58 protein-coding genes and 2 tRNA genes (1 of these 60 cut by a window edge) are annotated in these 55,162 nt (G+C 70.5%); 37 read left to right on the forward strand and 23 right to left on the reverse strand.

Annotated features, from left to right (window positions below; genetic code table 11):
- Positions 1 to 104 precede the first annotated feature (104 nt).
- A complete protein-coding gene (locus AB0M88_RS27830) occupies positions 105 to 1,451 on the reverse strand; it encodes a pitrilysin family protein (protein ID WP_364107238.1) in 1,347 nt (448 codons plus the stop codon).
- Positions 1,448 to 2,761: a pitrilysin family protein gene (locus AB0M88_RS27835; protein WP_364107240.1), complete on the reverse strand. Its 1,314-nt coding sequence runs from the start codon at positions 2,759 to 2,761 to the stop codon at positions 1,448 to 1,450. The genes AB0M88_RS27830 and AB0M88_RS27835 overlap by 4 nt, the downstream gene beginning before the upstream one ends.
- 71 nt (positions 2,762 to 2,832) lie before the next feature.
- Here AB0M88_RS27835 and arfB point away from each other — a divergent pair, with 71 nt between their 5' ends.
- Positions 2,833 to 3,270 (forward strand): alternative ribosome rescue aminoacyl-tRNA hydrolase ArfB, encoded by a 438-nt coding sequence (gene arfB, locus AB0M88_RS27840; RefSeq protein WP_364107242.1) that lies wholly within the window; start codon positions 2,833 to 2,835, stop codon positions 3,268 to 3,270.
- A 12-nt stretch (positions 3,271 to 3,282) separates the two neighbouring features.
- Here arfB and AB0M88_RS27845 read toward each other — a convergent pair whose 3' ends face one another.
- The 4 genes from AB0M88_RS27845 to AB0M88_RS27860 are packed head-to-tail and all read right to left on the reverse strand — an operon-like array spanning position 3,283 to position 5,157.
- Entirely contained in the window at positions 3,283 to 3,675 is a 393-nt protein-coding gene (locus tag AB0M88_RS27845; protein ID WP_364107244.1) for a Fic family protein, read from the reverse strand.
- Positions 3,672 to 3,878, reverse strand: coding sequence for a toxin-antitoxin system HicB family antitoxin (locus tag AB0M88_RS27850; RefSeq protein ID WP_364107246.1), 207 nt, complete (start codon positions 3,876 to 3,878; stop codon positions 3,672 to 3,674). The genes AB0M88_RS27845 and AB0M88_RS27850 overlap by 4 nt, the downstream gene beginning before the upstream one ends.
- A gap of 47 nt (positions 3,879 to 3,925) precedes the next feature.
- Complete coding sequence (locus AB0M88_RS27855) at positions 3,926 to 4,867, reverse strand: 3-methyladenine DNA glycosylase (RefSeq protein ID WP_364107248.1); 942 nt, start codon at positions 4,865 to 4,867, stop codon at positions 3,926 to 3,928.
- A 41-nt stretch (positions 4,868 to 4,908) separates the two neighbouring features.
- Entirely contained in the window at positions 4,909 to 5,157 is a 249-nt protein-coding gene (locus AB0M88_RS27860) for a hypothetical protein (RefSeq protein ID WP_364107250.1), read from the reverse strand.
- Between the two features lie 243 nt (positions 5,158 to 5,400).
- Between AB0M88_RS27860 and AB0M88_RS27865 the strand changes: the two genes are divergently transcribed.
- The 8 genes from AB0M88_RS27865 to AB0M88_RS27900 all read left to right on the forward strand — a co-directional run bounded on the left by AB0M88_RS27865 (position 5,401) and on the right by AB0M88_RS27900 (position 13,102).
- Positions 5,401 to 6,312, forward strand: coding sequence for an ABC transporter ATP-binding protein (locus tag AB0M88_RS27865; protein WP_364107359.1), 912 nt, complete (start codon positions 5,401 to 5,403; stop codon positions 6,310 to 6,312).
- Entirely contained in the window at positions 6,312 to 7,154 is an 843-nt protein-coding gene (locus AB0M88_RS27870; protein WP_364107361.1) for an ABC transporter permease, read from the forward strand. The genes AB0M88_RS27865 and AB0M88_RS27870 overlap by 1 nt, the downstream gene beginning before the upstream one ends.
- Positions 7,155 to 7,161: 7 nt before the next feature.
- Positions 7,162 to 7,407, forward strand: a complete 246-nt coding sequence (locus AB0M88_RS27875; protein ID WP_364107252.1) for a helix-turn-helix transcriptional regulator — start codon at positions 7,162 to 7,164, stop codon at positions 7,405 to 7,407.
- 35 nt (positions 7,408 to 7,442) lie between these two features.
- Positions 7,443 to 8,237, forward strand: a complete 795-nt coding sequence (locus AB0M88_RS27880; protein ID WP_364107363.1) for a fumarylacetoacetate hydrolase family protein — start codon at positions 7,443 to 7,445, stop codon at positions 8,235 to 8,237.
- The gene (locus AB0M88_RS27885) at positions 8,234 to 9,037 is read left to right on the forward strand and encodes an NAD(P)H-binding protein (RefSeq protein ID WP_364107254.1); all 804 of its coding nucleotides are present in this window, start codon (positions 8,234 to 8,236) and stop codon (positions 9,035 to 9,037) included. Before AB0M88_RS27880 ends, AB0M88_RS27885 begins: the two co-directional genes overlap by 4 nt.
- 94 nt (positions 9,038 to 9,131) lie before the next feature.
- Positions 9,132 to 9,203, forward strand: a tRNA-Gln gene (locus tag AB0M88_RS27890).
- A 93-nt stretch (positions 9,204 to 9,296) separates the two neighbouring features.
- Positions 9,297 to 9,369 (forward strand) — tRNA-Glu (locus AB0M88_RS27895).
- Positions 9,370 to 9,745: 376 nt separating this feature from the next.
- Positions 9,746 to 13,102 (forward strand): NACHT domain-containing protein, encoded by a 3,357-nt coding sequence (locus AB0M88_RS27900; protein ID WP_364107256.1) that lies wholly within the window; start codon positions 9,746 to 9,748, stop codon positions 13,100 to 13,102.
- 28 nt (positions 13,103 to 13,130) lie between these two features.
- On the opposite strand, the gene AB0M88_RS27905 is transcribed toward AB0M88_RS27900, so the two are convergent.
- Positions 13,131 to 13,817, reverse strand: coding sequence for an IclR family transcriptional regulator (locus AB0M88_RS27905; RefSeq protein WP_071807642.1), 687 nt, complete (start codon positions 13,815 to 13,817; stop codon positions 13,131 to 13,133).
- A gap of 49 nt (positions 13,818 to 13,866) precedes the next feature.
- On the opposite strand from AB0M88_RS27905, the gene leuC reads away from it, so the two are divergent.
- From leuC to AB0M88_RS27925, 4 genes are all read left to right on the forward strand, one after another.
- Positions 13,867 to 15,309, forward strand: coding sequence for a 3-isopropylmalate dehydratase large subunit (gene leuC / locus AB0M88_RS27910; protein ID WP_364107258.1), 1,443 nt, complete (start codon positions 13,867 to 13,869; stop codon positions 15,307 to 15,309).
- A gap of 10 nt (positions 15,310 to 15,319) precedes the next feature.
- Positions 15,320 to 15,907 (forward strand): 3-isopropylmalate dehydratase small subunit, encoded by a 588-nt coding sequence (gene leuD, locus AB0M88_RS27915; RefSeq protein ID WP_364107260.1) that lies wholly within the window; start codon positions 15,320 to 15,322, stop codon positions 15,905 to 15,907.
- Positions 15,908 to 16,139: 232 nt separating this feature from the next.
- The gene (locus tag AB0M88_RS27920; RefSeq protein WP_364107262.1) at positions 16,140 to 16,949 is read left to right on the forward strand and encodes an HU family DNA-binding protein; all 810 of its coding nucleotides are present in this window, start codon (positions 16,140 to 16,142) and stop codon (positions 16,947 to 16,949) included.
- 108 nt (positions 16,950 to 17,057) lie between these two features.
- The gene (locus tag AB0M88_RS27925) at positions 17,058 to 17,498 is read left to right on the forward strand and encodes a hypothetical protein (RefSeq protein ID WP_364107264.1); all 441 of its coding nucleotides are present in this window, start codon (positions 17,058 to 17,060) and stop codon (positions 17,496 to 17,498) included.
- Here the strand turns inward: AB0M88_RS27925 and AB0M88_RS27930 are convergent.
- The 4 genes from AB0M88_RS27930 to cofC are packed head-to-tail and all read right to left on the reverse strand — an operon-like array spanning position 17,455 to position 21,643.
- Positions 17,455 to 18,339 carry an NUDIX hydrolase gene (locus AB0M88_RS27930; protein ID WP_364107266.1) on the reverse strand — a complete coding sequence of 295 codons (885 nt, stop codon included), beginning with the start codon at positions 18,337 to 18,339 and terminating at the stop codon, positions 17,455 to 17,457. The two genes, AB0M88_RS27925 and AB0M88_RS27930, sit on opposite strands and share 44 nt — an antisense overlap.
- Entirely contained in the window at positions 18,339 to 20,723 is a 2,385-nt protein-coding gene (locus AB0M88_RS27935) for an RNA degradosome polyphosphate kinase (RefSeq protein WP_364107268.1), read from the reverse strand. Before AB0M88_RS27935 ends, AB0M88_RS27930 begins: the two co-directional genes overlap by 1 nt.
- Positions 20,724 to 20,778: 55 nt before the next feature.
- Positions 20,779 to 20,976 carry a cold-shock protein gene (locus AB0M88_RS27940; RefSeq protein WP_364107270.1) on the reverse strand — a complete coding sequence of 66 codons (198 nt, stop codon included), beginning with the start codon at positions 20,974 to 20,976 and terminating at the stop codon, positions 20,779 to 20,781.
- Between the two features lie 19 nt (positions 20,977 to 20,995).
- Positions 20,996 to 21,643: a 2-phospho-L-lactate guanylyltransferase gene (gene cofC / locus AB0M88_RS27945; protein ID WP_364107272.1), complete on the reverse strand. Its 648-nt coding sequence runs from the start codon at positions 21,641 to 21,643 to the stop codon at positions 20,996 to 20,998.
- Between the two features lie 126 nt (positions 21,644 to 21,769).
- Between cofC and AB0M88_RS27950 the strand changes: the two genes are divergently transcribed.
- From AB0M88_RS27950 to AB0M88_RS27965, 4 genes are read left to right on the forward strand one after another with little or no spacing between them, the layout of a single operon-like run.
- Entirely contained in the window at positions 21,770 to 22,489 is a 720-nt protein-coding gene (locus AB0M88_RS27950) for a lysophospholipid acyltransferase family protein (RefSeq protein WP_364107274.1), read from the forward strand.
- Positions 22,486 to 23,478, forward strand: coding sequence for an NAD(P)H-dependent glycerol-3-phosphate dehydrogenase (locus AB0M88_RS27955; protein ID WP_364107276.1), 993 nt, complete (start codon positions 22,486 to 22,488; stop codon positions 23,476 to 23,478). Before AB0M88_RS27950 ends, AB0M88_RS27955 begins: the two co-directional genes overlap by 4 nt.
- Positions 23,475 to 24,569, forward strand: a complete 1,095-nt coding sequence (locus AB0M88_RS27960) for a cystathionine gamma-lyase (protein WP_364107278.1) — start codon at positions 23,475 to 23,477, stop codon at positions 24,567 to 24,569. Before AB0M88_RS27955 ends, AB0M88_RS27960 begins: the two co-directional genes overlap by 4 nt.
- The gene (locus AB0M88_RS27965; RefSeq protein WP_364107280.1) at positions 24,566 to 24,922 is read left to right on the forward strand and encodes a hypothetical protein; all 357 of its coding nucleotides are present in this window, start codon (positions 24,566 to 24,568) and stop codon (positions 24,920 to 24,922) included. Before AB0M88_RS27960 ends, AB0M88_RS27965 begins: the two co-directional genes overlap by 4 nt.
- A 1,119-nt stretch (positions 24,923 to 26,041) precedes the next feature.
- Here AB0M88_RS27965 and AB0M88_RS27970 read toward each other — a convergent pair.
- Both AB0M88_RS27970 and AB0M88_RS27975 read right to left on the reverse strand, forming a co-directional pair.
- Positions 26,042 to 27,052 (reverse strand): hypothetical protein, encoded by a 1,011-nt coding sequence (locus AB0M88_RS27970; protein ID WP_364107282.1) that lies wholly within the window; start codon positions 27,050 to 27,052, stop codon positions 26,042 to 26,044.
- Positions 27,052 to 27,360, reverse strand: a complete 309-nt coding sequence (locus AB0M88_RS27975) for a PadR family transcriptional regulator (protein WP_364107284.1) — start codon at positions 27,358 to 27,360, stop codon at positions 27,052 to 27,054. The genes AB0M88_RS27970 and AB0M88_RS27975 overlap by 1 nt, the downstream gene beginning before the upstream one ends.
- A 97-nt stretch (positions 27,361 to 27,457) precedes the next feature.
- On the opposite strand from AB0M88_RS27975, the gene AB0M88_RS27980 reads away from it, so the two are divergent.
- From AB0M88_RS27980 to AB0M88_RS27990, 3 genes are read left to right on the forward strand one after another with little or no spacing between them, the layout of a single operon-like run.
- Positions 27,458 to 27,814: a GntR family transcriptional regulator gene (locus tag AB0M88_RS27980; protein WP_364107286.1), complete on the forward strand. Its 357-nt coding sequence runs from the start codon at positions 27,458 to 27,460 to the stop codon at positions 27,812 to 27,814.
- The gene (locus AB0M88_RS27985; RefSeq protein WP_364107288.1) at positions 27,811 to 28,692 is read left to right on the forward strand and encodes an ABC transporter ATP-binding protein; all 882 of its coding nucleotides are present in this window, start codon (positions 27,811 to 27,813) and stop codon (positions 28,690 to 28,692) included. The genes AB0M88_RS27980 and AB0M88_RS27985 overlap by 4 nt, the downstream gene beginning before the upstream one ends.
- Positions 28,679 to 29,359 carry a hypothetical protein gene (locus tag AB0M88_RS27990; RefSeq protein WP_364107290.1) on the forward strand — a complete coding sequence of 227 codons (681 nt, stop codon included), beginning with the start codon at positions 28,679 to 28,681 and terminating at the stop codon, positions 29,357 to 29,359. Before AB0M88_RS27985 ends, AB0M88_RS27990 begins: the two co-directional genes overlap by 14 nt.
- 65 nt (positions 29,360 to 29,424) lie before the next feature.
- Here the strand turns inward: AB0M88_RS27990 and AB0M88_RS27995 are convergent, their stop codons facing one another.
- Positions 29,425 to 30,066: a DUF4232 domain-containing protein gene (locus AB0M88_RS27995; protein WP_364107292.1), complete on the reverse strand. Its 642-nt coding sequence runs from the start codon at positions 30,064 to 30,066 to the stop codon at positions 29,425 to 29,427.
- A gap of 91 nt (positions 30,067 to 30,157) precedes the next feature.
- Positions 30,158 to 30,652: a hypothetical protein gene (locus tag AB0M88_RS28000; protein ID WP_364107293.1), complete on the reverse strand. Its 495-nt coding sequence runs from the start codon at positions 30,650 to 30,652 to the stop codon at positions 30,158 to 30,160.
- A 109-nt stretch (positions 30,653 to 30,761) separates the two neighbouring features.
- Between AB0M88_RS28000 and AB0M88_RS28005 the strand changes: the two genes are divergently transcribed.
- On the forward strand, positions 30,762 to 31,856 hold the full coding sequence (locus tag AB0M88_RS28005; RefSeq protein WP_364107295.1) for a D-alanine--D-alanine ligase family protein: 1,095 nt from the start codon (positions 30,762 to 30,764) through the stop codon (positions 31,854 to 31,856).
- Here the strand turns inward: AB0M88_RS28005 and AB0M88_RS28010 are convergent.
- Together AB0M88_RS28010 and AB0M88_RS28015 are read right to left on the reverse strand one after the other, a co-directional pair.
- Positions 31,853 to 32,488, reverse strand: coding sequence for a DUF3515 family protein (locus AB0M88_RS28010; protein ID WP_364107297.1), 636 nt, complete (start codon positions 32,486 to 32,488; stop codon positions 31,853 to 31,855). The two genes, AB0M88_RS28005 and AB0M88_RS28010, sit on opposite strands and share 4 nt — an antisense overlap.
- Before the next feature lie 2 nt (positions 32,489 to 32,490).
- Entirely contained in the window at positions 32,491 to 32,724 is a 234-nt protein-coding gene (locus tag AB0M88_RS28015) for an Lrp/AsnC ligand binding domain-containing protein (protein ID WP_364107299.1), read from the reverse strand.
- A gap of 94 nt (positions 32,725 to 32,818) precedes the next feature.
- Between AB0M88_RS28015 and AB0M88_RS28020 the strand changes: the two genes are divergently transcribed.
- Both AB0M88_RS28020 and AB0M88_RS28025 read left to right on the forward strand, forming a co-directional pair.
- A complete protein-coding gene (locus AB0M88_RS28020) occupies positions 32,819 to 33,757 on the forward strand; it encodes a thiamine-phosphate kinase (RefSeq protein ID WP_364107301.1) in 939 nt (312 codons plus the stop codon).
- A gap of 15 nt (positions 33,758 to 33,772) precedes the next feature.
- On the forward strand, positions 33,773 to 34,234 hold the full coding sequence (locus AB0M88_RS28025; RefSeq protein ID WP_364107303.1) for a GNAT family N-acetyltransferase: 462 nt from the start codon (positions 33,773 to 33,775) through the stop codon (positions 34,232 to 34,234).
- Positions 34,235 to 34,357: 123 nt separating this feature from the next.
- Here the strand turns inward: AB0M88_RS28025 and rpmB are convergent, their stop codons facing one another.
- Positions 34,358 to 34,549: a 50S ribosomal protein L28 gene (rpmB, locus tag AB0M88_RS28030; RefSeq protein WP_364107305.1), complete on the reverse strand. Its 192-nt coding sequence runs from the start codon at positions 34,547 to 34,549 to the stop codon at positions 34,358 to 34,360.
- 186 nt (positions 34,550 to 34,735) lie between these two features.
- Between rpmB and AB0M88_RS28035 the strand changes: the two genes are divergently transcribed.
- From AB0M88_RS28035 to AB0M88_RS28045, 3 genes are read left to right on the forward strand one after another with little or no spacing between them, the layout of a single operon-like run.
- Entirely contained in the window at positions 34,736 to 36,847 is a 2,112-nt protein-coding gene (locus AB0M88_RS28035) for a DAK2 domain-containing protein (RefSeq protein WP_364107307.1), read from the forward strand.
- Positions 36,844 to 39,030, forward strand: coding sequence for an ATP-dependent DNA helicase RecG (recG, locus tag AB0M88_RS28040; RefSeq protein ID WP_364107309.1), 2,187 nt, complete (start codon positions 36,844 to 36,846; stop codon positions 39,028 to 39,030). The genes AB0M88_RS28035 and recG overlap by 4 nt, the downstream gene beginning before the upstream one ends.
- On the forward strand, positions 39,027 to 39,371 hold the full coding sequence (locus tag AB0M88_RS28045; protein WP_364107311.1) for a DUF952 domain-containing protein: 345 nt from the start codon (positions 39,027 to 39,029) through the stop codon (positions 39,369 to 39,371). Before recG ends, AB0M88_RS28045 begins: the two co-directional genes overlap by 4 nt.
- 63 nt (positions 39,372 to 39,434) lie before the next feature.
- On the opposite strand, the gene AB0M88_RS28050 is transcribed toward AB0M88_RS28045, so the two are convergent.
- Together AB0M88_RS28050 and AB0M88_RS28055 are read right to left on the reverse strand one after the other, a co-directional pair.
- Entirely contained in the window at positions 39,435 to 40,346 is a 912-nt protein-coding gene (locus tag AB0M88_RS28050; protein WP_364107313.1) for an LAETG motif-containing sortase-dependent surface protein, read from the reverse strand.
- Between the two features lie 369 nt (positions 40,347 to 40,715).
- Entirely contained in the window at positions 40,716 to 42,239 is a 1,524-nt protein-coding gene (locus AB0M88_RS28055; RefSeq protein WP_364107315.1) for an LPXTG cell wall anchor domain-containing protein, read from the reverse strand.
- 380 nt (positions 42,240 to 42,619) lie between these two features.
- On the opposite strand from AB0M88_RS28055, the gene rsmD reads away from it, so the two are divergent.
- The 9 genes from rsmD (at position 42,620) to mutM (ending at position 48,963) form a co-directional block, all read left to right on the forward strand.
- Complete coding sequence (gene rsmD / locus AB0M88_RS28060) at positions 42,620 to 43,183, forward strand: 16S rRNA (guanine(966)-N(2))-methyltransferase RsmD (RefSeq protein ID WP_364107317.1); 564 nt, start codon at positions 42,620 to 42,622, stop codon at positions 43,181 to 43,183.
- A complete protein-coding gene (coaD, locus tag AB0M88_RS28065; RefSeq protein ID WP_364107319.1) occupies positions 43,180 to 43,659 on the forward strand; it encodes a pantetheine-phosphate adenylyltransferase in 480 nt (159 codons plus the stop codon). Before rsmD ends, coaD begins: the two co-directional genes overlap by 4 nt.
- Before the next feature lie 99 nt (positions 43,660 to 43,758).
- Positions 43,759 to 44,253, forward strand: a complete 495-nt coding sequence (locus AB0M88_RS28070) for a hypothetical protein (protein WP_364107321.1) — start codon at positions 43,759 to 43,761, stop codon at positions 44,251 to 44,253.
- Positions 44,254 to 44,327: 74 nt separating this feature from the next.
- Positions 44,328 to 44,891 (forward strand): DUF177 domain-containing protein, encoded by a 564-nt coding sequence (locus AB0M88_RS28075; protein WP_364107365.1) that lies wholly within the window; start codon positions 44,328 to 44,330, stop codon positions 44,889 to 44,891.
- 5 nt (positions 44,892 to 44,896) lie between these two features.
- Positions 44,897 to 45,070, forward strand: a complete 174-nt coding sequence (gene rpmF, locus AB0M88_RS28080) for a 50S ribosomal protein L32 (RefSeq protein ID WP_364107323.1) — start codon at positions 44,897 to 44,899, stop codon at positions 45,068 to 45,070.
- A gap of 65 nt (positions 45,071 to 45,135) precedes the next feature.
- Positions 45,136 to 46,074, forward strand: a complete 939-nt coding sequence (locus tag AB0M88_RS28085) for a phosphate acyltransferase PlsX (RefSeq protein WP_364107367.1) — start codon at positions 45,136 to 45,138, stop codon at positions 46,072 to 46,074.
- Entirely contained in the window at positions 46,064 to 46,903 is an 840-nt protein-coding gene (rnc, locus tag AB0M88_RS28090) for a ribonuclease III (RefSeq protein WP_364107325.1), read from the forward strand. Before AB0M88_RS28085 ends, rnc begins: the two co-directional genes overlap by 11 nt.
- Complete coding sequence (locus AB0M88_RS28095; RefSeq protein WP_364107327.1) at positions 46,900 to 48,099, forward strand: hypothetical protein; 1,200 nt, start codon at positions 46,900 to 46,902, stop codon at positions 48,097 to 48,099. The genes rnc and AB0M88_RS28095 overlap by 4 nt, the downstream gene beginning before the upstream one ends.
- A gap of 12 nt (positions 48,100 to 48,111) precedes the next feature.
- Positions 48,112 to 48,963, forward strand: a complete 852-nt coding sequence (gene mutM / locus AB0M88_RS28100) for a bifunctional DNA-formamidopyrimidine glycosylase/DNA-(apurinic or apyrimidinic site) lyase (protein ID WP_364107329.1) — start codon at positions 48,112 to 48,114, stop codon at positions 48,961 to 48,963.
- On the opposite strand, the gene AB0M88_RS28105 is transcribed toward mutM, so the two are convergent.
- Genes AB0M88_RS28105 through AB0M88_RS28115 form a run of 3 tightly spaced genes read right to left on the reverse strand, consistent with a single transcriptional unit; the run spans position 48,920 to position 52,502 of the window.
- Positions 48,920 to 49,486 carry a spherulation-specific family 4 protein gene (locus tag AB0M88_RS28105; protein ID WP_364107331.1) on the reverse strand — a complete coding sequence of 189 codons (567 nt, stop codon included), beginning with the start codon at positions 49,484 to 49,486 and terminating at the stop codon, positions 48,920 to 48,922. The genes mutM and AB0M88_RS28105 overlap by 44 nt on opposite strands.
- 53 nt (positions 49,487 to 49,539) lie before the next feature.
- A complete protein-coding gene (locus tag AB0M88_RS28110) occupies positions 49,540 to 50,937 on the reverse strand; it encodes a hypothetical protein (protein WP_364107333.1) in 1,398 nt (465 codons plus the stop codon).
- The gene (locus tag AB0M88_RS28115) at positions 50,934 to 52,502 is read right to left on the reverse strand and encodes a DUF3492 domain-containing protein (RefSeq protein ID WP_364107335.1); all 1,569 of its coding nucleotides are present in this window, start codon (positions 52,500 to 52,502) and stop codon (positions 50,934 to 50,936) included. Before AB0M88_RS28115 ends, AB0M88_RS28110 begins: the two co-directional genes overlap by 4 nt.
- A gap of 674 nt (positions 52,503 to 53,176) precedes the next feature.
- On the opposite strand from AB0M88_RS28115, the gene AB0M88_RS28120 reads away from it, so the two are divergent.
- Positions 53,177 to 53,371: a hypothetical protein gene (locus AB0M88_RS28120; protein WP_364107337.1), complete on the forward strand. Its 195-nt coding sequence runs from the start codon at positions 53,177 to 53,179 to the stop codon at positions 53,369 to 53,371.
- Positions 53,372 to 53,595: 224 nt separating this feature from the next.
- Positions 53,596 to 55,162, forward strand: partial view of a chromosome segregation protein SMC gene (gene smc, locus AB0M88_RS28125; protein WP_364107339.1) — the 5' end (the start) only. It continues 2,012 nt past the right edge of the window; 1,567 of the gene's 3,579 nt are visible here — the first part of the coding sequence; its start codon is at positions 53,596 to 53,598; its stop codon lies off the right edge, out of view.

The following is a 55,162-nucleotide window of genomic DNA, read 5'->3' on the forward strand; positions in this document are numbered from 1 at the left end:
AGCGGGCCGTGCCACACCCCCCCCACCAGCTATTGGGGGGCGCGGGGGGGGGGGGGGGGGGGGGGGGGGGGGCCCCCCCCCCCCCCCCCCCAACGGGTGAACCGTCAGATCTCGGAGTCGACCAGCTCGCCGAGGTCGGCCGCCGTCAACTCGTCCCGGATCACCGCCGCGTCACCCTCGATGACCAGGGTCAGCCCGCGCGCGTGCAGATGCGCCCCGGCCGCCGCCGACACCTGCTCGACGGTCGCCTCCAGAAAATCCCGGCGCAGGGTCGCGTAGTAGTCGTCGGGCAGGCCGTGCACGACCAGCGTGCTCAGCGCGTTGACGATCGAACCCGGCGTCTGCATCTCCACCGAGAGCTGCCCGGCCCGCCACGACCGGGCCACCGCCAGCTCCTCCTCGGTCACCCCGTCGAGCTCGGTGCGGGCGATCTCACCCAGCGTGTCGACGATCGCCGGGACGGTGACCGCGGTCTGCACCCCGGCCGCCACCTCGAAACGGCCGAACCGGCGGGTCATCGCGTAACTGCCGCGGATGCCGTAGCTGTAGCCCTTCACCTCGCGGATCAGGTGGTTGAGGCGGGACGTGAACGCGCCGCCGAGCACGGTCGCGGCCAGCGTCATCGCCACATAGTCGGGGGTCGCCCGCTCCGGCGCGCGATGCCCGATGCGCAGCGTCGACTGCACCGAGCCCGGGCGGTCGACCAGGACCGTCCGCCGCTCACCGCGGACCGGAACGCCGAGCGGCGGGTCGACCGCGAGCGGGTCGCCCGACGTGCCGGCGAACGCGGCCTCACCCAGCTCCTCGAGGTCGAGCGTGTCGAGGTCACCGGCGACCAGCAGCACACCCGGCCGCAGCATCCACTGCCGGTGGAAGGCGAGCACGTCGTCGACGGTCACCGCGGCCACCGAGGCCGGATCGCCGTGCAGGGGCCGGCCATATCGCTCGGCCGCCCCGAACAGGTCGGCCCGCAACGCGGCGTCGGCCCGCGGACCGGGCTCGGCCCAGTCCATCCGCAGGGCGGTCACCTCGTCGTCGCGGACCCGGGTCACATCGGCCGGGTCGAGCCGCGGGGTGCGCGAGGCCTCGGCGGCCAGCCGCATCGCGCCGGCCAACTGCGGCACCGGCGCCGACAGGCCGATCCGGAAGGCGTCCCAGTCCACCGAAGGCGAGAGGGCGGCGCCGAGACTCTCCAGCGCCAGGGCGTACGCGGTGGAATCGCGCGACTTCGTGCCCTCCTCCAGCGACTTGGCCAGCACGGTCGCGGTGCCCTCCCGGCCGCCCGGCTCCCGGGCCGCGCCGGCGTCGAGCAGCAGCAGGGCACTGGCCAGCTGCTGGCCGGCCAGGTGGGCGGCGATCACGGTGCCACCGCCGACGGTCACCCGCTGAATCTGCGGGAACTGGTAGGGCCTCGGTTCGCCGGAATCCGGTCGAGTGGCGATCAGAGTCACGGCTTCTCCTCCGGCAGGTAGGTCAGGGTCACCCGGGACCCGGGCTTCAAGGCGTACGCCGCCGCCTCGGTCACGTCGTCGGCGGTCACCGCGAGCCACTGGGGCAGCCGGTAGGCCGCCGTGGTCGGGTCACCGAACTGGGTCGTGTACCGGCCGAGCAGGTCAGCCCGGCCGCCCACCGTGGACACCTGCCGCCACCACGCGGTGGTCAACAGCGCCTTCGCCCGGTCCAGCTCCTGTTCGGTCACCGGCTCGGCGGTCAGGCTGTCGATCACCTCGTTCAGGCCCTCCTCGAGCGTCTCCACGTCGACGCCGTCCTTGGCCGTCGCCGTGATGATCAGAGGGGCGGGCGCGTGGGCCAGGTCCACCCCGTACGACCCGATGTAGTCCGGCTGGGCGATCCGCTTCCCGTCGGCCAGCCGCTGATAGAGGCGGCTGCCCCGCCCGTTCCCGAGCACGGTCGCCAGCACGGTGATCGTGTCGTAGCCGGCGGTCCCGAACGCGTACGTCCGGTGAACCTGATAGATCCGCGGAGCCGGAACCGCACCGGTGACCGTTTCCCGCACCGCCTCGGAAGCCGGTCCGGCCAGGTGCCCGGAGGGCGCCGCCGGAATCCCCGCCACCGGCTCGATGACTCCGAAATACTTCTCGGCGAGCGCGAACACCTCGGCCGGGCTCGCATCCCCGGCCACCGTCAGCACACAGTTGTTGGGCGCGTAATAATGCCGGTGGAACGCCTGGAACGTCTCCAAGGCGGCCGCGTTCAGATCCTCCATCGACCCGATCGTCGAGTGATGATAGGGATGGCCGGGCGGATAGAGCAGCGGCAGCATCCGCAGCCACGCGTCACCGTAGGGAACGTTGTCGTAGCGCTGCCGCCGCTCGTTCTTGACGACCTCACGCTGATTGTCGAGCGTCTCCTGGGTGAGCGCCGGCACGAGCCCGCCCATCCGGTCGGCCTCCAGCCAGAGCGCCAGCTCCAGATGCTCCGACGGCATGCTCTCGAAGTAGTTGGTGCGGTCCGGGTTGGTGGTCGCGTTGAGCGACCCGCCGTTCCCCTGCACGAGCCGCATATGCTCGGTCTTCTTGACATGCGCCGACCCTTCGAACATCAGATGCTCGAAGAGATGCGCGAAGCCGGTCTGCCCGTCCGGCTCGTGCCGCGAGCCCACGTCATACCAGAGGTTGACGCACACGACCGGCGCACTGCGGTCCTCGCTGACGACGACGCGCAGGCCGTTGGCCAGCCGGGTGCTTTCGATAGGCCACGGATAGCCGGTCGTCACGACCGGCGTACTTGGGGACGTCACCCACCCATACTGCCCCCCAGGTCAACGCTTGCTTGATCAAACCGGTTGGCAGTCAGCGGCCAGGGGGTGGGATGCTGTGCGGCGTGTTGGAGGATGTCCGGGTCAACGAGCGGCTGACCATTCCGGCGGCCGAGCTGGCCTGGCGGTTCTCGCGTGCTCACGGGCCGGGCGGCCAGGGGGTCAACACCACCGATTCGAGGGTCGAGCTCTCGTGGGACCTGGCCGGCTCGCCGACCCTGCCGGCCGCGCTCCGCGAACGGGCGGCCGAGCGCCTGGGCCACCGCCTGGTGCAGGGCGTGCTGACGGTCGTCGCCTCCGAGCACCGGTCGCAGCTGCGCAACCGCGAGGCGGCCGCGGCCCGGCTGGGCGCCTTGGTCGCCTCGGCCATCGCCCCGCCACCCCGGGTGCGACGCGCCACTCGCCCGTCCAAGGGCTCGGTCGAGCGCCGCATAGCCCAGAAGAAACGCCGCGGCGAGACCAAGCGCAACCGGCGCGACTCTGGCGACTGACGCCCGGCGCGGCTAACCGCGGCCGTGGTCCGGCACGCCGGCATTCCGCAGCAACTGGGCGACCTCGGGAACGTCGATCCGGTGCTCGCAGATCGCGATCACCATTTCGTACGCCTCGTCGTCCGGCATCTCCGGCAGGTGGCCCGTGTTGATGACGCAGAAGGCCAGCCCCGCTGAGAACGCGAGGCGTTTGTTGCCGTCGAACAGACAGTGGTTGAGCGCCAGCGACACCATCAGCGCCGCCGCTTTCTCGGGAACGGTCGGATACGGCTCGAAGCCGAAGGCGACCGTCTGGGGGCGGGCGGCCGAAGCGGAGAGCAGGCCCCATTCCCGGACCTTGATCTCCTGCGGCGCAATGGCATGCGTGGCGATTCGCAGGAGGTCTTCGATCTCGAAATACCTCACTGACCGAGTCGTTCGAGGACGTCCCCGTAGCGGTCCTTGATCTTGCCCATCGCCACGTCGATATCGGCGTCGAGTGACCGGCGCTCCAGGTACTCACGGATGGCCTTGTTGGCCAGCGACTGCACCGAAACGTCCTCGGCTTCCGCCTGACGGGTTACCCGATCGTGTAGCTCATCGGGCAGTCGCAATGTCATGTTCGCCATAGGTCGACCATAGCAGCGGTGACACCAGACTGGTATCAGTCAAAGCTTTATCGGTGGTTGTTAGGTGCGACCGCCTCGCGGCTGCGCGCCGCCCCCTCAGGGCCCATCAGCTCTTCGCAGACCCGGATGAGCCGGGCCCGCAGGCCGGCCGCCCGGCGGGCGAATTCGCGCTGGCGGGCCACGTATTCGGCCTTGCCCTCCGGGGTCTCGATCTTGACGGGGAGGTAGCCGTAGGAGCTGAGGTCGTAGGGGCTGGCCTGCATGTCGAGCAGGCGGATGTCGCCGGCCAGGGCGAAGCAGTCGAGGGCCAGCGCGCCCGGCACGGCCGGGCCGAGTTTGGTCGCCCACTTGTGGACGTCCATCGCGGCGTGCAGGCAGCCGGGCTGGTCGAGGTCGACCTGGGTGGCCCGGGTCGGCTGGAGCCGGTTGAGCCCGACCGACTCGGGGGTGAAGAACCGGAACGCGTCGTAGTGGGTGCAGCGGATCGGGTGCTGTTCGACCACGCGGTCGGTCTCCTCCTGGCCGAGCCGCAGCGGCAGCGAGTGCCGGTGCTCGGGGGCGCGGTAGACCATCGCCCATTCGTGGAGGCCGAAGCAGCCGGAGAAGACCGGGCGGGACGCGGTCGCCGTGAGCAGCCCGTGGATGTAGCGCACGCTTTCGCCGCGGGCCTGCATGAACGCGTCCTCGTCGAGGGTGACCACACCGTCGGGGTAGGTCATGTAGAACTTCCAGCCGGCGTGCTCGGCCAGCCCGTCGGGGGCCGGGGAGAGGCCGGTGCCCACCCCCGGGTGCCAGCGGCGCAGCACCGAGGGCCGGGTGCCGTAGTAGTCGTAGAGGAAGTCTTCGATCGCGTGTTTTTCGCCGGTGGCGCGCCGGGCCCGGTGGCCGGCGGTCATCTCGTCGGCCCGCTCGGCGTGGGCGCGGGCAAGGGGAATCCAGGTGATGGAAGGCAGCGTCGTGGTGAGCGCCCTCACCTGCTTGATCCCCATCGCCCCAGCGTATCCAGCCGAGGCGATCAACACGATCACCGTTAGGCGCGAATGGCCGCGGCAACTTTCGAAGGACCACTCAAGTCGGGACCGTTATCGTCACATTCGGGAATACTTATGGCTTTTGCCTGGGGCATGATCGCCGCCAGTGTCCGCAGAATGTCTCGGAGGTACGCCGGGCTCCGCCCACCGCTGATCAACAGTGTCGGGGTCGTGACGTCGGCGTAGCGGCTGCCGTCCGAGTCGAGCGCCGCGACCTGGCGCAGCTCCGGGACGATCGTCGGCAGCATCTCCGGATCTGCCGGTTGAACCGCAGGAGCGTCCACAGGAGTGGGACCGCGACCGGGGTGCGCGGCATGAACTGCAGTGCCCGAACACCTGCTCCGACCCGGTCTCGTCGATCACCTCGAGCGCGTCCGCGACCTCGGTCTCCAGGCCGGGTCCGCGGCCGACGCTGGTAAAGAAGACAGAAGACATGCAGATGAATGTAGTACATCTGCTACATCCTTGATAGTGTGCTCGACATGGCAGCAATGACTTTGACGGGGGCGCTCGACGTCGGGACGGTCGATCCCGGCGACGAGCGAGTCATCGACGTCCACGACCTGCGGATGCGCTACGGCACCAAGGACGTGCTCGAGGGCATCGACTTCACGGCCCGGCGCGGCGAGGTGCTGGCCCTGCTCGGGCCCAACGGCGCCGGCAAGACCACGACCATCGAGATCCTCGAGGGCTTCCGCATGCGGTCGTCGGGGGACGTACGCGTCCTCGGCGCCGACCCGGCGGCCGGCGACGAAGCCTGGCGCGCCCGGCTCGGAGTGGTTCTCCAGTCCTGGCGCGACCACAGCAAGTGGCGGGTCGCCGAGCTGCTCAAGCACCTCGGCAGCTACTACACGGCATACTCCAGATCCTGGCCCGTCGACGACTTGCTCGACGCGGTCGGCCTCACCGAGCATGCCGGCCAGCGGATCGGCCGGCTCTCCGGCGGTCAGCGCCGCCGGCTCGACGTGGCGATCGGCATCGTCGGCCGGCCCGAGCTGCTCTTCCTCGACGAGCCCACGGTCGGCTTCGACCCGGCCGCCCGGCGCGAGTTCCACGACCTGGTGCACCGGCTCACCGATGTGGACGACACCACGATCCTGCTCACCACCCACGACCTCGACGAGGCGGAGAAGCTGGCCGACCGCATCGTGATCCTGGCCGGCGGCCGCATCATCGCCAACGGCTCGGCCGACGAGTTGTCCCGCCAGGTCGCCGGCGAGTCCGAGATCCGCTGGACCCGCGACGGCCAGCGTTTCGTGCACTCGACGGAAAACTCGACCCGCTTCGTCCGCGAGCTGTTCCTGCAGTACGGCGAGGCGATCGACGACCTCGAAGTGCGCCGGGCCAGCCTCGAGGACACATACATGCAGATGGTCCAGGACGCCGAGAGGAAGTCCCAATGATGATCGCGACGGTCCGGTCGGGCATCGCCCGCGGGGGCATCGAACTCCGGCAGACCCTGACGACGTGGAGCGACGTCTTCTCGTACGTCTTCCCGACGATCCTGTTGCTGGGCGCGATCTTCTTCATGCGTGACGCCCATGTGCCCGGCACCGACTTCTCGCTCGGCACGCAGACGCTGCCCAGCTCGTTCGGCATGGGCATCGCCTTCGGGGGCCTGATGACGGTCGCCCAGCTGCTGATCACCGACCGCGAGGACGGCACGCTGCTGCGGGCCAAGGCCACCCCGAACGGCATGATGGGCTACCTGATCGGCAAGGTCGTGACCGTCGGCGGGATGCTGCTGGTCAGCTTCCTGCTCCAGCTCGTGCCCGGCGTGTTCCTGGTCCACGGCCTGCACGTCACGGCGACCGGCTGGCTCACGCTGATCTGGCTGGTGCCGCTCGGACTGATCGCCACCATGCCGATCGGCGCGGTGCTCGGGTCGCTCTTCGAGAGTCCGCGCAACATGGCCCTGCTCATCCTGCCGATCCTCGGCCTGGTCGCGATCTCCGGCATCTTCTACCCGATCACCGCGATGCCCGGGTGGTTGCAGGCCGTCGGCCAGTGCTCCCCGATCTATTGGCTAGGGTTGGGCATGCGCTCGGTGTTCCTCCCGTCCTCGCTGGCCGCGGTCGAGCTGGGGCATTCGTGGCGGCACTGGGAGGTCCTCGGCATGCTCGCCTTCTGGGCGGTGGTCGGGCTGACGCTGGCGCCGGCCTTCCTGCGGCGGATGGCGCGCCGCGAGTCCGGTTCCGCGGTCGAGGCGCGCCGGCAGCGTGCCATGGTCGCGATGGGCCGCTGAGGGAGACATGGGCACCACCGAAATCACGTACAACCGCATCGCGATGCTGCGCGCCGAGCGCGGCATCTCGCGGCGGCAGCTGGCCGACGCGCTGGGCGTGCACTACCAGACCGTGGGCTACCTCGAACGCGGCGAGTTCAGCCCCAGCCTCCACCTGGCGTTGCGCATCTGCGCATACTTCGAGGTGCCGGTCGAGGTCGTCTTCTCGCTCGACCCGTTCCCGCGGCTCGGAGCGGAGTCCCGCTCGGCGTAGATTCCTTTTCGAGTCTTCGAGAGATGGGAAAATCCGTGCGCTTCGCCCGTTTTGTTCACGCCGGCGGTGTCTCGTTCGGTGTCGTCGAGGGTGACGGATCGTCCGGCCTCACCGTGGCCGAGATCGAGTCGATCCCGTTCGAGAACGTCCGCTTCACCGGCCAGCGCTGGGCGCTCGCCGACATCCGGCTGCTCGCCCCGATCTTCTCCAGCAAGGTGATCGGCATCGGCCGCAACTACGCCGACCACGCGGCCGAATTCGGCAACGACGTGCCCAAAGAACCGCTGATCTTCATCAAGCCGTCCACCTCGGTGATCGGCCCCAACGACGCCATCCGCCTCCCACCCCAGTCCCAGCGGGTCGAGGAGGAAGCCGAGCTGGCCGTCGTCATCGGCGCCAGCGGCGCCCGCCGCGTCGACCGGGCCGGCGCCGAGAAGGCGATCTTCGGCTACACGATCGGCAACGACGTCACCGCCCGCGACCTGCAGCGCAGCGACAAAACCTGGACCCGGGGCAAAGGCTTCGACTCGTTCTGCCCGATCGGCCCGTGGATCGTCACCGGCCTCGACGTCAGCGACCTCGAAATCCGCTGCGAGGTCGGCGCCAACCCCGACGCCATGGAGGTGCGCCAGATCGGCCGCACCAAGGACATGGTCTTCGACGTGCCCACCCTCGTGTCCTACGTCTCCCACGTGATGACGCTGCTGCCCGGCGACATCATCCTCACCGGCACCCCGGCCGGCGTCAGCGAGCTCAAGCCCGGCGAGACCGTCTCCATCAGCATCCAGGGCATCGGCGAGATTCGAAACCCGGTAGTTTCGCTGGAATGACCGTTCTCGTCACGGGAGCGACCGGCAACATCGGCCGGATGGTGGTCACCGAGCTGCGCCGGCTCGGCGCCGATGACGTACGCGCCCTGACCGTCGACCCCGGCCGGGCCGCCCTGCCCGCCGGGGTTTCCGTCTACCGCGGCCACCTCGGCCGCCCGTCCTCGATCGTGGCCGCCCTCGAAGGCGCAGACGTGATGTATCTCGCGCCCCACCTGCCGACCGTCGACGAGGTCTGCCGCCTGGCCCACGCGGCCGGAGTGCGCCGCATCGTCGACCTGGTCGGCCCGCGCGGCGGCATCTGGCAGCCGATCGAAGACGCCGTCGAAGCCAGCGGCATCCCCTGGACCCACCTCGAACCCGGCGAATTCATGTCGAACGCCACACTCTGGGCCAACCAGATCCGCGCCGGCAACACGATCCGCGACGCCTACCCCGACGCGACCAACGCCCCGATCGCCCAGGAAGACGTAGCCGCGGCCGCCGCGCAAATCCTCCTGACCACCGGCCACGAAGGCAAGGCATACCCGCTCACCGGCCCCGCGGCCCTCAGCCGCCGCGAAATGATCCGCCTGCTCGGCGAAGCCCTCGGCCGCCCGCTCGAATACCTCGAACTCTCCCGCGACCAGGCCCAACCCGTCTTCGAACAGGTCCAGGGCGCCGCCGCCGACTGGTACCTCGACGGCCTCGACACCCTCACCCGGCACCCCCAGACCGAACTCCACCCGGCCACTGAAATAACCGGCCGACCAGCCACGACGTACCGCACGTGGGCCCGCACCCACACCGACCTCTTCCAGTAACCGGCCGATCACGCAAACGCCGGACGGTAACCCGATTTGGTGGGCACCATGGGGTCGGGTAGAGTTTCATCTCGGCACGGCAAGCCGCGCCAAATGGGGTATGGGGTAATTGGCAGCCCGACTGATTCTGGTTCAGTTAGTCTAGGTTCGAGTCCTGGTACCCCAGCGCTACCAATCCTGCCCAGGATGGTGGAGCTGGACATCTGATAGTGTTCGGCCCGCCGCCGAAGCAAGAGCGGAAGCAGCAAGAGAAGGTCCTGGCCCCGTCGTCTAGCGGCCTAGGACGCCGCCCTCTCAAGGCGGTAGCGAGGGTTCGAATCCCTTCGGGGCTACATTCTGGGGTGACCCTGTCTGCCGAGTGCGCAGACGGGGTCATTTCGCATTTCCCCTGGGGGCCGAGCCCCCAGACCCCGCGGTGCGGTTGGTTGCGGTGGGTGGGGGGTTGGGGCTTGCGGCTTCGCCGCTTTGCGTACGCCATCCCGCAGTGACGACGCTGGCAATGCGGTGTCGCGGGCAGTGGCGCGCTGGGTCGCAGTGCCGTGCTGGGTTGCGGCGGTGCCGGGCGGGGTCGGAGCCGGACTGCGCGAAGCGGGGTGTTCACGCCTGCTTCCGGCTCGTCTGCTGGCGATTGCTCTCTGTTATCGGTGGCTCTGATGCTCTCTGTTGTAGTGCATTTACCGAATGTGAGTGGGCGGATACCTTGGGTTCATGGCCATTGAGGCGGTCCTTTTGCGTATCGCGACTAATGTGGCGACAGTCGGCGGGAAGGCCCTGGTGGGTGGTCGCCGGTCGGCGGCCGAGCGGCGGCTCGGCTTGTTGGAGTTGGCCAGCGCGCGGGGCCTAGGTCTGCTGCCGCAGCGACGCCTCAGCCGGCAGCTCGAACAGCTGGCCGAAACCATTGCTGACCGGCTCCAGCCCGTGGTGGAGAGCGAGCTGGCCAGCATGCCCTCCGTGGAACGCGAGCTTGTCCTGGAGGGTGTGGCGGCCGCTCTGGAAAGCACCGACTTCACCGACGACGTGCTCTTCGACGCCAACCTCGACGAGTTCGCACTCGCCGGTCTCGCCGAGCCCGCTGCTCGGCAGGCACTTGAACGCCTCGCGCTCGGTGAGGCCGGCGAGTCGTTCTTCCGGCGCATGCTCCACGAATCGCTCGTCCACCTCGCGGAGGTGGTGATCACCTTGCCGAGCTTCCAGCAGCGTTCCCTGCGTGAGTTGCTCGCCCGCGACACCGAGATCATCGGCCTGCTCCGGCAGGTCCTCGCTCAAATGCCCCAGCGATCGTTGCTATCGGGACGTACGGCCGAGGCTGAGTTCGAGGTCGACTACCGGCGGGAGATCATTCGTAAGTTCGATCGGGTGGAGATTTTCGGCGTCACGGTCGCTGGGCCGACGCGGCGCTATCCGCTGGACGTCGCGTACATCGGGCTTGCGCTCTCCGAGCAGGAGAGCGCCGCCGAATTCGGCGTCGAACAAGTGGTGTCCGGCAACCGCTACCTGTACATCCGCGGCGAGGCGGGGTCCGGAAAGACCACGCTGTTGCGCTGGCTCGCCCTGCGATGCGTACATGATGAGCATCCCGGCCTTCCTTTGATGGTCGAGCTGCGTCGCTTCGCTGATCGCGAGCTGCCCGGGCCGAGCGGGTTTCTGACGGGGCTGTCCCGCTCCGTGGTCGAGCGCACACCCGAGGGCTGGGTCGACCAGCTACTCAGAAGCGGAAACGCCGTCCTGCTCCTGGACGGCGTCGACGAGTTTCCCGCCCAGCGTCTGCGCGATCTGCTCGAGTGGATCGGAGAACTCGTGCATGACTATCCGCGTATTCGCTTTGTGGTGACCTCTCGGCCGGCGGCGACACCACCCGAGTGGCTCACGCCGCTCGGCTTCACCCACTACGACCTCGTGTCGATGTCCCGGCCCCACGTCGCCGCGTTCGTGCAGCACTGGCACGCCGCCATCGCGATGGAACTCGGCGGTCAGGTCTCCGCCGAAGAGGTCGACTACTGCCGCAGGGCGATGGTGGCGGCCGTCGACCGCAGCCGGCCGCTGCGGGTCATGGCCACCAATCCACTGCTCTGCGCGTTGCTGTGCGCCCTGAATTGGGATCGTCGCACACAGCTCCCGCAGCGGCGCATCGAGATATACCGGGCCGCCCTGGAGATGTTGTTGCGTCGCCGCGACCATGAGCGCCGCATCTCCGCCCAGATCGATCTGGGGCTGGACTACGACGATCGCCTCTCGATCCTGCAGGACCTGGCCTACTGGTTCACGACCAACGGTCTCACCGACGCCGACCAGGTCCGGGTTCGCCACAAGCTCGAATCGATCGTCGCGAGCATGCCGCACGTCAAAGTGTCCGCCGCCGCCGTGCACAGCTATCTGCTGGCCCGCTCCGGCGTGCTGCGTGAACCCGTGCCGGGACGCGTCGACTTCATTCACAAGACGTTCCAGGAGTACCTCGCCGCCGTCCGTTTCGTCGAGGACGATGCGCTCGACGGCCTTCTGCGGCAGGCCGACCACGAGGACCTGCACGAGGTCATCGTGATGGCGGCCGGTAGCGCGAGGCAGCACGAGGCCGAACGCATGGTCTCGACGTTGCTCGACCTCGCCGATCGCAAACGCGTGTCGCAGGCCCGCAAGGCCCGCTTACGGCTGCTGGCGATCGGTTGTTCCGAGGTCATGTCCCGGATGTCCGCGGACGTCGCCGGGCGGCTGCTCGGCCACATGCGCTCGCTCGTCCCACCCGCGAACGCCCGGGCGGCCCGGATCCTGGCCAGTCTCGGTGAGGAAATCCTGCCAATTCTGCCCGATGGCAGCGCCGGACTCTCCGAGACCGCGGCGGCCGCAACCATCTACACCGCCGCGCTGGTCGGCGGTTCAGGTGCGCTGCGCCTTGTCGCCGGCTATGCATCGGACACCCGGCCCGCGGTATGCCGAGCCAGGCTGAAGGCATGGAGCTTCTTCGACCCGACCGAGTTCGCCGGCGCGGCCTTCGGTAGCCATCCCGGCGACGGCTGGCAGATCGTTGTCGACGACGAGGCCCTTCTTCCTGGCGTGGCCCGGATCAGAGACCTGAGAAGCGTGCGGTGCGATCTCGCGGCGCCGAGTAAAGAGGCGCTTGAGGCCTTACGTGGCGTGGACCGGATCGAGTACCTCGCGCTGCGCGGCGCTCGTGACGTCACCTCGCTGAGCCTTTTGAACCCCTGTCCCAGCCTGCGCACGCTTGTGCTCGAACAGTGTGTTCACCTACGTGGGCTGTCGGTCCTGCGCACGGCCAAGGAACTTGAGACCCTCGCGGTGCGCGACTGCCCGGTACGGTTCGACGAGAGGTTGCTGTCCCAGCTCACAGGTCTACGGACCCTAGCCGTGGAAAACGTGGACTTCGAGATCGACGGGCTGTTGCGACGGCTACCTCGGCTCCGCCGCCTCGAGCTGGCAAGCATTCCGGCCGGGTTCGACTCCGTCGATCAGCTTGGCTGGAGCGACACGTTGTCTTTCCTCACGCTGGCATGGTGCGAGAGCCTGCGGGATCTCGGCCGCCTGCACGCGCTGCCGTTGCGCAAACTCTGGATCCTCGGGTGTCCGAGCTTGGCCAACCTCGACGGCGTCGGCGCCCTCGCCGGGCTGAAGCATCTGCGCGTGACCGACATCGGCTACCTCTATGGCAACGAGTTCCTCGCCCGGCTGCACAGCCTTGAATACCTGGCGTTGGAGAACTGCGCGATCCCTGATCTTTCCGTGCTGCGTCACCTCCAGCACCTGCGCGAGTTGACCCTCCTGAACAACAGCGCGGTTCCCGACTCGAGCACTCTCGCCGGAATGAAAAGTCTGCGCAAGCTACGTACTAACGGTCTGGCCCGTCACCTTGGCCCCGACGCGGATCGCTATGTCGCCCACCTTCGGGCGACCGGCGTCCAGGTTGAGGCGGACGGGTACGAAGACGAATGGCTTTTCGAAGAGACAAACGAGGACGGTTGGGCTGACCCCGAAGACCTTGCGGCGATCGGCGGCTACGAGGACTTCGCGCCGATTCAGCGCCGTGCCCCTCGTATGAGAGTTACCCGGCGCTGACCGGCGGCACCGCCAGGCGTCGGATCGGTCAGAGGCCCGAAAGGCGTTGGCCGGCGCGGACTACGGCCATGGCGTGGCGTTCGCCGGGGCGGCGGCCCAGGCGTTCGATGGGGCCGCTTATGGAGATGGCGGCGATGACTCGGCCGGTGCGGTCGCGGATGGGGGCGGAAACGCTTGCTACGCCCGGCTCGCGTTCGGCGACGCTCTGGGCCCAGCCGCGGCGGCGGACCTCGGCCAGGGTGCGGCCGGTGAACTTGCAGCGGGGGAGCAAGGGCATGACGGCCTCGGGCGGTTCCCACGCCAGCAGGATCTGGGCGGCCGAGCCGGCCACCATCGGGAGGACCGAGCCGACGGGGACGGTGTCGCGGAGGCCCGAAGCCCGCTCGGCGGCGGCGACGCAGATGCGTTCGTCGGCGCGGCGCAAGTAGAGCTGTGCGCTTTCTCCGGTGGCGTCCCGCAATGCGGAAAGCAGGGGTTCGGCCGCGGTCAGCAGGACGTCGGGGGCGGCGTTCGCCAACTCTCCCAGGCGGGGCCCGGGGCGCCAGCGGCCCTGGGTGTCGCGGACCAGCATCCGGTGGATCTCCAGGGCCTGGGCCAGCCGATGTGCGGTTGCCCGGGGGAGCTTCGTGCGCTCGACGAGTTCGGCCAGACTGGCGCCGTCGACGCAGGCCGCCAGGATGACCACCGCCTTGTCGAGAACGCCGACACCGCTCATACTGTGTCCCACAAGCCGAAACATACCTCCCAGAATTTAGGATGTCCAGATGGTGGGAGTCACTACCCCGAGGACCCTGGCCGAAAAGGTGTGGGACGACCACGTCGTGCGTGAGGCCGATGGCGAGCCCGACCTGCTCTACATCGACCTGCACCTGCTGCACGAGGTGACGAGCCCGCAGGCGTTCGACGGACTGCGCCTGGCCGGGCGCCCGGTTCGCCGCACCGATCTCACGCTCGCGACCGAGGATCACAACACGCCTACCGGCTATGCGGATCCCGCGTTCAACACCCGCCGCGGCGAGCTTCTCACGATTGCCGACCAGACCTCGCGCATCCAGATCGAGACGCTGCGCAAGAACTGCGCCGAGTTCGGTGTGCAGATCCGTCCGCTCGGCGACGCCCAACAGGGCATCGTCCACGTGATCGGGCCGCAGCTGGGGCTCACCCAGCCGGGCATGACGATCGTCTGCGGCGACTCGCACACCGCGACCCACGGCGCGTTCGGCGCGCTGGCGTTCGGCATCGGCACCAGCGAGGTCGAGCACGTGCTCGCCACCCAGACGCTGCCGCAGGGCAAGCCGAAGACGATGGCGGTCACCGTGGTCGGCGAGTTGCGCCCGGGCGTCAGCGCCAAGGATCTGATCCTCGCGCTGATCACGCAGACCGGCACCGGTGGCGGCAACGGCCACATCGTGGAATACCGCGGGGAGGCGATCCGCAAGCTCTCCATGGAGGGCCGGATGACCATCTGCAACATGAGCATCGAGTGGGGCGCCAAGGCCGGCATGATCGCGCCCGACGAGACCACCTTCGAATACCTGAAGGGCCGCGAGCACGCGCCCCACGGCGAGCAGTGGGATGCCGCGGTCGCGTACTGGAAGACGCTCGGCACCGACGAGGGCGCGGAATACGACACCGAGATCATCCTCGACGCGTCGACGGTCAGCCCGTTCATCACCTGGGGCACCAACCCGGGCCAGGGCGCGCCGCTCGACGCCGCGGTGCCCGATCCGGACGAGTTCATCGAGGAGACCGACCGCAACGCCGCCCGCCGGGCCCTGCAATACATGGATCTGACGCCGGGCACGCCGTTCCGCGAGGTTCCGGTCGACGTCGTCTTCGTCGGCTCCTGCACCAACGGACGGCTGGAAGACCTGCGCGCCGCCGCCGAGGTGATCCGGGGCCACAAGGTGCACGAGAGCGTCCGCATGATGATCGTGCCGGGCTCGTTCCAGGTGCGTGAGGCGGCCGAGGCCGAGGGTCTCGACAAGGTCTTCACCGAGGCGGGCGCCGAGTGGCGGTTCGCCGGCTGCTCGATGTGTCTGGGCATGAACCCCGACACGCTGAGCCCGGGCCAGCGCGCCGCCTCCACGTCCAACCGCAACTTCGAGGGCCGGCAGGGCAAGGGCGGGCGCACCCACCTGGTCTCGCCGCAGGTCGCCGCCGCCACCGCCGTGGTCGGCAAGCTGGCCGCCCCCGCCGACCTGTAAGCGAGGAACCATGGACAAATTCGTCACCCACAGCGGCAAGGTGATGCCGCTGCGCCGTTCCGATGTGGATACCGATCAGATCATTCCGGCCGTCTACCTGAAGCGGGTCACCCGTACGGGATTCGAGGACGGTCTCTTCAGCGCCTGGCGCGACGACTCCTCTTTCGTGCTCAACAATGCCGCCCACGCCGGGGCGACGATCCTGGTCGCCGGCCCCAACTTCGGCACCGGATCCTCGCGCCAGCACGCCGTATGGGCCCTGCGGGACTGGGGATTCAAGGTCGTCATCGCGTCCCGGTTCGGGGATATCTTCCGGGGCAACGCCCTCAAGGAGGGGCTGCTGCCGGTCCAGCTCGATCAGAAGGCCATCGAAGCCCTGTGGGATCTGGGCGAGAGCGAGCCCGATAAGGAGATCACGGTCGACCTGGGCGAGCGTCAGGTGCGCGTGGACGACGCGGTCTGGCATTTCCCGATCGACGATTTCAGCCGCTGGCGCCTGATGGAGGGTCTCGACGACATCGGACTGACACTCAGGCATGAGGCGGACATCACCGCGTACGAAAAAAAGCGGCCGGAGTTCAAGCCGGCCGTCATCTGACCCGGAAACCGGGTTCTACCAAGCCTTTTCGCCCCCGTCGGGTTCCCCGATGGGGGCGATTTCCTTGTGACACAAGGGATTTTTTTGGCCGAATGTTTGTGTCTGCTGGTCAGAGGGCATACGGTGCGCGCAGAATGGCTCGCATTGGGCCAATGATGCTTGTTACCGACATGGGGACCACAGAACGACCCAGTCGGGACCGGCATCAGTTCTCACGTTCGGGAGGAAAACCGTGAACAAGGCCGAGCTCATCGAGGCGCTCGCCGCCCGACTCGGAGACCGGAAGACCGCGACGGCGGCTCTTGAAGCCGTCATCAGTGAGGTCGAGAACGCTGTCACCAAGGGCGACAAGGTGGCCATCACCGGCTTCGGCTCCTTCGAGAAGCGGGTGCGCAACGCGCGTACGGCGCGCAATCCGCGCACTGGCGAGGCGGTCAAGGTAAAGAAAACATCGGTGCCGGCCTTCCGCCCGGGAACTGCTTTCCGGGAGATGGTCGCGAGCGGAAAGGTCGCCAAGGCCGCCCCGGCCAAGAAGACGGCCACCGCCACCAAGGCCACCGCGGCCAAGACGACCGCGGCGACCAAGGCTGCACCGGCCAAGGCGACGGCCACCAAGGCGGCCGCCACCAAGACGACCGCGGCGAAGAAGACCACGGCGACCAAGGCGGCTCCGGCCAAGACCGCGGCGGCGAAGTCGACGGCGGCGAAGTCGACCGCGGCCAAGAAGACGACCGCCACCAAGGCGGCTCCGGCCAAGACCGCGGCGGCGACGAAGTCGGCAGCCGCCAAGAAGACGACGACCGCGGCGAAGAAGACCACGGCGACGAAGGCAGCCCCGGCAAAGACGACGGCGGCGAAGAAGACGACTGCGGCCAAGACGACCGCGGCCAAGAAGACCACGGCTACCAAGGCCGCTCCGGCCAAGACGGCCGCGGCCAAGAAGACGACCGCCCGCAAGACGACGACGGCCGCCGCCGCGACGCCGGCCCGGGCACGTGCCACCAGCACGACGCGCAGCACCGGGACCCGTAAGACCCGCTGACGTCGCCGCAGGCCGACGACAGGCGTCCACCGGCATCGGTGGACGCCTTTCGTGTGTTCCGGCCGGAAACAGGCGCTGCGGCGCCCGCGCGGACCCTAGTTTCCGGGCATGGACCGCAGATCGATGCCGCGTGGCCTGGTTGCCCGGGCCCTTCTCGCCGTGTTGCTGTTCGCCGTGGCCGTGGTGCCGGCGTGGACACTCGGCGACCTGGCCGGGGACCGGACCGGCTGGGGCCTGCTCGACTGGCTGGTCACGTGCGCCGGAAACGCCGTCGCCGTACGCCTTCTGGCCCCCCTCGGCTCCTACCGCCCGCGGGACGCCTGGCTCGGCCTGGTCCCGATCTACGGCTGGTACGTCACCTGCGTGCTCTGCTGGCGGGTGGCCCTGCTGCCCTACCGGGACTGGGAGCCGCGCGACGACGAGCTGTGGCAGGCCCGCTGGCTGACCGGCGACCTGCTCGGCTACTGGCGGGCCGACCCGGTCGCGGCCGCCGGGCGGCGACCGGTCAGATCCGGGACAGGCCCAGCAGGCGGTCGCCGGCCCAGGTGAGCACCCAGCCGCCACCCTTGGGCGTCTTGTAGGGGGCATGGTCGTCCTCGTCGTGCAGGGCGGCCAGCAGGAACGGGATCACCTTGCCCTGGCTGCAGATCACCGCGGTCGGGCCGGGAACGAGTTCGAGCAGCCGCTGCCGGGCGACCTTGGCCTTGGCCGGGGCGTCGTCGGGGTCGGCCGGTTCGGCGAACGCGCGGTCGAGCACGATCGGCTCGTCGCCGAGCGCGGCGGCCAGCGGTTCGAGGGTCTGCTTGCAGCGCAGCGGGGTGGCGGCAAAGAGACGCTTCGGCGCGAACAGCGAATAGAGCTCGGCGATCAGAACGGCCTCGGCCCGTCCGCGCTCGTCGATCGGCCGCAGCGAGTCGTTGCCGCTCCACTTCTTGCGGTCACCGGCGTGTGCGTGCCGCACCAGTCCGACGACCGCGGTCACGGCGGGCATCCGGGCGAGGGCCTCGACCAACGGGAGCTCATCGGCGTACGTCAATCGCGTGATCGCCTCGGCGATCGGCAGCCAGACCGCGCCGTCGATTTCCCGGGTGTCCTGTGGATCGAGCCGTGCGTCGCCGGCGGCTTCCATGAGCCAGAAGTCGACGGTCTTGGGGCGGCCGTCCGGCAGCATGTAACCGACTTGCGGGAACAACAGTTGGGGCCGGCCGGTCACGCCGGTCTCCTCGGTCACCTCCCGCACCGCGGCGGCCAGCGGGTGCTCGCCCTTTTCCAGCCGGCCCTTGGGCAGGCTCCAGTCGTCGTAGCGCGGGCGGTGCACGAGGCACACCTCGACCGTGGCACCGGCCCGGCGGTAGAGCAGACCGCCGGCGGCGCGGACGGCATCGGCCATCAGGACGTCCGGCCGATCGTGCGGCGCAACAACGCCTCCTGCAGGTGGGTGTGCGGGCTGGTCGGGTTGCCCGGGCGCCGGTGCCAGTTGCCGTCGCCGCTGAGGTCCCAGCCCTCGGTGTCCTCGTCCATCGACAGTTCGAGCACCTGGCGCAGGTCGTCGCGGGCCGACGGCATCGTGACCCGGACCAGCGCCTCGACCCGGCGGTCGAGGTTGCGGTGCATCAGGTCGGCCGAGCCGATCCAGTATTCGGCGTCGTCGCCGGCGCCGAACCGGAAGACCCGCGAGTGCTCCAGGAAACGGCCGACGATCGAGCGCACCCGGATGTTGTCCGACAGGCCCGGCACCCCCGGGCGCAGCGCGCACATGCCCCGGATGACCAGGTCGACCTTGACGCCGTCGTGCGACGCCCGGTAGAGCGCGTCGATCGACTCCTCGTCGACCAGCGAGTTGACCTTGAACTGGACCAGGCCCTCGCCGCCCTCGCGGGCGATGCGCGCCTGCTCCTCGATGCGGTCGATCAGGCCCGAGCGGACGCCGTGCGGCGCCACCAGCAGCCGGCGGAACGACCGCTGGCGGCTGTAGCCGGTCAGCACGTTGAACAGGTCGGTGACGTCGGCGCCCACCTCGGGGTCGGCGGTCAGCATGCCGAAGTCCTCGTAGAGCCGGGCCGTCTTGGGGTGGTAGTTGCCGGTGCCGATGTGGCAGTAGCGCCGGATCTGGTTGCCCTCCTGGCGCACCACCAGGGCGGTCTTGCAGTGGGTCTTGAGGCCGACGAGGCCGTAGACGACGTGGCAGCCGGCCCGCTCCAGGGTGCGCGCCCAGGCGATGTTGGCCACCTCGTCGAACCGGGCCTTCACCTCGACCAGCACGACCACCTGCTTGCCGGCGGCGGCCGCGTCGACCAGGGCGTCGACTATCGGCGAGTCGCCCGAGGTGCGGTAAAGAGTCTGCTTGATCGCCAGGACCTGCGGGTCGGCCGCCGCCTGCTCGATGAAGCGCTGCACGCTGGTCGAGAACGAGTGGTAGGGGTGGTGGACCAGGATGTCGCTCTCCCGCAGCCGGTTGAAGACGCTGCGGGGAACCTCGCCGTCGGCCAGCTGCGGGTGGGTGGCCGGTACGAACGGGCGGTCCTTGAGGTCGTCGCGGTCGCACTCGCTGAACACCTGCCAGAGCGCCGACAGGTCGAGCAGGCCGGGCACCCGCAGGACGTCCTCGCTGTCCATGTCGAGCTCGCGGACCAGCAGGTCGAGCACGTGGTCGCTGATCGAGGCGGCGACCTCGAGGCGTACCGGCGGCCCGAACCGCCGCTGGGCCAGCTCGCGTTCCAGAGCCTGCAGGAGGTCTTCGTCGCGGTCCTCGTCGACCTCGAGCTCGGCGTTGCGGGTCACCCGGAACAGGTGCCACTCGAGGATCTGCATGCCGGAGAAGAGCTGGTCGAGGTGGACCGCGATGAGCTCCTCGACCGGCAGGAAGCGGACGCCGCGGGAGTCGTTCTGCACGGTCACGAACCGCGGCACGTTGTTCGGAACCTTTATGCGGGCGAACAACTCGGTGCCGCCGCCGTCGGGGTCGCGCAACGCCACCGCCAGGTTGAGCGAACGGCTCGAGATGTAGGGGAACGGGTGGGCCGGGTCGACCGCGAGCGGGGTCAGCACCGGGAAGACCTGCTCCCGGAAGTACGTCCGTAGGCGCTCGCGCTCGGGCGCGTCGAGCTCGCCCCAGCTGACCAGCTCGATGCCCTCGGCCGACAGCTTCGGCCGGACCTCGTCGGTGAAGCAGGCGGCGTGGCGGGTGACCAGGTCAGCCGCCCGCTCGGAGATCATCTCGAGTTGGCCGCGCAGCGACACCCGGTCGCCGCCGCGCATCGGCAGGCCGGCGCTCAGCCGGCGCTTCAGCCCGGCGACCCGCACCATGTAGAACTCGTCGAGGTTGCTGGCGAAGATGGCCAGGAACTTGGCCCGCTCGAGCAGCGGGGTCTCCGGATCTTCGGCCAGGGCGAGCACCCGGGCGTTGAAGTCGAGCCAGGAGAGCTCACGGTTGAGGAAGCGGTCCTCGGGCAGCTCTTCCTCGGTCATGACATGCTCCCTGATCTCATCAAAGGCGGGCCTCGCCTGGGCGGGTACGAGGTCGACCGGCACAGTTTCAACCGGCTCGGCGGTCACAGGGGCTGCTTCGATGGTTTTGCTCTCAGCGCCGGGACCGTCGGCGCTGAGGGGTTCGGAGCTGAGGGGTTCGGAGCCGAGGGGTTCGGAGCTGAGGGGTTCGGAGCTGAGGGGTTCGGAGCTGAGGGGTTCGGCGCTATGGGTTTCGCCGCTCCGGGGGAGGAAGCGGCCGTTGGGGCCACGCCGACGGGTTTCGGGGGTCCGGGGCGAGGTCTGCATCAGACCATCATTGCTGCTCGGAGCCGAACGGGAAACGAACCGGTCGGTGATCAACTCAGCGGATTCCCGGGATTCCCACCCTGTGGACCTCGGCGCCCGGCCCGGATTCGATCGACAGGCGCTGACCGAGGCGGAGCTGCCGCAACCCCGAACGGTCGAACGCCTCGGCGCCGAACGGCAGCTCGCTGCCGTCGTCGAGCAGCAGCGTGCCGCTGCGGGTATCGGGGTCGAAAGTCGAGACAGTGCCCTGCATGCCCCCGACGCTACCGCCGTCAAGCCGCCGGCACGCAGTCCGGCGTGAGTCCGAGATCACGTAGCAGCTCACAGGTGTGCCGCCCGGCCCCCATCGCGACCACGGCCGCCAGGTCGGCCGGGGTGTCGACGTCCTGCCGCAGGCCCGGCCAGTCGCCGGTCAGCGGGCGGGCCCCGGACCGCTCGTGCGCGCCGGCCGAGCCGATGCCGAAGCGGGGGTCGAGCTCCTGCCCGGGCGGGACGGCCAGCAGGACGGTGCCGGTGCCGGCCGCGTCGGCGACGAAGCTGCGTCTCTCGGCCGCGAAAACAAGGGCGTCGTCGAGCTGCGAAGGGCGCAGCGCGGGCAGGTCCCCGGCCAGCACCACCCGGTGGCGGGACAGGCCGGCCACCTCGTCGGCGCCGTACCGCATCGCCCCGTTGAGATCGGCCCCCGGCCGGTCCGGCACGACCCGCGCGCCCAGGCCGGCCATCGCCTCCCGCACCACCGGGTCGTCGGTCACCACGATCAGCTCGCCGACCGCGTCGCCACCGAGCACGGCGGTCGCGGTGTCGCGGACCATGGCCAGGGCGAGGTCGGCGTGCCGATGGGCGGGAACGGCCCCGCGGAGCCTGCTCTTCGCCGCGGTGAGCCGCTTGACGGGGATCACCGCCGTCCAGTCGAGTGCCACCTCGCCAGTGTGCCAGCGGATACGCCGGCGACCCCTGCCTGGTCCCACGCGCCGCGAACAGGCATGATTTCGTCCCAGGTGCGGATACCGCGGCGAGGACACGCCGCAATGAGGGGCGGAGGGGTCGTGGCGCAGCGCGGACTCGGGTTCTGGCAGCGTTTCGCGGCCGTGGTGGTGTTGCCCGTGTTGCGGGTCTGGACCAAGCCGACCTGGACCGAACAGGAGCACCTGCCGGCCACCGGCGGTGTGATCATCGTCCCCAATCACGCCTCGCACTTCGACCCGCTGGTCGTCGCCCACTACATCTACGACGCCGGCCGCTGGCCACGCTTCCTGACCAAGGCGAGCCTGTGGAACGTGCCGGTCGTCGGCCCGTTCCTCACCAAGGTCAAGCAGATCCCGGTCGAACGGGGCAGTGTGGAGGCGGTGAAGTCGCTCGACGTGCTGATCGACGCCGTCCGGCAGGGCGGCGCCGTGGTGATCTACCCGGAGGGCACCACGACCAAGGAGCCCAACCTGTGGCCGATGCGCGGCAAGACCGGCGCGGCGCGGCTCGCCCTGATCACCGGCGCGCCGGTCATCCCGGTCGCCAACTGGGGGGCCTACCGGATCTTCGACGCCCGCACCCGCAAGCTGAAGCTCGGCCTGCGGGTGCCGGTCAGCGTCACCGCCGGCCCGCCGGTCGATCTGAGCCGCTGGGCCGGCGCCCCGCCGACCAGGGCGGTGCTCGACGAGATGACCGAGGCGATCATGCTGGACATCCGTGGCCTGGTCGCGGGCCTGCGCGGCGAGGAGCCGCCGCCCCTCTACGAGCGTCCGGCCAAGTCGAAGGAGGCCGGCGCGTGAAGGCGGCCGTGATCGGCTCCGGCGCCTGGGGCACCGCGTTCGCCAAGGTGCTCGGCGAGGCCGGCGCCGACGTCACGATGTGGGCCCGCCGCGCCGCGGTCGCCGACGAGATCGCCGAGCGGCGCACCAACGAGGGCTCGCTGCCCGGCGTGCGGCTGCCCGAGCAGGTCACCGGCACCGGCAACCTGGCCGCGGCGACCGCCGGCGCCGACCTGGTGGCGATCGCCGTGCCGTCCCAGACGCTGCGCGGCAACCTGGCCGAATGGGCGGGCTCGTTCGGGCCCGACGCCACGATCATCTCGCTGATGAAGGGCATCGAACTCGGCACGACCAAGCGGATGAGCGAGGTCATCGTCGAGACGGCCGGCGTCGAGGCCGACCGGGTGGTGGTCGTCTCCGGGCCCAACCTGGCCCCCGAGATCGCCCAGCGCCAGCCCACCGCCACCGTGGTCGCCTGCCACGACGAGGGCCGGGCCAAACTGGTGCAGCACGCCCTCGCCCTGCCCTACTTCCGGCCCTACACCAGCGACGACGTCATCGGCTGCGAACTCGGCGGCGCGGTCAAGAACGTGATCGCCCTGGCGTACGGGATGGCCGCCGCGATGGGCATGGGCGACAACACCCGGGCCTCGCTGATCACCCGCGGGCTGGCCGAGACGGCCCGGCTCGGGGTGGCCCTCGGCGCCGACCCGCTGACCTTCGCCGGCCTGGCCGGACTCGGCGACCTGGTCGCCTCCTGCTCGTCGCCGATGGCCCGCAACCGCACGTTCGGCGAACACCTGGGCCGGGGCGAAAGCCTGGAGCAGGCGCAGACGGCGACCCGGCAGACCGCCGAAGGCGTCAAAAGCTGCCTGTCGATCCGCGACCTGGCCCGGGCGCACAGCGTCGAGATGCCGATCGTCGAACAGGTCGAGCGGGTCTGCCACGAGGGCCTCGACCCGCAGATCGCGGTCAAACTGCTGATGGGTCGGGAGATGAAACCGGAATGAACGACGGCACCAAGGTTGTGCACGCGGGACTCCCCGAGCCGGCGGCCGGCGAGCCGTTCCTGCCCGGGCCGGTCTTCGCCGCGCCCTACCACCTCGACCCGGTCGACGGCGCGGTCGGCAACGGCTACGCCCGCACCGAGCACCCGACCCGGCGCGCCCTGCAGGACGCGATCGGCGAACTTGAGGACGGCCGCACGCTGGTCTTCTCCAGCGGCCAGGCGGCGATCACGGCGCTGCTGCTCTCGGTGCTGCGCACCGGCGACACGGTCGCGCTGCCGTCCGACGGATATTTCACGGTCCGGGCCTTCGCCCAGACCACCCTCCGCGGCCTCGGCGTCGAGACGATCGAGGTGCCGACCGCCGGGCCATACCCCGACTTCACGGGCGTACGCCTGGTGCTGCTCGAATCCCCGGCCAACCCGGGCCTCGACGTGTGCGACATCCGCGCCGTGGCGGCGGCCGCCCACCAGGCCGGCGCGCTGGTCGCGGTCGACAACACCACCGCCACCCCGCTCGGGCAGAACCCGCTCGCGCTCGGCGCCGACCTGGTCGTAGCGTCCGGCACCAAGGCACTGACCGGCCACTCCGACCTGCTGCTGGGCTACGTGTCCACCAACGACGACGGCCTCTACGACCAGGTCGAGACGTGGCGCAAACAGACCGGCGCGGTGCCCGGCGCGTTCGACTGCTGGCTGGCCCACCGCTCGATCGCCACCCTCGACCTGCGCCTGCGCCGGCAGAGCGAAAACGCGGCCGCGCTGGCCACGATGCTGAGCGGGCGGTCCGATGTGTCCGGCGTACGCTGGCCCGGCCTCCTCACCGACCCGGCCTTCAAGGTGGCGAGCGAGCAGATGCGGCGCATCCCCGGCGTGGTGTCGTTCGACCTCGGCGACGAGGCCCGGGTGGCCCGCTTCCTGGCCGCCGCCGAACTCGTCTTCGCGGCAACCTCCTTCGGCGGCGTGCACACGACGGCCGACCGGCGCGCCCAGTGGGGCGACGACACGTCGCCCGGTTTCGTAAGGTTGTCCTGCGGCATCGAGGACACCGACGACTTGGTGGCCGACCTCACGGCCGCCCTCGACCAGGCATGAGCTGGGCGAGCTTCACCGGCGACGAGGTCGCCGCCCTGACCCAGGGCGAAAGCTTCTTCGTCGCCCCGGCCGAGCGGGCCTGTCCGGCTTGCGGGCAATCCCGCCTCCGGGCGTACGTCACGAGCCCGCCCACCGCCCGCCGGCCCACCCTGGTCAGTTATGCCTGGTGCGGGGCCTGCCAGAAGTTCGTCGGCACCCGCTCGAAACACCCGGAGGGCCTGGTCTTCTCCGACCCGCTCGCCCTGCTCACCGACCCCGAACGCCGCGAACTGGAACGCAGCCTGACCGGCTTCCTGGCCCACCTCGACCACCTCTGGGACGAGGGCGTCCTGCCCCAGACCTTCGCCGCCTGACGCGTCCGGGGCGCCATCGGCATCACGACGTGGCGATCGCCGACCAGGCCGGCCGGCACCCGAACACCGCACCGGCCGTGCCCACCACGCCAATCAGCCCCGCCGGGCTGCCGCGGGCCATCTGGTTGATCCGCCACACGCCGCCGACCCGCGACCCCGCCCGGCCACATCGATCTGCCGCACACCGCCAGGCCGCGAAACTCGCCTTGGCGACGCGGTCATGTTGGCCCGAGATATCGGCGCCGATGCCACCATTTCTAAGTCCTCGTCGCAGTCAACAGCTCCGCTCGGGGACGCGCCTCTTACGACCAACGCCGAGCTGCCGCAGACCCGCACAGACGCCGCTCCACACCGACTCGGTGGCAAGCTCCTCGGCCGACTTCACCGTTGCCACGGTCAAACCCGCGCCCTGGCTTGATACATCGGATGTCCAGGCTCGGCGCGCTTGTCCGCAGGTGATCAGCCCGGCGCCACGCGAGTCCCGCCGATCCCGCGAACCGGGCCAGCGGGGTCCTGGTTACCCGGGCTTGGCCAGGCGACGTGCTGGGGTGGCTCGGGCTCAGGGGGCGGGGTGCTGATCCACAGATTCAGCCGGGCGGGGTGCTGATCGCGGGCTCGGACGACGCCCAGTGTCGGCTCCGGGCGCCGGGCCAGGCGACACGTTGATCGCGCAGCCCAGCCCGGGAAATGCTTACGGCGCAAGCCCCGCGGAGCGGGGCACCGGTCGTGCGATCTAAGCCGGAGGGGCGCGGTCGTGCGGTCTGGGTCGAGCAGGGCATGGGTCGTGCGGGCTGGGTCAGGCGGGATGCTGGTCGCGCGGGTTGGGCCAGGCGATGGTGCTAGCCGCGGGTTGGGCGGGGTTCAAAGGCTATGCGAGCCTGCGGGTGGCCGCCGGGCGGCGCATTTGTCGCGTGGGCCCGTGCCAGCCAGGGTGTTGGGCCGCGTGGGCTGGGCCGTGAGCGGCACTGGCGCATGGGCTGGGCCAGCCAGAGTGTTGGCGGCGTGAGCTGGGCCAGGCCCGGCACTGGTCGTGCGGGCGTGGCCAGGCGTGGTTCCGGTCACCCGTGGCTGGACCAGGTGGGTGACCAGCGCGGGCGAGGTCAGGCGCACCCGGGTGGGTCAGGCGCCGGCCGGGTGGGTCAGCGCGGCGAGGGCGGTGGACGGTCTCCGGGCGGTTGTGGGGCGGCGGGTGGAGACGGCGGCGGCGCCCAGGGCGGTCGCGGCCAAGCCGCCGAGGACGAAGACCAGCACGTAAGGGTCGATGATTTCGATGCGGCTCTCGGCGACCCGGTTGGCCGGGAGCGCGTGTGGGGTGAGCGCCGGGATCAGCGCGTCGGGGCCGTAGCGGGCGAGCAGGACCACCGCGCAGAAGATCAGGGCCAGCGTGACCGCCCCGCTGAGCAGGGCGGCCAGCAGGGCTCGGCGCGCGGTGCCGAGGTTCATCGAGAGGGCGGCGAACGCGGCCGTGGCGGTCAGGGCGAGCGCCGACCCGGTTGATGCCGGGATCGGTGGCACGGCCGTGACCGCGAGCAGCCAGGTCAGGGCGGCGACGGTGCCGCAGCCGACGGCGGTCAGGCGCAGCCGGGTCGTGGCGGCCGCCGATCGGGCGCAGACCAGGACCAGCCCGAGGGCGTAGGCCGCGACGATCACGCCGGCGACCAGCAGGCCGATGCCGGACTCGGCCTCGGAGCCGGTGGCCGGGCGCGCGTGGAGCAGGCAGAGCGCCGCTATCGCGCCGGCCAGCAGGTAGCCCCCGCCGCGGAGCAGCCCCGCGGTCGCGCCGTCGCCGACCGGGCCGAGCATCGCCGTGCGCCGGGCCTGCCAGCACACCACGGCGAGCACTGACACCATGGCGTCGAGCGGCCAGGCCAGTGGGCGGTAGTCGATGGTCGCGGCCCAGGCGAACACCGTGCCCAGGGCGCCGAGGACGACGGCCAGGTGCAGGGTGGCCCGCAGCAGGTGGAACTGGGTGACCGCGACGCGCAGGCAGCCGCCGGCGAAGCGCCACCGCTCGCCTCGGGCGTCGAGCGCGGCCATCTCGGCCCGCATCGCGCGGCCCCATTGTTCGCGGCCGCGGGGCAGGAAGTTTGTCACGGCGTCGAGCAGCCGGCCGGGCAGGTCGGTGGTCATCAGGCCTCCCGAAGCCGGGGACGGACCGGGGCGGCCAGCGGCTCTTCGGCCACCTCGGCGGCCCAGCGCACGCCCGTGCCGGTCAGGCGGTAGAGGTGGCGGGGCGGACGGCCCTGGACCGGTGTCTCTTCCCAGGTCGCCTCCAGCAGGCCGCGGTCGCAGAGCCGGATGAGGATGGGGTAGAGCGAGCCGGCCGCCAGCCCGACCTGGCGACCCAGCTCATAGCCGTATCGCCAGGTGGCAGGCTCGTCGGCCAGTGCGTTGAGCACGGCCAGGGTCTGCGCCGAGGGGCGTCTCGCTCGAACCATGAGCGGAACTCTATCTATATAGAAAATCGAGGGCAAGGGCTGGCAGGTGCTACGGTTCATTACATGAGTAACGAACCGCAGAACTAGGGAGGCTTCGGTGTTCGACGACCGCGGCCCGATCTATCTGCAGATCGCCGAGGCGATCCGGAACGACGTCCTGAGCGGGGCTCTCAAGGAGGACGAACAGGTCATGTCCACCAATCAGTACGCGGCCTTCTACAATATCAACCCGGCCACCGCGGCCAAGGGCTTCGCGGAGCTGGTCGACGAGGGCGTCCTCTACAAGAAGCGCGGCATCGGCATGTTCGTCAGCCCGGACGCCCGCGAGAGGCTGCGCGCCGGCCGCCGGGAACGGTTCTTCAGCGAGGTGGTCGACCCGATGCTGGCCGAGGCGGGCCGCATCGGGGTGCCGGTCGAGGAGATCCTGAAGCACATCTCGGGAGGCGCGCGATGATCGAGCTCCGCGGCCTCACCGTGCGCTACGGCGACACCGTCGCGGTCGACGACGTCAGCCTCGACCTGCCCACCGGCGCGATCTACGGCCTGCTCGGGCGCAACGGATCGGGCAAGACGAGCCTGCTCAGCGCCCTCGCCTCGCACCGCAGGCCGACCCGCGGCGACGTCGTGGTGGACGGCGTGGAGGCGTTCGAGAACCCGGCCGTCATGCGGGCCACCTGCTTCGTCGGTGACGCCGTCGACGTGCTCGGCCAGGAGCGCGTGTGCCAGGCGCTCGCGCTGGCGAAATGGCTGCGCCCGACCTGGGACGATGATTACGCGTCCAAGCTGCTCGAAATCTTCGCGATCGACCGGCGCAAGCGGGTGCAGAGCCTCTCCCGGGGCCAGAAGTCGGCCCTCGGGGCGGTCGTCGGGCTGGCCTCCCGGACCCCGTTGACCATCCTCGACGAGGTCTACCTGGGCATGGACGCGGTCGCCCGCACGACGTTCTATCGCGAACTGCTCGCCGACTACCTCGCGCATCCGCGCACGATCATCCTGTCGACCCACCTGATCGACGAGGTGGCTGACCTGTTCGAGCGGGTGATCGTCATCGATCGCGGCCGGATCCTGCTGCACGAGGAGGCCGACGGCCTGCGCGGCCGCGGCGCGACCGTGACCGGGCCGGCCGCCGCCGTCGAGGCGTTCACGGCCGGCCGCACCGTGCTCGCCTCGCAGAGCCTGGGCGGGACGCGGGCCGACACCGTCTACGGGCGACTCGAAGCGTCCGAGGTGGCCCGGGCCGAGGCGGCCGGCCTCAGCATCGGGCCGGTCGGCCTGCAGGAGCTCTTCATCCACCTGACGTCGGCCGCGGAGGTGCCCGATGAACGTCGCTGAGGTGCTGTTCCGGCTCTATCGGCCGGTCGTTCTCTGGTTCGGCCTGGCACTGGTGCTGATCGAAGCGGTCGCCGTCGTCGTGCCGCTGATTCTGGGCCAGGCCACGGGCAGCATCTGGCTTCTCGTCGCCGGATCAGCCACCCGCTATTGGCTTCTCGTCATCGGCATTCTGCTGGTCAGCACCCATTTGCGGCGCTTCGTGGCGGGCGGGGCGACCCGGCGCGAATTCTTCTTCGCCGTGCTCCTGCTCGGGGCCGGCATCTCGGTCGCGGTGGCGATTCTGATTCCACTCGGCCACGGTCTGGAGAACGCGATTCTCGCCCCGGCCGGCCACCGCACCTCCGGCTATCCGGCCTTCTCCGGCCGGTCGGCTCTGCGGGAATCCGGCCAGGCGCTCGCCGTTTCGCTGTGCTTCTTCGTCTCGGGCACGCTGTTCGGCATGGCCTACCACCGCTATTCGCCGTGGATCGGGACCGCGCTGATCCTTCCCTGCGCGGTGCCTCTGGTGGCCAGTCAGATCCTGCTCGGCTATGACATCGCGGCGGTCGAGGACGGGGTGCTGCCCTATCTGCCGGCGTTCCTTCTCACTCTGGTCGCGGCTGCGGCGGGAACGGTCGCCTTGCGGGCGACGACGCGGGACATCGCTTTACGGCGTACGGGAAACTGAGCTTGAGACAGACGGCCCGGCGGGGAATCCGCCGGGCCTTTTCCGGTACGCCGTGAGGCGTGCCGTCAAACCTCGCGTTGACCCGGTCCGCCGGCGATCGGAAGAACCTGGCCGAGATTGACGCCCTTGACCGCGCACTCCTTGCCCGGGGCGCTCACGAAGATGGAGGCGGTCTCGTCGGGCGGATAGATCCGGTAGCCGCGCACATCGGTCGGCTTGCATTTGTCGGCCGGGTAATTGAGCGCCGCGTGGGTGACGAGAACGGCGTGGGCCTGGCCGCCGGCCGACAGCGTGATGGTCTTCTCGGTGCCGGACGAGCGCTGGAACGGGTCGTTGACCTGGGTGCCGTTGTCGCCGGTGACCCAGGAGACGCCGGGATATCCATAGAGCGTGCACGAGTGACCGGACCTGTTCGTGAACACCAGATTGGTGTGATAGGTGCCGGCCGCCGCGCCGCCCGTGCCCATTTTCAAAGAGAGGTCGCCGGTGTGGCAGCGCCCGGTGCCGCCGCCCTGCCCCGAACTGCTGTCGCTCGGCGAAACGGAAGGCGCAACGGAAGGCGAAACGGAAGGGGAGGAGCCGGACGACGATGAGGCGGACGGCGTGGTGGTGCCCGGTGTCGGCGACGCGGTCGTGTCGTTCCCGGCCGAGCAGCCGGCCAGCAGGAGGGCGGGTACGGCGAGAGCGGGAAGAAGTCGCTTCATCATTCTCTGGTACCTCCGAATTGGACTCGGCCGGCGCTTCATGTCTCCTTGGTAGTCGCCGGCGGCACCCCGCTACCTCAGCAATTAGTGCCACTCACGCCGGCGCCCGCTGCGCGGCGAAATCGTTGAGCCAGTCCCGGGTCACCGGCATCTCGGCGTTGCCGGTCACGCGCCGCAGCGCGTCGCTCGGCGGCACACCCAGCAGCACCAGCGTCATGCTCGCCAGCAGCGTCGAGCGTCCTATCCCACCGAAGCACTGCGTCGCCACGAACCGCCCCGCCCGCACGTTGGCCGCCAGCCGCCCGGACAACCCGATCACGCGGGCCGCCTCCTCGCGCGGCGGCGTCCCCTCGGCGGCCGGGAAGGGCAGGAACTCCAGGCCCAGCCGATTCGCCTCGGCGACCGTGCCGGTGAAGCCCAGCCGCTGCTGCTCGGCCGTGGTCAGAGCCGACACCAGCAGGTTGACGCCGGCCTCGGCCAGGTGGGTCAGGTGCTCGGCCGGCCACGCGTCCGTACGTGGGTGGGCGAGGGTCGCGAGCCGTCCCTGCCCAGGTAGAGGCCCTGCGATCACGTGGAGTGTCGGTGTCATTGACTCCCTGTTCCCCTTTGCCGTGGCGGCGGCCGTGCCATCGGTGCATATGGCCCACGCAGAGTAGGGTCACCCCCGGCATGCCCGCTAGCGAGAGGCCCAAGGAAAAGTGACGTCCCCTCGGAAGACCCGCGTTGCGATCGTGTTCGGTGGACGGAGTACCGAACACGCCATCTCGTGCGTGAGCGCCGGGAGCATTCTTTCCGCGCTCGATCCCGATCAGTATGAGGTGGTCCCGGTCGGCATCACGCGGGAGGGACGGTGGGTTCTCGCCGGTGGCGATCCGGCCCAGTTCGCGATCGCCGGGCGTCAGCTGCCGGAGGTGACCGCGGCCAGCGGAAACACGGTCGTGCTGGCGGCCGACCCGACCGCCACCGACCTGATCGTGCGCGACCCGGCCGAGGGTGTCTCCTCGCTCGCCGGGGTCGACGTGGTCTTCCCGGTGCTGCACGGGGCGTTCGGTGAGGACGGCACGATCCAGGGCATGCTCGAGATGGCCGGCATTCCGTACGTCGGGGCCAACGTCTTCGCCTCGGCCGCCGCCATGGACAAGGAATTCACCAAGAAGCTGGCCGCGGCCGACGGCATCCCGGTCGGCCCCTACGCGGTTCTCCGGGCCGGCGTCTCGCTGTCGGAGGCCGACAAGGAACGGCTCGGGCTGCCGGTCTTCGTGAAGCCGTCGCGGGCCGGCTCGTCCCACGGCATCACCAAGGTGACCGACTGGGCCGACCTCGACGACGCGATCGCCACCGCGCGTCAGGTCGACCCCAAGGTGCTCATCGAGGCCGCGATCGTCGGCCGCGAGATCGAGTGCGGCGTGCTCGAGGCCGAGGCCGGCGGCGCGCCCGAGGCGTCCCTGCTCGCCGAGGTCGGCGTCGAAGACCACGAGTGGTACGACTTCGAGGCCAAATACCTGGGCGACGGCCACAACGAGATCCCGGCCGACCTGCCCGAAGAGGTAACGCGCAAGGTCCAGGAGTACGCGCGGCGCACCTTCACCGCGCTCGACTGCGCCGGCCTGGCCCGGGTCGACTTCTTCGTGACCGCCGACCACCAGATCTACCTCAACGAGATCAACACGATGCCGGGCATGACGCCGCGCTCGGCCTTCCCGCAGATGTGGGCCGCCACCGGGCTCGAATATCCCAAGGTCGTCGACCGCCTGATCCGCACCGCGTTGCACCGCGGCACGGGCCTGCACTAAGCGCAGCCGGTCGGCACCGCGGTCGCCTTCGACTTGATCGTCTCGACGACGGTGTCGGAGAACTCGTTGGCCCACTGCGCCGGCTGGTCATAGCTGGCCGGCACGCCGACCTGCACGGCGACCTCACGGTCCATCGTGGTAAAAAGCTTGGTCGCCGGGCCGTCATCGCCGTACCAGCAGACGCCGTTCATCACCAGCAGATCGGCGTCGAGCGGCACACAGCCCTTCTGGCCGGGCGTGATCGTCTCGCACATCGGCGGCTGGGTGACACCGCACTGCACGGTGATCGCCGGATCGCCGTACGCCCCGTTCTGCTCCGGGCCCGCGCTGACCTTGCGGGCCGGCAGGTTGCGCACCTGGTTGGGCAGCTGCGAGGTCAACGCCAGGCAGGCCTGGGCGTCGTGGGCCGACAGCTTGGGCGCGGCCAGTTGCACCGGCGTGGACGGCACCCGCTGGATGGCCGACGACGTCGGGCTGGGCGTCGCCGCCGGCTGATCCTTGGGCGTGAGCCTGGAGAAAATCAAGACCCCGGCGATCAGCGCGATCGGCAAGGCGATCGCGGCCGCCACGAACGCGGCGCTCCGGGTGGACTTGTCGGGCGCCTTCACCGGCGGGGTCTCGAGGTCGACCATGCTCAGAGGTTTACCACGGAGCAGGTGAGCGTCCGCATGATGCCCGGGACGTACTGGACTTTGCTCACAATGAGGCTGCCCAGGTCGTCGACCGTGTGCGATTCGGCGAGCACGACCACGTCATAGGGGCCCGTCACCGCGTCGACGCGTACGACACCCGGTATTTTGCCGATCGCGGCGGCCACGTCATGAGCCCTTCCGACCTCAGTTTGGATGAGGATGTATGCCTGGACCACGATCCGACTCCAATCCGCCGCCGCTGACTAGAACGTGAAACTACCGTACGGATCGGTCCGGCAGCGGGACGCCACCAGGAACGAAAGGCCCCACGTGAGCATTGCCGAGACCGGGGAGTTCGGGCTCATCGCCCGGATCGTCGCACGGCTCGACACCGGACCGGCCACGTTACTCGGGCCGGGGGACGACGGCGCGGTCGTCGCGGCCCCCGACGGGCGGGTCGTGGCATCGACCGACGTCCTGGTCGAGGGCCGTCACTTCCGCCGCGACTGGTCGGGCGCCACCGACATCGGGCACCGGGCCGCCGCGGCCAATCTGGCCGACATCGCGGCGATGGGCGCCAAACCGACCGCGTTGCTGGTCGCCCTCTGCGTGCCACCCGATCTCGACCCGGCGTGGGCCGAGGAACTGGCCGACGGCCTGTCGGCCGAGGCCTCCTCGGTCCAGGCGAGCGTGGTCGGCGGCGACATGTCGGCGAGCCCCACCCTCACCGTCTCGGTCACGGCCCTGGGCGACCTGCAAAATCAAAACCCGGTCGTACGCGGGGGAGCCCAGCCGGGAGACGTGATCGCCCTGGCCGGCCGGGTCGGGTACGCCGCGGCCGGATACACGGTGCTGTCCCGCGGTTTCCGCACCCCGAAACTGCTCGTCGAGGCCTACCGGCGACCGGCCGTGCCGTACGCCCAGGGCCCGATCGCGGCCCGGCACGGCGCCACCTCGATGATCGACGTCTCGGACGGCCTCCTCCAGGACCTGGGCCACATCGCGACCGCCAGCGTCGTCGGCATCGACCTGCACACCGACGCGTTCGAGGTGCCCGGGCCGATGCGGGACGCGGCCGCGGCACTCGGCGTCGACCCGTACGTCTGGCTCCTCGCCGGAGGCGATGACCACGCGCTCGCCGCGACGTTCCCGCCCGGCGTGCCCCTGCCGGACGGCTGGCAACCGATCGGCGCGGTGCACGAGGGCACCGGGGTGACCGTCGACCGCAAGCCGTGGACGGGTGGGACAGGCTGGGACCACTTCCGCTGATTTAGGGTTGTGCCCGTGCCAGACATCAAGATCAGGTCGGCCCGGTACGACGAGCCGGCCGTCATCGCCCTACTGGTGCACGTGATGGCCGAGCTGTCCGGCCGCTACGGCGGCTCAGGCGACGACACCCCCGTGGACCCGGCCGACTTCGTGCCACCGAACGGCGCCTTCTTCGTCGCTTCCGAAGGCCCCGGCGGGCTCATCGCGTGCGCGGGATGGCGCCGCCACGGCGACGACGCGGAGCTGAAGAGAATGTTCACCGCATCCGAGGCCCGGGGCCGGGGCCTGGGCCGCCGCATGCTGGCCACGATCGAGGAATCGGCGCGGGAGGCCGGCTGCAAGCGGGTGATCCTGGAAACCGGCGACCGCCAGCCGGAGGCCGTCGGGTTGTACGAGTCAGCCGGCTACACCCGCATCGATGACTTCGGCTACTACGCTGGCCAGGAGGGCGTGCTCTCGTTCGCGAAAGTCCTCTGACCGGTGGACGCCGGGCGAGTTTCGTCATAGCTGAGGCGGCGATGATCAGTGCGTCCTCACGCCGGAAACACATCCAGCCCTTCGGCCCGGTGGGGCCAGAAGGGCTGGAGGGACGAAACTCGATCAGGCGCGGACGACCTTGCCGGCCTTGATGCACGAGGTGCAGACCTGGAGCTTCTTGGTGTTGCCACCACCGGCCGGGGTGCGCACCGACTGGATGTTGGGGTTCCAGCGGCGGTTGGTCCGCCGGTGCGAGTGGGACACGTTGTGGCCGAAGCCCGGTCCCTTGCCACAGACGTCGCACACGCTAGCCACGGAATACTCCTGGGGTAATCGACTGAGCTTTCGCTGAAAGCCCGAGCTTGCCAAAATTCGGAGGCACCCGGCGGTGACCGCACAGGCAACCCGGCAAGGTTACCCGATGCCCCGCCGTGACAGCTAATCGGCCCGGCTCAGGTGCGGTCCCGGGCGATTGTCAGGGGTGGTTAGTACGATTTTCGCGTGCTGGAGACCATGGACGCCGCGGCCGTCCACCGCTGGTGCGGTGGCGGGCTGGAGGCGCTCCGTGCCCACCAGCACGAAATCGACGAGCTGAACGTCTATCCCGTCCCCGATGGCGACACCGGCACCAACCTGGTTCTCACCCTGGCCGCCGCCCAGGACGCCCTCAACCGCTTCCTGGCCGAGCACCCGGAGGCGCCGGCCGATCCGCCTCCCGCTGACCCCTTCGACGACGAGGCCCCGCCCGGCGAGGGTGATGATCGTGAAGCACCCGACGGCGAGCTGGACGACGGCGAGGCCAGGCGCGGCAAGGGCCGGGGTCGTGGGGCATGGGCCGCCGAGGAGGGTGCCGGCGAGACGCGGCGTGGCGAGGGTCTAGGTCGTCGGGCAAGGGCTGGCGAGGAGGGTGACGGCGGGGCGCTGGTCGGAGAGGTGCTCGACCCGGCTGAGGCGCCCACGACCACGCTGGGCCGGACGATGCGCCGGATGGCCCGGGGCGCGCTGCTCGGGGCCCGGGGCAACTCGGGCGTGATCGTTTCGCAGATTCTGCGAGGCATGGCCGACGCCTTGGCGACTTCAGTCGCGGTCCGTGGAGGTGAGCTGGCCCGGGCATTGCGCACGGCTTCCGAGGCCGCCTACGGCGCGGTGGCCCGTCCGGTGGAGGGCACTGTTCTCTCCGTGGTGGCCGCGGCCGCCGACGGCGCCGGCCGCATCAAGTCCGACGACCTCCTGGCCGTGGCCCGGGCGGCGGCCGGCTCGGCCCGCGAGGCTCTGGCCCGCACCCCGCAGCAACTCCCCGCGCTGGCCCGCGCCGGCGTGGTCGACGCCGGCGGCCGAGGCCTCTGCATCCTCCTCGACGCCCTGGTTGAAGCCTTGGGCTCCCGCGCCGAGACCGACAACTCCCCATCCGGTGCTGCCGCGGTTGACGGCTCGGCCGCCTCGGCGCCCGGTGCTGGCGCGTTTGGCGGTTCGGCTGCCTCGATGACCGGTGGTTCTGCGACCGACCGCTCCGGTGTCTCGGTGGCCGGTGCCGCTGCGACCGACCGCCTCGGTGCCTCGGCGACGGCTGGTGCTGCGACAGGGGCCGGTGCCGCGATGACCAATCACCCCGCTTCCTCGGCGCTCGGTGCCGCCGCCGTCGCGGGCTCGGCCGCCTCGGTGGGCAGCGCCGAGACGGCGACCTCGGGCGGCGAGGGGGAGTTCGGCTATGAGGTGCAATATCTGCTCGACGCCGCCGACGAGGCCGTCGACCGGTTGCGTCCGGCCCTCGACGCGATGGGCGACTCCCTGGTCGTCGTCGGCACCGGTGACGGCGATCCTCCGACCTGGAATGTGCACGTCCACGTTCCGGCCGACCGCATCGGGGCCGCCGTCGAGGCCGGCATCGTGGCCGGGCGGCCTTACCAGATCAAGGTGACCCCCCTCGACGAGCTTGTCGCCGAGCCGGCGACTCGGGAGGGCGACCCGCGCGGCGCCGTCGTCGTTGCCGCCGGGGAGGGGCTGACCGCTCTGTTCGAGGCGGAGGGGGCGATTGTCGTGGGGCGTAACCCGTCGATCGCCGAGATGCTGGCCGCGATCACCGCCGCCGACGCCCGGTCGGTTGTGCTGCTGCCCAATGACGCCAATACCCACGCCGTCGCCACCGCCGCCGCCCGGGAGGCCGAGCGGGCCGGGCTGCGGGTGAGTGTCGTGCCGACCCGGAGCCCGGTGCAGGCCCTGGCCGCTCTGGCCGTGCGTGACAGCGGCCGGGCCTTCGCCGACGACGTTATCGCCATGGCCGAGGCGGCCGGTGCCTGCCGTTACGGCGAGGTCTGCACCGCTCAGCGCGCGGCTTTCACGGTCGCCGGGCCGTGCCGGGAGGGTGATCTGCTGGGTCTGGTCGACGGCGAGGTGCACGTGATCGGCACCGATCTGGAGGACGTCAGTCGCCGGCTGCTCGACCGGATGCTCGGCGGCGGCGGCGAGCTGGCCACTCTGGTGCTGGGGGCGGACGCTCCGGACCGGCTCGACGGGCTGCTCCGCGGGCACGTCACGCAGACCTGGCCGTTCGTCGAGTTGCAGAGCTATGCGGGCGGACAGCCCCGCTACCACCTTCTGGTAGGAGTGGAATGACGACCGTCGACACCCCCTTGAAGACGGTTCTCGGCGACAAGACCGCCAAGGCCCTGGCGACCCACCTCGACCTGCACACCGCCGGCGATCTGATCTACCACTTCCCCCGGCGGTACGACGAGCGCGGCGAGCACACCGACATGCACCAGCTGCAGATCGGCGAGCAGGTCACGTTGCTGGCCCAGGTGCAGTCGGTGAGTGTCAAGCCGATGCGGGCGCGGCGGGGCAACATGCTCGAGATCACCATCGGGGACGGCTCCGGCGCGACGCTGACGTGCACGTTCTTCAACCAGGCGTGGCGGGAGCGGGAGCTGCGGCGGGGCCGGTGGGGCCTGTTCGCCGGGAAGGTGACCGACTTTCGGGGGAAGCGGCAGCTCAACGGCCCGGCCTATCAACTGCTCGACGCCGACGCCACGCAGGACGAGGCGGAGCAGGAGATCGAGGAGTTCGCCGGCGCGATCATCCCGGTCTATCCGGCCGCTCAGGCCGTGCCGACGTGGGTGATCGCCAAGTGTGTGCGCACGCTTCTCGACACCTTCCAGCCGCCTGACGATCCGCTGCCGGCGGCTGTCCGGGCCAACCGCAACCTGGTCGGCATCGGCACGGCGCTGCGCGAGATCCACCGGCCGAGCTCGCAGGAAGCGCTGTACTCCGCGAAATACCGTCTCAAGTGGGACGAGGCGTTCGCCGTACAGCTCACGCTCGTACAGCGAAGGGCGCGGGCATCGGCCGCGCCCGGCACCGCCCGGCCGCGTAGCGAGGCCGGGATCCTGGTGAAGTTCGACGCGAGCCTGCCCTATGAGCTGACGGAGGGGCAGCGGCTGGTCGGTGAGGAGATCGCCGAGGACCTGGCCGAGCCGCATCCGATGCACCGCCTGCTGCAGGGCGAGGTCGGCTCGGGCAAGACGCTGGTCTCGGTGCGGGCGATGCTGCAGGTGGTCGACGCCGGCGGCCAGGCCGCGCTGCTCGCTCCGACCGAGGTGCTGGCCACGCAGCATCTCCGCAGCATCAGCGCCCAGTTGGGCGCGCTCGGCCGGGCCGGTGAGATCGACGGCGACCCCTCGGGCACGCAGCTCGCCCTGGTCACCGGGTCACTCGGTGCGGCGGCCCGGCGGGCCGCGTTGGCCAAGGTCGCCGACGGGACCGCCGGCATCGTCGTGGGCACGCACGCTTTGCTGTACGAGGGTGTCGACTTCAAGGATCTCGGGCTGGTGGTCGTCGACGAGCAGCACCGGTTCGGCGTCGAGCAGCGGGATGCCTTGCGCGCCAAGGCGGCCCGTCCGCCGCACGTGCTGGTGATGACCGCGACCCCGATCCCGCGGACGGTCGCCATGACCGTCTACGGCGACCTCGAAACGTCGACGCTTTCGCAGCTGCCGCGCGGCCGTTCGCCCATTGCCTCGCATGTCGTGCCGCCGGAGAGGCCGGCGTTCCTGGACCGGGCCTGGCGCCGGTTGCGCGAGGAGGTTCAGGCCGGCCATCAGGCGTACGTCGTGTGCCCGCGCATCGGCGACGGCACCGCGGGCGACGACGACGAGGAACCCCCGTCGGACAACGAGCCGGCCCGGCGCCCGCCGCTGGCCGTCACCGAGGTCGCCCCGCTGCTGGCCGAGGGCCCTCTGCACGGCCTGCGCATCGCCATCCTGCACGGCAGGATGCCGGCCGACGAGAAGGACGCGGTGATGCGCGGTTTCGCCGCCGGCGACCTCGACGTGCTGGTCGCGACCACGGTGATCGAGGTCGGGGTCGACGTGCCCAACGCCACTGTCATGGTCATCATGGATGCCGACCGTTTCGGCGTCTCCCAGCTGCACCAGTTGCGGGGCCGGGTCGGCCGGGGCAGCGCGGCCGGCATCTGCCTGCTGGTCACCGAGTCGGTGGAGGGCACCGCCGCCCGGGAGCGGCTGGACGCCGTGGCCGGGACGACCGACGGCTTCAAGCTTTCCGAGATCGACCTGGAGCAGCGTCGCGAGGGTGACGTGCTGGGGGCGTCCCAGTCCGGCCGCCACTCCCATTTGCGGTTGCTGTCGATGCTGCGCGACGCCAAGCTGATCACCGACGCGCGAGCCGAGGCGTCCGCCCTGGTCGGCGACGACCCCGATCTGCGGAAACACCCCGCCCTGGCCGCTTCCGTTGCCGCGCTGGTCGACGAGGAGCGCGCCGAATACCTGGAGAAGGGTTGATCCTGCACATCTGCCCACGGGACGTCTGGGCGGCCGCGGTGGCGGCCGGCGGCACGTACGAGGGCGACACGCTCGCCTCGCAGGGCTACATCCACATGTCGACCGAGGAGCAGGTCCACATGCCGGCGACGCTCCTCTTCCGCGGCCGCACCGACCTGGTGCTGCTGGAGGTCGACGAGTCGCGCCTGCCGGTGCCGATCACCTGGGAGCAGGGTGACCCGCCGGCGCCGGACGGCCGACTGTTTCCGCACCTCTACAGTGCACTGCCGGTCGACGCGGTCGTAGCCACCTACGACTACCCGCCGGACGCCGACGGGTCGTTCTCGCCGCCCCGCTTCTAGCGGCGGAGGACGAGAAAGGGCGCGCCGGCCGAGGCCGACGCGCCCTTTACTTCGCGGTGCTTATCAGGCGGTGAACTTCATCTTCCGCCGGCGGGCCAGGAAGAAGGCGCCGCCACCGAGCAGGACCAGCGCGACAGCGCCGCCCGCGATCGGGGTGGAGGAGGAACCGGTGATCGCCAGGGCGGCCTGGGAGGTGCTGGGCGTGGCGGCCGGGCTGGAGCAGTCCTTCGGGGCCTCGTACGTGATCTTGGCCGTGTCCTTCGGGCTGCTCTTCAGCGAACCCGTGACGGTCAGGCCCTTGGACGCCGGGAAGTCGACGGTCTTGGTCTCACCGGGCTTCGCGGTAACGGTCTTGGTGTCGCCGACGCTCGGCTTGAAGACGCCGGTCTCGGACTGCTTCCAGTCCTTCGGCACCGTGACGCCCACGGTGAGGATGGTGCAGGTCTCGTTGTAGACCAGGTTCGGCTGGGTCTGCGGCACGTCGGGCGGCGTGGTGGTCGCCGTCGGGGCCGGAGACGTGGTGCTGGTCGGCGGCGGCGTCGTCGTCTCGCCCTTGCACAGCTCGGACGTTTTGTAAATCCAGCCGCTCTTCGCATGGGAGAAGACGTCCTGGTGGGCGAGGTGGAACGTCGCCGAGACGTCGATGCTGGCCTGCTCGTCGGTGGCCTTCAGCGTCTGGACGCCGACCAGTTTCCCGTTGGCGGGGATGGAAGCGTCCTTCTGGATGTTCGTCAGCGGGCTGTCGTTCGGGGTCTTGAGGACCTCGGAGATTTCGCCGCCGACGCCGGCGTCCTCGGCCGTCACCGTGTAGGTGATCTCCCAGGTGCCGTCAGCGTGGGCGCAGACGTTGGAGTGCTCGATGATGGGCCTGCAGGCCAGGGCCGGCGTCGCCAGGGCGGCGGCGAGGCCGAGGCCCAGGAACGTGCCGCCGATGACGGTAGCGCTGCGACGGAGCTTCTTGACTGACAGTTTCACGCCTTCTCCTGCGGATGGGGACAAAGATCAACGAGGAAGAAAGAGGCCCACTGTCACTCACATCGGGGCCTGCGACGACGCCTCCCCACGTCGTCGACACGGGGCCGTAACCACGTGCAACAGCGCCTGACCTTAGCGAGAAATAAAATTCTGGGAAGTCCCTCAGGGCCGCTTAAGGAGCTCGTTGCAGATCCGTGATCTTCCATACACGAAACGTCAGCGTATCGACGCTGAGAGTGCCGGTCAGATCGAAATCCGTGATTCGCCAATCACCGCTGGTAGGTGTGGATCAAGGGGCCAAAACCCTTGTGGCACAACGAAAAGGGCGCACCGGCCAAAGCCGGTGCGCCCTCTACTTGTCAGTGCTTATCAGGCGGTGAAGCGAACCTTACGACGCCGGGCGACGAAGAAGAACGCGCCACCGGCGATCAGCAGCACGACCGCACCGGCGGCGATGCTGGTGCCCGCGCTACCGGTGATCGGCAGGCTGCCGCCGCCGCTGTTGTTGCCGACCGGCACGGTGCAGACCAGCGCCTTGAGGGACGCCTTGATCTGCTTGAGGCCGTTGACGTCGACGGTGGCGACCTTGGAGGTGCCGGCCGCGAAGGTGGCCTTCGCCGAGGAACCGGCCGCGACGGTCAGCTCCTTCGACTCCTTGCCGTAGGTGACCTTGGCGACGGCCGGGGTGACACCCTCGGGGTTGGTCACGGTGATCGTGACGTCCTTGCAGGTGTTGGCGATCGAGACGGTCGGCGTCGCGCAGTCCGCCGGCACCTTCCAGGTGTAGGTCTGGGTGTCCATGCCCTCGCCGCTGACGGTGACGTCGCCGGCACCGGCCGGAACCTTCACCGAGTCACCCTTGCCGCCCGCCACGGTGACGGTCTTGACCTGGTCGCCGTATTTCACGGTGAAGGTCTCGTCGTACTTGCCGCTGTTCGACAGGTTGATCACCTGGGTGCCGTCACAGCTCGGGACCGAGGTGCTCGCCGGGGTGACGCAGGACTTGTCGCCGCCGTTGTACCAGGCCTGGTCGCCCTTCGAGCGGCTGCCGATGCCGGTCGTCGAGCCCAGCTTCTTGTCGTTGTAGCGGTCGCCGTGGTCGGTGATGGTCGGGATGACGTCCTGCGTGGTGCCGAAGAACGTGTCGACCTGCGTGTAGCACGGCGGGATCTTGACGGTCAGCGAGATCTCGCGGTGGTCCTGCGTCAGGGTGTCGCTCTGGGGCTGGTCGTACAGGTACTGCGGCACCGAGAACTCGGGCTTCGGCGCGTAGTACGAGACCGAGGTGACCGGGATCTGCACGCCCTCGCAGAGTGTGACGTCGTGCAGGTCGACGACCGTGGTGGCGGTGTCCTTGTCCACCTTGAACGTGTGGGTCAGGCGGCCCTTCTGCCCCAGCTGGTCCAGGTGCTTCGAGTCGACGCACTTGGGCCCGGACGGCTTGCAGCCGTGCCTGAGCTGAACCGTGGCGGTGTTGTCGTCCGACTTCGAGCTGTTGTCGACGGTCCCGTCGGGCCAGGTGGCCGTGAACGAGAGGGTCACGCTGTCGGCCTGGTCGACGATCTGGGTGTAGTGCACCACCGTGGCCTGGCTGGGGTCGTAACCCGCCGACTTCGAGATGACGCTGCCGTCAGCGAGCGGTTGGATCTTCGGTTCCACTGCCTTGGGCGCCTCGCCCTTGGGAAGGTGGAGGTCCGAGATCGTGGCGTCGCCCGGCCAGTCGTTGCGCAACTCCCAGGTGACCATGCTCTTGCCGTCCTGACAGCTGGCGACGCCGCTGACGGTGGCGTTGTGGGCGCTCGCGGGGCCGGCGATCGCCACAACTCCCGTCAGACCGATGACCGCACCGGCGAGGACGGTAGCCGTGCGGTGGAGTGAGGACTTGAATTTCACGCCTTCTCCTGCGGAGGGGGGACAGAGGATCAGGAAGGCAGGCGGAGGCCGCCGGCGTACTGCCTGCCGGGGCCTGCGACGACGCCTCCCCGCGTCGTCGACACGGGGCCGTAACCACGTGCAACAGGGGCTGACCCTAGCCACTCCGGACGGGTTGGGGAACTCCTCATGCTCGCCTAATGATCTTGATGCGAACTCGTGATCTTGATTCGACGGAGAGCGATCTCACCGGTGCGGCAAGTGGCGGACGGCATTCACGAACCTCACACAATCGGATGAATCAGTACGTAGCCGGTAAGAGTGTTTCCCGGGCGATAGTTGCCGGCCCGGATGGTGAAGTAACGTCGCCTCGTGCGGTACGACGTCGACGGTGGGGCGCATTGACCAGGATCATTGCCGGTGCACACGGTGGACGGCGTCTGGCCGCGCCGGCCGGTGCCACGACCCGGCCCACTTCGGATCGTGTCCGCGAGGCGTTCTTCAGTGCCCTGGAGTCGATGACCGACCTGTCCGGTGCGCGATTCGCCGACCTGTTCGCCGGGTCGGGGGCGGTCGGCCTGGAGGCGATCTCGCGCGGCGCCGCGTACGCCCTGCTGGTCGAGTCCGACGCCCGCGCCGCCCGGGTGATCCGCGACAACATCGTCGCCCTGCGGGCCGGCGCCGCCGCTCGCCTGGTGACCGGCAAGGTCGCGCAGGTCGTGGCCGCCCCGCCGGAGGCCGGCCCCTACGACATCGTCTTCGCCGACCCGCCCTACGCGGTGACCGACTCGGAACTGACCGAGACGCAGGAGATGCTGCTCGCCAACGGCTGGCTCGCCCCCGACGCCGTCGTGATCGTCGAGCGGGCGACCCGCGGCGGCGCGCTGACCTGGGTGGACGGCATCACTGCCGACCGCAGTCGCCGGTACGGCGAAACTACTCTTTGGTACGGTCGCCGATCATGAGACGAGCGGTGTGTCCCGGCTCCTTCGATCCGGTCACCAACGGCCACCTCGACATCGTCGGGCGGGCCAGCCGGCTCTTCGATGAGGTGATCATCGGAGTGCTGATCAACCAGTCGAAATCCGGTCTGTTCACCATCGAGGAACGTCTCGAGATGCTGAGCGAGGCGACCGCCGGTTACGAGAACGTCCGGGTGGCGGCCTTTCACGGCCTGCTGGTCGACTTCTGCCGGGCCCAGGGCGCCGCGGTGGTGATCAAAGGACTCCGCGCGGTCAGCGACTTCGACTACGAGTTGCAGATGGCGCAGATGAACATCGGGTTGTCCGGCGTGGAGACGTTGTTCATGCCGACGAATCCGCTCTATTCGTTCCTCTCCTCCAGCCTGGTCAAAGACGTGGTCAAGTGGGGCGGCGACGCGTCGTCCTACGTGCCCGACTTCGTCGGCGAGCGCCTGGTCACCCGCCTGCGCCAGAACTAGGGTCCCCGGCGCGCCGGACCTAGCCCGGCCGGGATGGCTGTGAGGCAGTAACGTGATCGCACCACAGCGTGGGTAGGGAATGACAGGAGTGTGGCACCGGTGGATCCGCTCGACCGCATCGACGAGATCATCGAACTCGTCCAGGAAGCGCGCTCCGTCCCGATGTCGCGGACGAACTTCATGTTCGATCGGGCCGACATGATCGAGCATCTCGACGTCCTGCGCTCGGAGCTTCCGTCGGAGCTGCGTAAGGCGGCCGCGGTGCTCGACGAGCGGGACCGCATCATCGAGGCCGGCCGTCGCGAGGCCGACCGCATCATCAGCGAGGGTGAGACCGAACACTCCCGGCTGGTCTCGGTGAACGAGATCACCGTCTCGGCCGAGCACGAGGGCGCCCGCGTCATCGCCGAGGCCCGCACCGAGGCCCAGCGGCTGCGTGAGGAGGTCGACGACTACGTCGACACCGCCCTGGCCAACTTCGAGCAGTTCCTCACCCGGGCCCTCGCCTCGATCGAGCGCGGCCGCGACAAGATGCACGCCCTGCGCGAGATCGGCACCTTCCAGGGCGAGGACGAGCGGCCGCTGCCCTTCTGACGACCCGGATTCGACGCTACCCCGGCAGCTCAGGTAACCTTTCCTGTCGGCCTCCCTATGGCTGAGAGTTCATGATGCCTAAATCACCGCAGAGTCACCTGGATCCCAGGCAACCGCTGGTCGTCGACACGACGAAGCTCCCGCGGCAGCCTGGTGCGACGCGTGCCCTCACGCGGTCGATCCCGGCACCGAAGGACCTCGGCCTGGAGCTGATCCGGGTCCCCGAGGGGTCGGAGCTCGATCTCGACCTCGTGCTCACGTCCGTTTCCGAGGGGGTCTACGTCAGTGGTCACGTCCGCGGTTCACTCACCGGTGAGTGCGGGCGCTGCCTCGGCGAGATCAGCGAGTCCTTCGACGTCTCGATCGCGGAGCTGTTCGCCTACGCGGACAGCACCACCGAGGAGACGACCGACGAGGACGAGGTGGGCCGGATGCAGGGCGACCTGCTCGACCTGGAGCCGGCGGTCCGGGACGCGGTGGTGCTCATGCTGCCGCCCAACCCGCTCTGCCGGCCGGATTGCCCAGGCCTGTGCCCCGAGTGCGGGGTGCATTTCGACGACCTTCCGGCCGATCACAGCCACGAGGACGTCGATCCCCGCTGGGCCGCTTTGCGTAATCTCACGAACAACGAGGAGTAAGTACCGTGGCCGTCCCCAAGCGCAAGATGTCGCGCAGCAACACCCGGTCCCGCCGGGCGAACTGGAAGGCGACCGCGGTCGTGACCCAGGCCTGCCCGCAGTGCAAGTCGCCGAAGCTGCCGCACACCGCCTGCTCGGTCTGCGGCACCTACAACGGCCGTCAGGTCCTTGAGGTCTGAGCGTCGCCTAAGTGACGCGCCCTGCCTTCGGGCGGGTCGCACCTGAGCATTGGCGAACCACCGGTGTGCCGGCTCCCGATCGGGAGCCGGTCACCGCGCGGATCGCCGTCGACCTCCTCGGCGGGGACCACGCTCCCGCCGTCGTGGTTGACGGCGCTCTGCGCGCCTGCCAGGCCGATCCGGCCCTACACCTCATTCTCGTCGGCCCGACAGATGCGGCCGGCGAGCTTCTCGCTGCCCTCGACCCGGCCGCTCACGCGCGCGTCACCACGCTGGCGCTGAGCAAGGAACCGGACGCGGAAACCGGCGTGCGAACAGCCGTGCTGGCGGTCGCCCAGGGCGCCGCCGACGCCGTCGTCTCGGCCGGCAACACCGGTGCCACGGTCACCTCGGCCGCGCTCAGCCTGGGCCGCTGGCCGGGCGTACGCCGTCCTCCGCTCGCCGCCGTCCTGCCCACCGAGGCCGGCCGCCTGGTCCTGCTCGACGTCGGCTCCTCGGTCGACCCGGACGCGCCGACCCTGGCCACCCACGCCCGTCTGGGCGCCGCTTACGCCTCGGTCGTCCACCGCGTCGCCGAGCCCCGGGTCGGCCTGCTCACCATCGGCACCGAGCGCGGCAAGGGCGATCGCCTGCGACGCGAGCTGCCCCGCATCCTCAGCCGTCTCGCCCTCCCGGGCGGCGCCCGTTACGCCGGCCTGGTCGAGGGCAACGACGTCGTTCTGGGCGCGGCCGCCGACGTCGTGGTGACGGATGGATTCACCGGAAACGTGCTGCTCAAGGGCCTCGAGACGGCGTACGCCCGGTTCGGGGCGCCCGGATCGCCGGAGCTGGCGCCGCCGCGCGCCGCGATTCTTCTCGGCGTCGACGGCATCGTCGTCGTCTGCCATGGTGCCGCCGAAGGCGCCGATGTGGCGGCGGGCATCGCCTTCGCCGCCGACCTGCACCGCCGAGCCGCCGTGGCGGCGATCGAAGAGATGATCAACGAGGTGTCCCATGATGAGTGACAAGCGCCGCCGGCCGCCGACCGCTCCGCTGGAGGAGGCGTTCGGGGTGCCGTTCGAGCCCGGCCTTCTCGAGCGCGCGCTCACCCACCGGTCCTACGCCTACGAGAACGGTGGCCTGCCGACCAACGAACGGCTGGAGTTCCTGGGCGACTCGGTGCTCGGCGTGGTGATCACCTCGGCGCTGTTCCACAACCACCCCGACCTGCCCGAGGGTCAACTGGCCAAGCTCCGGGCGAGCGTGGTCAACATGCACGCGCTGGCCGACGTCGCGCGCGGCCTCGGCCCGCTCGGGCTGGGCCCGCACCTGCTGCTCGGCAAGGGCGAGGAGACGACCGGCGGCCGCGACAAGGCGAGCATCCTGGCCGACACGCTCGAGGCGCTGCTCGGCGCGATCTATTTGGAACACGGCCTGGATATCGCCGGGCAGGTGGTCCACCGGCTGTTCGACCCGCTGATGGCCGAGTCGGCCGGGCGGGGCGCTGCGCTCGACTGGAAGACCAGCCTGCAGGAGCTGACGGCGGCGCTCGGGCTGGGCGTCCCCGACTACGTGATCGAGGACTCCGGGCCCGATCACGCCAAGACCTTCACCGCCTGGGTCGTGGTGGCCGGCGAGCGCTACGGCGGCTCCGAGGGCCGCAGCAAGAAGCAGGCCGAGCAGCGGGCGGCGGCGGCCGCGTGGCGCACGTTGAGCGAGCGCCAGGCCTCGGCCAACGGCAACAAGCCGGCCGACCACAGGCCGGGTGCCGCAAAGCCGGCTGACGAGAAGCCGGCTGACGAGAAGCTGGGTGCCGAGAAGCTGGGTGCCGAAAAGCCGGACGAAGCGGAGTGAGCCTGACCGAGGAACAGAAAACCAGCGACCCGGCGCCGGCTTCCGGCGGCGACAGCCTTTGGCGTACGGCCGGGGCCTGGCGCGGGGTCGGCATCGCGTTCGGCGTCTACGTGGTGACCCGAATCGCCCAGCTGGCGATGGTGGTCTGGCTCGACCACTCCACGCCGCACGCGGGTGGGCTGCGCGGCCGGCTGCTGGTGTGGGACGCCGGCTGGTTCCTCAAGGTCGCGACCACCGGTTACCCGCACGGCTACACCGAGGACATGGCGGGCCAGCTGCAGGGCAACGAGCTGGCGTTCTTCCCGGGCTACCCCATGCTGATCAAGCTGTTCGCGTTCGTCGGGTTCGACCCGCGGACCGCGGCGATCGGCGTGAGCTGGGTGGCCTCGGCCGGTGCCGCGATCGGGCTCTACCTGCTCGGCACGAGCCTCTACAACCGCCGTACGGGCTATGCCCTGGCCGCGCTCTGCATGACCGCCCCGGTGTCGATCGTCTTCTCGATGGCGTACTCGGAAGGGGTTTTCCTGGCCTTCGTGGCCGGGATGCTGGTCGCCGCCCACCGCCGGGTGTGGTGGGCGGCCGGCCTGCTCGGGCTGGCCGCCGCGCTGACCCGCCCGACCGGTGCCGCGGCCGCGCTCGCCCTGGCCGTGGCCGCGCTGATGGAGGTCGCCCGCATCCGCCGGGAGCGCGACGCGAGCATCTGGCCGCCGATCGCGGCCGCCGCCGTCGCGCTGGCCGGCGTGCCCTCGTTCCTGATCTGGGTCGGCAACCGGGTCGGGGATCCGACCGCCTGGTTCCGCATTCAGGCCGCCGGCTGGGGCACCTCGTTCGACTACGGCACCAGCACGGTCAACTTCCTGAACACGACGCTGACCCTGGGCGACGGCTGGGTCCCGATCAGCGTCGCCCTGATCCTGATCGTGGCCGCGGTGGCGGCGGTGATCGCGCTGATCGGGAAGCCCTGGCTGCCGCTCGCGGTTTACGGGGTCGTCGCCATGGGGCTGGTCTACGGCCAGGCCGGTTTCTACCATTCGAAGCCGCGCCTGCTCGTGCCCGTACTGTTGACGCTGCTGCCGGCCGCGATCGCCGCCGGTCGCGCCCGCCCGCGGGTCGCGGTGCTGTCGATCGCCGCCTGGGCGGTGTTCGGCCTCTGGTACGGCGCCTACCTGGTCGCTGTCTGGCCCTACACGATCTGAACAGGAGTAGCAGTGCCTGAATTGCCCGAGGTCGAGACCGTACGGCAGGGCCTGTCCAAGTGGGTGGCCGGCCGCACGATCAAGGCCGTCGAGGTGCACCACCCCCGGTCGATCCGCCGGCACCTGCCCGGCGACGCCCACTTCATCGCGATGCTGACCGGGCGCACCATTCTGGACGCGTCCCGGCGCGGCAAGTACCTCTGGCTCCCGCTCGACTCCGGCGACGCGATCATCGGTCACCTCGGCATGAGCGGCCAGCTGCTGATGCAGCCGGCCGGCGCCGAGGACGAGAAGCACCTGCGGGTCCGCTTCACGTTCACCGACGGCGGGCCCGAGCTGCGCTTCGTCGACCAGCGCACGTTCGGCGGCCTGTCGGTCAGCGAGGACGGCGCCGAGCTGCCGCACGAGATCTCGCACATCGCCCGCGACCCGATGGACGAACTCTTCGACGACGAGCAGTTCATCGACCGCTGGCGGGCCAAGCACACCGAGGCCAAGCGGGCCCTGCTCGACCAGACGCTGATCTCCGGCGTCGGCAACATCTATGCCGACGAGGCCCTCTGGCGGGCGCGGCTGCACGGCGCGCGCCCGACCGACCAGATGATCAGGCCGGCCGTACGCCGCCTGCTCGGTCACGTCCGCGACGTGCTGGGCGAGGCCATCGTGGCCGGTGGCACCAGCTTCGACGAGCTGTACGTCAACGTGAACGGCGAGAGCGGCTACTTCGAGCGCTCGCTCAACGCGTACGGCCGGGAGGGTGAGCCGTGCCGTCGCTGCGGCACGATCATGCGCCGGGAGCAGTTCATGAACCGCTCCTCGTTCAGCTGTCCCCGCTGCCAGCCCCGCCCGCGTGTGCGGCACTGAGATGCGGGCTGGCGTCGGTGGCCAGCCCGAACCCGGCGCCCCGGCGTCCCATCAGCCGGCGGGCGGCGGTCAGTAACGCGGTCGGCACGCCGTGCACGATGTGCCCGTCGCCCGCTCGCACCCCGTCCCCGGCCCAGCTCTGATAGGCCGACCACGGCCCCTCGAAGGTGCAGATCCGCATCCCGAGGTCGCGATAGAGCGGATGGGTGGGCACGCCCGGGTTGAGTACGACCCGGTGCAGGCCTCGCCGGGCGGCGAGCCGGATGGTGAGGGCGACCGGCCCGACCCCGCCCGAGCCGGCCGGCGCCCGGTCGAGGAACAGGCCTTCGGCGCCGTCCTCGCGCCAGGCCTCGACGTCGGCCAGCACGTCGGCCAGCGAGCGGCTGCCCCAGTCGAGGTCGACGCGGCCCAGCGACTGGTGCAGGCTGCGGCGCTCGCCGGGTGTCTCCCGCACGATCCAGGTCTCGGCGTCCAGCTCCAGCTCGGGGGACGGGTGGGCGTACGGGGGGAACAGTGTCTTCACGATGTTCTCCTCTTCAGCGTTGAGGACGGATGGCGGTGAGCTCGGCGGCGCGTTCAGCGTTGGCGGTGGGTGGCGGTGAGCGCGATGACGACGAGGCCGACGGCGTGGGTCGCGGCGAGCACGGTGACCGCGTCGGGCAGGGCGCCGGCCGACGGCACCGGCAGCAGCGGCAGGGCGGCCACGGCGAGCGGCGGCGTGGCGGCCACGGCCGCGGCCACCCCGCTCCGGGTGCGCGCGGCCAGCAGGAACGTGATCGCGAAGACGCCGCCGAGCAGGGTTCCGCCGGCCAGTTCCAGCACCCCGGCCCGGGTGCCCTGCAGCTCGGCCAGCTCGATCGGCATCCGGTAGGCGGCGACCGCCAGCGCGCAGCCCACCGCCAGCGGCGGCAGCAGCCCGGCCAGCGTGATCAGCGTGACCCCGCGGACCCGCTTGCCGTAGTCGGCGCCGCTCTCGGTCGCGTCCAGCGCCGCCTCGACCTGGTCGCTGTGCCAGCCGATCAACGCCTCCAGGATCGGCACCGCGAGCAGCAGCGGCAGCCAGAACGGCATGGTCGACCCGGACGGACCGGCCCGCCAGAGCAGCCCCACGCAGATCGCCTGGGACGCGCCGATGATCAGATAACCGCCGCCTCGCCGGATCTCGGCGCCGGTCGGCCGGGCCGGCCGACCCGGCTTGCCGGGCAGGAACAGCGGGCGGAAGGCCCGGATCGCGGCGACCACGATCGCGGCCGGCAGCAGGGTGTCGATCGGCACCGGGATCGGCAGGGCGAACCCGGCCGTCCCGGCCAGGGCGATGCCGGCCAGCAGCCAGCAGGGCAGGCTCCACCGTACGATCGCCGCCGCGGCCCGGGTGACCACCGCGGCCGTGACGGTGGCCAGCGAGGTCAGTCCGCCGAGCCCGATCACCAGCGCGAGCACCCGGTGCGGGCCGAGCAGGGCCGTGGGGGCGACCCAGACGAGCGCCGACCAGAGACCGGCCACCGCCGCGAACCCGCCGCCGATCAGCCGGGCCGCCGCGGCCGGGCCGCCTCGCCGGGCGACCGCGACACCGGCGCTGGTCAGGGCCTGCGCCGCGGTCCAGCCGAGCAGCAGCGTGAGTAGCGGGACCGGCCAGGCGACCTGGCTCAGCGGCCCGGCGCCGGCCACGGCGACGCTGAGTGGCCCGAGGTAGAGGCCGCAGCGCAGGAGGGCGGCGCCGAGGTAGTAGCGGCGTACCGGGGCCCGGCGGCTGCCCCGGACGGGCGCGGCGTGCCGGAACCGGAGGGTGGTCGGGTCCTCCAGGCGGTCGGTCTCGGACGGCGCGGCCGGCGGGTGCGCGGCCGGCGGGACCGGCTCGGGCGGGGCGACCGGAATCGGCGGGTCGGAGAGCGAGTGCCGGGGCTCGGCGGCCGGGCGGCGCCGCGACCGGATCGCGGTGTTCGGCCGGCGTGGCCGCGACGGCGTGATCGTCATGCGGGGTCTCCTTCGACGGGGCCGCCGGCCATGGCCGGCGTGGTCGCCTCTTCGGCCCGGGCCAGCCAGCGCATGGTCGTCGGCGGTACGGCTCGGGGGGCGGGCACGGCGAGCGCCAGCTCGAAGACCGGCGGCAGCGGCGGCGAGGCCAGGTCGGCATAGAGCGCGCCGTAGACGCGTACCACCCGGTCGTTGGTGAAGTGGGTGAGCGCGCGCCGCCGGGCCGCGTCGCCGAGCGCGCGGCGCCGGTTCGCAGACCGCAGCAGGTCGACGATCGCGATCGCGAGCTCGGCCGGGTCGCCCGGCTGCACGAGTACCCCGGCGTCGCCGAGCGTCTCGGCGGCCGGCCCCACGTCGACCCCGACGATCGCCCGGCCCGACATCATGGCCTCGATCAGCCGGTACGGCGGATCACCCGGCCCGGGCACGTGCGCGACGACGTGCCCGAGGGTGTAGCGGTCGCGCGGGTCGGCCGGCAGCGGGTGCAGCCGGACCGCCCGGCCCAGTCCGGTGCGCTCGATCTGTTCGGCGCAGTGGTCCTCGTGCGCCGCCGTCACCCCGACCAGGTGCAGCACCGTCCCCGGGAGCGCGGACGCGACCTGCTCGAAGGCGGCCAGCAGCGGGGTGAGGCCGCTGTCCGGGCCGCCGCTGCCGGCCCAGACCACCGCCGGCTCGGTCTCCGGCTCGGCGGCGCCCGGATATTCCGACGGGTCCACCCCGGCCGGCACCTGGACCAGCCGGTCGGCCTGGGCGCCGTGCTCGAGGGCCCAGCCGTGGTGGTAGGCGCTCAGGGGGGCGATCAGGCCCGCTTCGGCGTACCCGGTGCGGGCGACCGCGGCCCGGAACCGGCGCAGCACGGTACGCACCGCCGGGGAGAGCCGTTCCTCGGCCGGCCTCTGCCGGGCGACCGGTGCCCGAGCCTCGGTGAGCAGCAGCGGCGTGCCCGAGCGCCAGCGTCCGCCGAGCGCGCTGAGCAGCGGCGTCGTCCCGCCCACGCAGTGCACCAGGTCGCTCTCCGGCACCTCCACGGCGAGGGCGCCGAGCGCGTGCTTGAGCAGCGTCGCCGCCGTACGCGCATCCCGCGTGCTCAGCCGGGGGAGCGGCAGCTGATCCGCCCCGACGACCGCCTTGCCGGTCCGCCACGCCTGCTGCAGCGCGTCGGCGAGGGGCAGCCCGGCGACGACCGCCGGTCGCTCGACGGCCGGCTCGGCGATCTGCCGCAGCCCCTGGGCGAACAATTGATCGGAGTGTTCAGCTTCACCGAGCATGCCCCGGCAGAGCAGCCCGGCGGCGCGCTGGACGGCGTCGGCGTCGGTACCGCGCCGGCGTTCGGCGCGGCGCACTTCCCGGCCGATGGCGACGGCCCGGGTGGAGCCGACGTTGAGCGGCAGCGGGTACGCGGGTGCGGACGGCGGTTCGCGGTCCGTGACGGTGAGCAGTTCGAAGCGGAACCGGCGCAGCCCCTCGACGAGGGTCCGGCACCATCCGCTGAGCGCATCTCGCCGGTACGGGTACCCGCCGCCGGTGAGCAGGCAGATGCGCTCTCGCGACGGGGTCGATTTCACGAAGGCTGCAACGACGCAGCGCGGCCACACCGGCGGAACGTGTCGCCTAAACGACAGAATTTGGCGGTCTTTGCCCGATTTGTCGTCCGGAATGTCCGAAAGATTTGGTTTCTCATTCTCCGGAGCGGGCCGACGCGCCCCGGGAGTGGGGTCGGCGGGCGGGAGGCGGCGCCGGCGCCGGTGCCGGGGCGCGGGAGCAGACGGTCGTCGCGGGCACCGAGGGGGTTGCGGTGCGGGCGATCCGCGCGGATCCGTCCGGGCGCTGCCTCCCCGCCCGCCGAGGGCCGAGGAGATTGACGGAGGTCACCGTAAGCGGCCGGTGGGCGAAGGGGCAAACCTCCTAAGGCAGAAATAAGCCCTGGTAAAAACCCGCTTGCGTGGCATGATTCACTTGCTTCCCGGCCAGGACGGCGGTGCCCACGGCTTGACGGAGCGTGGATATCGGCGGACTATGGAGCTGTCGCCAGTCGCGCCCACTCATGCCCGGTTACAGCTTGGTGTGAGTGATCTGCACCTTTAAGAACCATATGAGGGTGCATGATTCTGTGCTCATGCGTGCCCGTGAGCCCAGATGTTCGGGTGCATGCTCGGCGCGCGTCAGACGGCTTTCCGGCGTTGACGCACAGACAAAAAGACGCGGCACCACAAAGAAGCATTGCTTCCAAGGAGTCACCATGGCGAAGGCCCTCTACGGCCACGTAGGTGCGGCGCCCGACCGGCGCCTGCTCGACGAGGTCACCCGACTGCGGTCCAGGGTGTCGGCTCTGGAGTTCGAGATCACCCGCCTGCGGGCGGAGAATGATCGTCTGGCGGCCGCTGCGGCCGAGGCGGACGACATTCTGCGGCTGACCGAACCGGCGCTGACCTGATCTGGTCGGGAACCACCTCCGATCGCCGAGACCCGGCGATCCTGTCCCTCCCCTCGTAACGCAGCAACACCGCGAAACCGCGCGCCTCCACACCGTGGCGGCGCGCATCTTTTTGTCCGGTTTTTCCGTGGCGGCATGCCACATGAGCGCGGCGTTTACGGCAGGTGACCAGGGCTGCGGGTAGCCTGCACCGAAGTACGCGTACCACCGACCCCCGGAGATCCGTGCACCTCAAGAGCCTGACGGTGAAAGGCTTCAAGTCTTTCGCCTCCGCTACGACGCTGCGGCTGGAGCCGGGCATCACCTGTGTGGTGGGCCCCAACGGCTCCGGCAAGTCCAACGTCGTCGACGCCATCGCCTGGGTCCTCGGCGAGCAGGGCGCCAAGGCGCTGCGCGGCGGCAAGATGGAGGACGTCATCTTCGCCGGCACGGCCGGCCGGGCGCCGCTGGGCCGCGCCGAGGTGACTCTCACGATCGACAACAACGACGGCGCGCTGCCGATCGAGTACACCGAGGTGTCGATCACCCGCCGCATGTTCCGCGACGGCGCGAGCGAATACGAGATCAACGGCAACGCCTGCCGCCTGCTCGACATCCAGGAGCTGCTGAGCGACTCCGGCATCGGCCGCGAGATGCACATCATCGTCGGCCAGGGCCGGCTCGACGCGATGCTGCACGCCAAGCCGGAGGACCGCCGCGCCTTCGTGGAGGAGGCGGCCGGTGTCCTCAAGCACCGCAAGCGCAAGGAAAAGGCGGTCCGCAAGCTCGACGCGATGCAGGTCAACCTCAACCGGCTGAACGACCTGACCGCCGAGCTCCGCCGCCAGCTCAAGCCGCTCGGCAAGCAGGCCGAGGTGGCCCGGCGCGCGGCCGGCATCCAGGCCGACCTGCGCGACGCCCGGCTCCGGCTGCTCGCCGACGACCTGCACACGCTGCGCACCACACTCGACAAGGAGATCGCCGACGAGTCGGCGATGCGCGACCGCCGCGAGCAGATCGAGGCCGAAAACCGCGAGATCCAGCGCTGGCTGGCCGACCTCGAGGCGGCCCACGCGGAGGACGCGCCGCTGCTCCAGGCGGCCCAGGACACCTGGTACAAGCTGGCCGCGCTGCAGGAACGCTTCCGGTCGACCGAGCAGCTGGCCACCGAGCGGCTGCGCCACCTGTCCGCCCCCGGCGACGAGGAGCGTTCGGGCCGCGACCCCGACCAACTGGTCGCCGAATCGGAACGGGTGCGCGAGCAGGAAGAGGAACTCCGCGAGGCGCTGACCGAGGACCAGATGCGCCTGGCCGAGGCCGTCGAGAGCCGCCAGGAACTGGAACGCCAGCTTGCGGCTGCGGAGGGCGCCCTGCGTACGGCCGCGAAAGCGATCGCCGACCGGCGTGAGGGCCTCGCCAAGCTGACCGGCAACGTCAACGCGGCCCGGGCGCGCACCGAAGGTGCCGCCGAGGAGATCGAGCGGCTGGCCGCCGCGCACACCGACGCGATGATGCGGGCCGAGGCCGCACAGGCCGAGGTCGACGCGGTGTCCGCCGAGTCGACCGAGGCCGACCGCGACAATGTGGAGCTCGACGCGCGGCACGCCGAGGCGCAGGCCGAGCACGACAAGGCCGCCGCGGTGGTGCGCGAGCTGTCGGACGCCGAGCGGGCGGCCGAGAAGGACGCGGCGAGCTGGAAGGCGCGCGAGGAAGCCCTCGCGATGGGCCTGCGCCGCAAGGACGGCGCCGGCGCGCTGCTGGCCCGGGCCGGTCAGGTGCCGGGCCTGCTCGGCAGCCTCGCCTCGATGCTGA

Origin of the sequence: Actinoplanes sp. NPDC051411, from assembly GCF_040682075.1 — a bacterium.
GTDB lineage: Bacteria > Actinomycetota > Actinomycetes > Mycobacteriales > Micromonosporaceae > Actinoplanes.

What these genes read in the sequence shown, in the direction of transcription:
- arfB (WP_364107242.1), top strand. Translation starts at nt 2,833, where the DNA reads ATGCTGTGCGGCGTGTTGGAGGATGTCCGGGTCAACGAGCGGCTGACC.
- AB0M88_RS27850 (WP_364107246.1), bottom strand. Translation starts at nt 3,878, where the DNA reads ATGGCGAACATGACATTGCGACTGCCCGATGAGCTACACGATCGGGTA.
- AB0M88_RS27855 (WP_364107248.1), bottom strand. Translation starts at nt 4,867, where the DNA reads ATGGGGATCAAGCAGGTGAGGGCGCTCACCACGACGCTGCCTTCCATC.
- AB0M88_RS27860 (WP_364107250.1), bottom strand. Translation starts at nt 5,157, where the DNA reads ATGCTGCCGACGATCGTCCCGGAGCTGCGCCAGGTCGCGGCGCTCGAC.
- AB0M88_RS27865 (WP_364107359.1), top strand. Translation starts at nt 5,401, where the DNA reads ATGACTTTGACGGGGGCGCTCGACGTCGGGACGGTCGATCCCGGCGAC.
- AB0M88_RS27870 (WP_364107361.1), top strand. Translation starts at nt 6,312, where the DNA reads ATGATCGCGACGGTCCGGTCGGGCATCGCCCGCGGGGGCATCGAACTC.
- AB0M88_RS27875 (WP_364107252.1), top strand. Translation starts at nt 7,162, where the DNA reads ATGGGCACCACCGAAATCACGTACAACCGCATCGCGATGCTGCGCGCC.
- AB0M88_RS27885 (WP_364107254.1), top strand. Translation starts at nt 8,234, where the DNA reads ATGACCGTTCTCGTCACGGGAGCGACCGGCAACATCGGCCGGATGGTG.
- AB0M88_RS27900 (WP_364107256.1), top strand. Translation starts at nt 9,746, where the DNA reads ATGGCCATTGAGGCGGTCCTTTTGCGTATCGCGACTAATGTGGCGACA.
- AB0M88_RS27905 (WP_071807642.1), bottom strand. Translation starts at nt 13,817, where the DNA reads ATGAGCGGTGTCGGCGTTCTCGACAAGGCGGTGGTCATCCTGGCGGCC.
- leuC (WP_364107258.1), top strand. Translation starts at nt 13,867, where the DNA reads ATGGTGGGAGTCACTACCCCGAGGACCCTGGCCGAAAAGGTGTGGGAC.
- leuD (WP_364107260.1), top strand. Translation starts at nt 15,320, where the DNA reads ATGGACAAATTCGTCACCCACAGCGGCAAGGTGATGCCGCTGCGCCGT.
- AB0M88_RS27925 (WP_364107264.1), top strand. Translation starts at nt 17,058, where the DNA reads ATGGACCGCAGATCGATGCCGCGTGGCCTGGTTGCCCGGGCCCTTCTC.
- AB0M88_RS27930 (WP_364107266.1), bottom strand. Translation starts at nt 18,339, where the DNA reads ATGGCCGATGCCGTCCGCGCCGCCGGCGGTCTGCTCTACCGCCGGGCC.
- AB0M88_RS27935 (WP_364107268.1), bottom strand. Translation starts at nt 20,723, where the DNA reads ATGCAGACCTCGCCCCGGACCCCCGAAACCCGTCGGCGTGGCCCCAAC.
- AB0M88_RS27940 (WP_364107270.1), bottom strand. Translation starts at nt 20,976, where the DNA reads ATGCAGGGCACTGTCTCGACTTTCGACCCCGATACCCGCAGCGGCACG.
- AB0M88_RS27960 (WP_364107278.1), top strand. Translation starts at nt 23,475, where the DNA reads ATGAACGACGGCACCAAGGTTGTGCACGCGGGACTCCCCGAGCCGGCG.
- AB0M88_RS27965 (WP_364107280.1), top strand. Translation starts at nt 24,566, where the DNA reads ATGAGCTGGGCGAGCTTCACCGGCGACGAGGTCGCCGCCCTGACCCAG.
- AB0M88_RS27970 (WP_364107282.1), bottom strand. Translation starts at nt 27,052, where the DNA reads ATGACCACCGACCTGCCCGGCCGGCTGCTCGACGCCGTGACAAACTTC.
- AB0M88_RS27975 (WP_364107284.1), bottom strand. Translation starts at nt 27,360, where the DNA reads ATGGTTCGAGCGAGACGCCCCTCGGCGCAGACCCTGGCCGTGCTCAAC.
- AB0M88_RS27985 (WP_364107288.1), top strand. Translation starts at nt 27,811, where the DNA reads ATGATCGAGCTCCGCGGCCTCACCGTGCGCTACGGCGACACCGTCGCG.
- AB0M88_RS27990 (WP_364107290.1), top strand. Translation starts at nt 28,679, where the DNA reads ATGAACGTCGCTGAGGTGCTGTTCCGGCTCTATCGGCCGGTCGTTCTC.
- AB0M88_RS27995 (WP_364107292.1), bottom strand. Translation starts at nt 30,066, where the DNA reads ATGATGAAGCGACTTCTTCCCGCTCTCGCCGTACCCGCCCTCCTGCTG.
- AB0M88_RS28000 (WP_364107293.1), bottom strand. Translation starts at nt 30,652, where the DNA reads ATGACACCGACACTCCACGTGATCGCAGGGCCTCTACCTGGGCAGGGA.
- AB0M88_RS28010 (WP_364107297.1), bottom strand. Translation starts at nt 32,488, where the DNA reads ATGGTCGACCTCGAGACCCCGCCGGTGAAGGCGCCCGACAAGTCCACC.
- recG (WP_364107309.1), top strand. Translation starts at nt 36,844, where the DNA reads ATGACGACCGTCGACACCCCCTTGAAGACGGTTCTCGGCGACAAGACC.
- coaD (WP_364107319.1), top strand. Translation starts at nt 43,180, where the DNA reads ATGAGACGAGCGGTGTGTCCCGGCTCCTTCGATCCGGTCACCAACGGC.
- AB0M88_RS28075 (WP_364107365.1), top strand. Translation starts at nt 44,328, where the DNA reads ATGCCTAAATCACCGCAGAGTCACCTGGATCCCAGGCAACCGCTGGTC.
- rnc (WP_364107325.1), top strand. Translation starts at nt 46,064, where the DNA reads ATGATGAGTGACAAGCGCCGCCGGCCGCCGACCGCTCCGCTGGAGGAG.
- AB0M88_RS28110 (WP_364107333.1), bottom strand. Translation starts at nt 50,937, where the DNA reads ATGACGATCACGCCGTCGCGGCCACGCCGGCCGAACACCGCGATCCGG.
- AB0M88_RS28120 (WP_364107337.1), top strand. Translation starts at nt 53,177, where the DNA reads ATGGCGAAGGCCCTCTACGGCCACGTAGGTGCGGCGCCCGACCGGCGC.